Origin of the sequence: Streptomyces sp. NBC_00016, from assembly GCF_045040885.1 — a bacterium.
Classification (GTDB): Bacteria; Actinomycetota; Actinomycetes; order Streptomycetales; family Streptomycetaceae; genus Streptomyces; species Streptomyces coriariae.
In genome coordinates, this window is the sequence record NZ_CP108304.1 from 4,806,112 (window position 1) to 4,861,354 (window position 55,243).

Here is a 55,243-nt window from a genome sequence, read left to right on the forward strand (position 1 = left end):
CCGACAGGAAGGAATACGCACACATGAGGGCGCAATGTCGCGTATCACCGCGTCCTGCGGGCACTCGGCCGCCATGAACGCCGAGACAGGAACCCAGGGCTCCTACTGGCTGGAGACCGCGCCGCCCGGCGCCCCGGCTCCCCCGCCCTCCGGTGACCTCACCGTCGACGTCGCCGTGATCGGCGCCGGCATCGCCGGGCTCAGCACGGCCTGGGAGCTGGTCCGGCAGGGACGCGAGGTGGCGGTGCTGGAGGCCGACCGGATCGCCGCCGGGGTCACCGGCCACACGACGGCCAAGCTGACCGCCCAGCACACCCTGATCTACGACCATCTGCGGCGCACCCGCGGCCCCGAGGGCGCCGCCCTGTACGCGCGCTCGCAGACCGAGGCGATCGGGCACGCCGCCGAGATCGTCGCGGAACTCGGCGTCGACTGCGCGTGGGAGGAGGCGGCGGCCTTCACCTACGCCGAGGATCCCCGGCACGTCGCCGAGCTGCGGGCGGAGGCCGAAGCCGCACGCGAGGCGGGGCTGCCCGCCGAGTTCGTGACCGAGACCGAGCTGCCCTTCGCGGTCGCCGGCGCGGTCCGGGTGAGCGGACAGGCCCAGTTCCATCCCCGCAAGTACCTGCTGGCCCTCACCGACGACCTGCTCCGGCGGGGCGGCACGGTGTACGAGGGAACACGGGTCGTCGGCCTCACCGAGGGCGAACCCTGCGTGCTGCGCACCGACGCCGGTGTGTCGATCCGCGCCCGCGAGGTCGTGGTCGCCACGCACCACCCCGTCTTCGACCGGGCCCTGCTGTTCACCCGGCTCAGCCCACGCCGTGAGCTCGTCGTCGCCGCGACCATCGACGAGGACCGCGCCCCGCGCGACATGTACATCACGCCGGAACGGGCCACCCGCTCCGTGCGCACCGCCCCGTACCGCGACGGCAAGCGCCTGCTGATCGTCACCGGGGAGCACTTCACCCCCGGCACCGCCGACGCCGAGGAGAGGTTCGCCCGGCTGTCCGCCTGGGCCGACGACCGCTTCGCCGGTCTCACCTTCACCCACCGCTGGGCCACCCAGGACAACGACTCCACCGACTCCGTACCGCTGGTCGGACCGCTCCACCCCGGCAGCCGGCACACCTATGTGGCCACCGGCTTCGGCGGCTGGGGCATGAGCGGCGGCATCATGGCGGGCCGTCTGCTCGGCGACCTGATCAACGGCCGCGAGTCCGCCTGGAGCGGCCTCTACGACCCGCGCCGCCTGGCGTCCGTGGTCCGCGAGGGGACCACGTTCCTGAAACACCAGGCCCAGGTGGCCCGGCACTTCATCGGCGACCGGCTGCCGGCCGTGACGGCCCCCGCACCGGACGACATCCCCCGGGGCCACGGCGCCGTGCTGCGCCTGGGCGGACGGCAGTACGCCGTCCACCGGGACGAGAGCGGCGTACTCCAGGCGGTCTCGGCGCGCTGCACCCACCTGGGCTGCATCGTGTCCTTCAACCACGGCGAGCAGGCCTGGGAGTGCCCCTGCCACGGCTCCCGCTTCGCCCCGGACGGACAGATCCTGCAGGGCCCGGCGGTACGCCCGCTGGAGAAGCGCGACCTTCCGGAGTAGGGGCACCCGCGGGACCCAGTCCCCGCGTTCGCCGTCCCCGCGTTCACTTCGAGTTCACCCCCGGTACTAACGCTGTTCAGAGACGCCCCTCATCGGCCTTTCATCTCTTACCTGTTTCTTACAGGGATGTGACTGATGGCCGATGATCTGAAGGGACGTCATGACTGGCTGGTTGAAGCGCCGTCGCTCCGGCGACGGCGGGCCGGGCGGCGACGAGGCCCCCGTGCGGGCCGGGGGATCGCCGCCGCAGTTCGCGGACGACGAGGCGCTGCGGGTGGCCAGCAGACTCCACGCCTTCAACCGGTACGAGCTCAAGTACCTGGTTCCGGTGGAGCAGGCGGCGCAGATCCGGGACGAGCTGGGCGAGCGGATGGACCGCGACCTGCACAGCCCCGTCGGCGGCTACGGCGTGTGGAGCCTCTACTACGACACTCCTCAACTCCGGTTCTACTGGGAGAAGATCGAGGGCCTGAAGTTCCGCCGCAAACTGCGCATCCGCCACTACGGAGACCTGGACGGGGTCACCGACGACTCCCCCGTCTGCGTGGAGATCAAGCAGCGGGTCAACCGGGTCACCCAGAAGCGCCGTATCACCCTGCCCTACGCCACCGCCCGCAGGCTGTGCGACGAGCGGGAGATGATCGAGCACTCGGCGAAGGAGAACGCCTTCGTCGACGAGGTCCTCGAGCTGGTGGTCAGGCTCAACCTCCAGCCCACCGCCATCACCGGCTACCAGCGTGAGGCGCTGGTCGGCCGCGACCAGGACACGGGACTGCGCGTCACCTTCGACCGCCGCATCCGCGGCCGCGACCGGGACTTCCACTTCGGCACGCCGAACGCCGAGAACCGGTTCACCGTCCCGCCGCACCTGTCGGTGATGGAGGTGAAGGTCAACGAGCGCACCCCGTACTGGATCACCGACCTGGCGGCCAGGCGCAACCTGAGCCTCGTCCGGGTCTCCAAGTACGTCCAGAGCATCGAGGCGTTCGGACTGGCCCCCAGGTCCGTCTTCCACGTCCGGGAGGAAGACCTCCCGCAGGCGCCCGCCCTCGTCCCCCTCGTTCCCACGCCCGCGTCCCCCACGACGCGACGCCCCACGGAGGCATCCCACTCGTGAATCTCAACGTTCAGGACCTGAGCGGTACGTTCAGCGTCACCGACATCGTGCTCGCCATGACCCTGTCCTTCGTGCTCTCCGCGATGATCGGCTACGTCTACCGGGCCACGCACAAGAACGTCTCCTACAGCCAGTCCTATGTGCAGACGCTGGTCATCGTCGGCATGATCGTCGCCCTGATCATGCTGGTCGTCGGCTCCAACCTGGCCCGCGCCTTCTCCCTGGTCGGAGCGCTGTCGGTGGTCCGCTTCCGCAACGCGGTCAAGGAGACCAGGGACGTCGGCTTCATCTTCCTGGCGATGGCCGTCGGCATGGCGTGCGGCGCCCGTTTCTACACGCTGGCCGCGGTCGGCGGCACCGTGATCGCCCTGATCATCCTGGCGATGAGCAAGTTCGACTGGTTCGCCCTCAACGTCCAGCGTCAGGTCGTCAAGGTCCAGGTCCCGGCGGGCGAGGACCACACCCACGCGATCCAGGACGTCCTGCTGCGCCACACCGACGAGTTCGAGCTGGTGAGCACGGAGTCGATCCGCGGCGGCACCCTGACCGAGGTGTTCTACACGGTCCGCATCAAGAAGGGCCATGAGCCGGGTGAGCTGGTCGCGGCGCTCCAGGAGCGCGCCATGGGGCAGCGCGTGACCGTGCTGACCGGTTACGACCAGACGGACCTCTGATGACCGCCCCCCGCAAGCGGCTGGCGCACCGCATCCCGCTGCGGCTTCGCCACCACTGGAAGCCGGCCGGCTCCCTCGCCGTGGGGCTCTCGGTTCTGCTGATCTTCTTCGGGGACGTACGCGTCACCCCCTTCGTCACCAGCGCCTCCACGGCGGACGGGGACGAGATCACGGACAACGTCACGGGGGCGGTCGACCTGTTCGACGACTCGCGGACGCACTCGATCCAACTCGAGTACAGCGAGACCGACTTCACGGACATGATGGAGAAGTACCAGGACGAGGGCGAGAAGGAGTACATCAAGGCCGACCTCACCGTCGACGGTGTGTACCTGAACGACGTCGGTATCCGCCTCAAGGGCAACTCCACGCTCCAGAGCCTGCGCGGCAGCGGCACGGGAGGCGGCGGCCAGGGCGGCCCCGCGGGCCAGGACGGCGGCGGGCAGAACGGCGGTCAGCGGCAGACCACCGGGGCGCAGAACGGTGACCAGCAGCAGAACGGCGGTCAGCAGCAGGCTCCGCAGGGCGGCGGCAGGGCCGCAGGTGGGGGTGGTGGCGGTGGCGGGATGACGCAGTTCAGCCTCTCCGCCTCCAAACCCGAGGAACTGCCCTGGCTCATCAGCATCGACGAGTACGTCGAGGGCCGCGCCTACGAGGGTCACCGCGAGCTCTCGCTGCGCCCCGGCGTCGACGAGGCCCTGCCGCTGAACGAGGCCCTGTCGCTGTCGCTGATGAAGAAGTCCGGTCAGACGGCCGAGAAGTTCGCCTTCACCGCGGTGAAGGTCAACAGCCGTCCGGTCGCGACCCGGCTCATGGTCGAGAACCCGAGCAAGGACTACGTCGACGCGGAGCTCGGCAGCACGGGCGTGGCGTACAAGGCCCGGGCGGGCAGCAGCTTCGACTACGTGGGAGACGACCCCACCGACTACGAGGAGTCCTTCAAGCAGCTCAACCTCAAGGGCAGCCAGGACCTCTCGCCGGTGATGAAGCTCCTCAAGTGGGTCAACCAGGCGTCGGACGCGGAGTTCGCCGAGAACCTCGACAGGTACGTCGACGTGGAGTCCTTCTCGGAGTACGTGGCGACACAGAACCTGCTCCTGAACTTCGACGACATGGCCGGACCGGGCAAGAACTACGTGCTCTGGTACGACCTCGGCACCAAGAAGTTCTCCGTCCTCGGCTGGGACTTCAACCTGACCTTCAGCGGCACCGCCACCACCGGGCCCGACGACAGTACGAGCATGGGCGGCGGCGGAGGCGGCGGCGGGATGCCGGGTGCCGCCGCACAGGACGGAGCGGCGGACACACCGTCCGGGACGCCGTCCGCACTGCCGTCCGGGATGCCGCAGGCTCCGGGGAACGGTCAGCAGGACGCTCAGCAGGACGGCCGGCAGGACGCGGACACGGCGGAGGCCGGCGGTCCGGGCGGCGGCATGGGCGGCAACCTCCTCAAGGAGCGGTTCCTGGCGGCGGACGCCTTCGACGGCGCGTATCACGCGGCCTACAAGAAGCTGTACCAGGAGTTCTACGCCTCGGGGTACGCGCTCGACGCCCTCGACTCCCTCGCCGCGCAGGCGAAGCGGGCGGGCGCCGACACCTCCGGAGTCTCCGCCACCGCGAAGTCCCTCGGCGGCACGGTGACCTCACGGACCGAGAGTCTCGCGAAGAACGAGGTCATCACCGGCTGACGGCGGCCCTGTGGCCCCGCCGGCCACGCATGCGAGCGGCGCGCCCGGGCCCTGGAGGGCCGGGGCGCGCCGTCTGTTGCGCGCCGGTGTGCCGAGTCAGGTGGTCATCGGCTCACCGGGGTGTGGGTCGGTCAGTGGCGGTTGCCGTCGTGGTGCCCGCCGCCGTGGTGGCCGCCGCCGTGGTGACGGTTGCGGCCCCAGGACTCGTCGTCCACGAAGCGGCCGTGGTCGTTGCGCAGGGTGGCGGTGTCGGAGCGGTTGTCCCACACCTCCTTGTTACGGTCCTGGAAGAGGTCCCGACGGGTGTCGCGGCCCTCGCCGGTGTGGACGCGGACCGTGGAGCGGCCCTCCAGGCGGTAGTGGTGGAACGTGTAGGTGCGGCCGTCCTCGTTCTTGAGGGTCCAGCCGTCGAGGTTGATCGTGTGACGCGTGGTGTTGGTGAGTTCCACCCACTCCCTGTTCAGCGAGCTCCGGGAGCGGTCGTCACGTCCCGGGGCGTCGTACTGGACGGCGCTGATCCGCACCTCCGGGCGGTGGGGACGAGCGTGGTCGGACGCGGACGCCGGCAGTGCCATCGCGCCGACCAGGGCGCCGGCCGTGAGGGCGGCGGCGGTCAGACGACGAGCGGTGACAGAAGCGGAAGTGGACAAAGAGTTCCCCTGGGATGTGCGGGCACCCTCCCACTGCGGCCTTCGTGGACGCCGTGGGGGTGGGTGCGATGTGCGGGTGCGGTCGGCTGGCCGCAGACACACTCTGTCCACGGAGTGCGGGAGATGGGTAGGAAACGTGGCGTGTGTTACCTGTTGTCCATATCTCTGTGACTCTCGGCTGCAACGTCCATTTAGGTGACTAAGTACTGAAGTTGACGTTCCGACAGCTGATGACCCCTTGCGGGAGTTGGCCTGTGCGGCCCGGACGCCATGGCGCGCCACCCCACCGGGAGACGGGCCGTCACCCGAAAGTGAGTAACGGCCGTCTGTCCGCCGTCACCCTCCCGCCGCCGGGTGCCGTCGCTCAGTGGGCGCGGACGGCGTCGGCCGGCGCGGTGCGCAGTGCCTGGCGGGTGGGGAGTTCGATGGTGAGGAAGGCCGTGACGGTGACCGTGAGCGCGAGGCCGGGCAGGAGCCAGACGGGGCCCGCGGGCCAGGGGCGGCCGAGGAATCCCTGGCCCAGCAGGGCGAGGGGGAGCGCGGAGAGCAGCAGTGCGGTGACGAGCGCGGTGGCGGCGGTCACCGCGGCCTCGCGGCGCATCATCGACCGGATCTGCCGGGGTGTGGTGCCGTTCAGCCGGAGGGCGCCCAGTTCGACCCGGCGCTGGGCGGTGGCCGCGACGAGCTTGTTGGCGATGCTGAGCAGCAGGTAGACGAGCAGGACCACGATGGTGGCCAGGTTGATCCACACCTCGGGCGGGGCGTCCTCCAGGCCGTCGGCGGACGGCAGGTTCGCGGGCTGGAGTGCCAGGCCTGGGCGGGACGCCGCGAGGGCCGTGAGGCTCTGCCGGGCCGTCGCCGTGCCGTCCGTACGGATCAGGAGGGACTGGTCGAGCGTCGTCGTGGTGTGTCCGGCGGCCAGGTCGTGGGAGAGCACCACCGAGCCGAAGCCGAGGCCACGGCCGTACACGGCGACCACCTCGGCGTGGACCCGCGCGCCGTCGCCCAGCACCAGGCTCACCCGGCGGCCCACCGTCGCGGAGCGGGTGCGGGCGGCGTCGCCGCTGACGGCGACGGTGGCGCCGCGCAGGCGGCCCAGGCTGCCGTCGGTCACGTCGAGGTCGAGGACGTCGGAGGCGTCCGGGGTGAGGATCGTCGCGGGAGCCGACTCGCTCACCGTGTCGCCGAACTGCCGGTACTGCCACACCACGGTGGTCGTGCCGACCGGGGCCGCGGCCCGCACGCCGGCCGTGTTCCGTACGGCGGTGAGCGTGCCGGTGGGCAGTCCGCCCAGGCCGGGAGCGGTCAGGCGCTGCTGGGCGAGGGTGGCGCCGCGGGTGTCGTCGGCGGTGGCGGCCAGCACGGTGGTCTGGGTGAGGGTGTACGTCAGGACGAACACGACCGCCATGGCCAGGGTGCTGACGATCCCCGCGTTGCGCAGGGCGTACGCGCGCAGGTTGGCCATCGCCAGCCAGGTGGGGGCGGAGGCGCCCGCCCCCGTCGCACGCGCCGCGGCGCCGCCGACGCCCCGGACCAGCGCCGGGCCGGCCAACGCCAGGCCGATCGCCCCGATGATGCCCGCGATGGACGTGGCCGTCGCGCCGATGACCGTGCGGGAGAAGAGCGGCAGCGCCGACATGACCATCGCGGCGACGATGACCAGCACGCCGACGCGCGTCCGGGTCCGCGACGGCTCGCGCGGCTCGCTGCGCGATTCCGCGACCGCTTCGGTGGCCGGCATCCGCGAGGTGCGCCAGGCCGAGCAGCGGGCCGACACCTGGACGGCCAGGACCAGCAGGAGGATCGCCGCGAGGGCGGGCAACGGGCTGTAGGTCAGCGGGAGTTCGGACGGTACGACCGCCCGGTCCGCGAGCAGTCGCCGGAACTGCCCGGCCAGCACGTAGCCGAGTCCCACGCCGGGCACCAGGGCCACGGCCGCGACCACGGTGGACTGGGCGGCGGCCAGGCGGCGGATCTGCTTCGGGGTCGCGCCGACGGCCCGCATCAGCGCCAGGTCGCGGCGCTGTCCGGCGATCGACACGGCCAGCGCGCTCGCCATCACGAACCCGGTGATCAGCAGGACGATCCCGGAGAGCGAACCGGCGAGGAGGACCAGCAGTGAGCGGGAGGCGCCGGCGCCGGGTGCGGTCGTGTCGCCCCGGTCGGCTCCGGTGACGGTCAGCAGACCGGTGCCCTTCAGCCTCGTCCGGACCTCGGCGGCGACGCGCTGCTCGGCGCCGGGCTCGGTGCGCAGGCCCACCAGGTCGACGCGGTCCGCGTGACCGGCCAGGCGTGCGGCCGTCGGGTCGGCGAAGAAGATGCCGGCAGCCGGTGCGTCGACGACCGCCGAGACCCGGTAGCCGGCGGCGGGCCGGCCGTCGACGACGATCCGCACGCTGTCGCCCGGCTCGATCCCCGCCGCGGCGGCGGTGACGCTGTCCACGGCGACCTCGCCGGAACCGGTCGGCGCGCCGCCGTCGAGGTGTGCGCCGGCCGTCGGCCTCGCCAGTTTCGTCGAGGACCAGCCGTGCCCCGCCACCTGGGGGTCCTGGGCCGGTACGACCTGTCCGCGGGCGTCGAGGAGAGCCGCGGGGAAGCTGAGGTCGCCGACCGCCGCGGTGACACCGGGCAGCCCGGCCAGCTCGCCGACCAGGCGGGACGGGACCCTGCGCCGCTCCGGGAGCGCGAGCGGCAGCTCACCGGGCGGACGGAACTCCTGGTCGGCCGCGACCACGACGTCGGCGCCGGCGAGCCGGCCGGCGGGCAGCTGGGAGCGGAGGCCGGACTCGGCCAGTACACCGGTGGCGGTGATCAGTGCCGCACCGCCGAGGACCGCGCAGGCCACGGCGATCAGCGCGGTGATCCGGTGTCCGACCATCCGTATCGCGAGACGGAACATGACTCAGACCTCTCCCAACGCGACGAGACGGCTTGCCAGTTCGGGGGCGGTCGGCGCCTCGACGGCCTCGACCACCCGGCCGTCGGCCATCACCAGGACGTGGTGCGCGCGGGCCGCGGCGGCGGGATCGTGGGTGACCATCACCACCGTCTGGCCCAGGTCGGCGACCAGGTCACGCAGCAGGTCGAGGACCTCGTGGGCGCTGCGCAGATCGAGCGCGCCGGTCGGCTCGTCGGCGAACACGACGGCCGGCCTGGTCACCAACGCCCGCACCACGGCCGCGCGTTGCTGCTGGCCGCCGGAGAGTTCGGCGGGGCGGTGGGTCAGCCGGTCGGCCAGTCCGACCCGTTCCACCAGCGTCCGCAGCCAGTCGTGGTCCGGGCTGCGTCCCGCCAGCCGCAGCGGCAGCGTGATGTTGTCCTCGATGCTGAGCGAGGGGATCAGGTTGTACGCCTGGAACACGAAGCCGACGCGTTCCCGGCGCAGTTCGGTGCGCCGGGTCTCGTTCAGCCCGGCGATCTCGTGACCGTCGATACGGACGCTGCCCGAGGTCGGGGAGTCCAGCCCGGCGGCACAGTGCATCAGCGTGCTCTTGCCGGAACCCGACGGCCCCATCACGGCGAGGAAGGTGCCGCGTTCCACGGTCAACGACACGTCGTCGAGGGCCCGTACGCCGCCCGGGTAGGCCTTGCTGACGCCGGTCAGGGCGATGGCGGGGGCGCCGACGGCGGTGCGGGTGGCGTTCATCGACGGCCCCGCAGGTTCCGTACGACGAGGGTGCCCGCGCACAGCACGGTGACCGCGCCGCACGCCAGGTGCACCCAGGTGTCGGCGCCGCCGAAGGAGGCCGCCATGTTGGCGAGCGCGCCGGCCACCACCACCATCCAGAGCAGGGTGCGGGCGATGTCCCCGGAGCTGAGCCGGTCGGCGGGACCGGGGGTCGTCGTGTTCGGCATGGGGGCTGCTCCCGGGTCTCGTGGGGTGGTCCAGCGGTGGCCGTGTGCGGTTCCCGCTGTCGTCACCGACGCTATGGACCGGCACCGCTCGGGCCGATCCCGCAGTCCGCCCGGTTCGGGGTACAGCAGGCTGTACTCCCGCGTCCTGCGGCCACGGAGAACTCGCTTACGGCATAGGGTCGTTCGCATGACGGGAAGCACGAGCGAGACGGCGGCGGGAGGTGCGGTGACGGTCCGACGCGAAGGCCTCAAGGACATCGCCCTGCGGACCCTGAGCGCCGCCGGTCGGGCGATCGCCGAGCTCGCCTCCGGTCTCGGCACGGCCCTGCTCGCCCTGTTCGTCCTGCTGTGGCTGGCTGTCACCGCCGTGACGAGCGTCGTGGGAGTCGGGCTGCTCATGGCGCCCGTGCTCCTGCGCGCCCTGCACGCTCTGGCCGGCCGGGAACGCGACCGACTGGCCCGCCGGGGTCCCGAGGTCGCCGCCCCGGAGCCCCCGCCCACGCGGCTGCGGGCCGCCCTCGTCGACCCCACGACCCGGCGCGAACTGGGCTGGCTGGTCCGGCATTCCACCGTGGGGGCGTTGCTCGGGCTGCTCGGCGTCCTGCTGCCGGTCCTCGCCGTGCGGGACACCGCCTTCCCGCTGTACTGGACGTTCATGCCCGAGGGCGCGACCGCCACCTCCGTGGGCATGGGCGACGCGCGGACCTGGCCGGACGCCCTCGCCGTGACGCTGCTGGGCGTGAGCTGGATCGCCATCATCCTGGGACTGGGCCCTGGCATGGCCCGGCTCCAGTCGGGTCCCGGGCGACGGCTCCTGTCGGCCGGTCCCGATGCCGATCTCTCCCTGCGCGTCGCGGAGTTGACCGCCACCCGGGCCGCCGCCCTCGACGCCCACGCCACCGAGCTGCGCCGCATCGAGCGCTCCCTGCACGACGGCGCCCAGAACCGGCTGGTCTCCGTCACCGTGCTGGTCGGGGCGGCCCGCCGGATGGTGGCCCGTGACCCGGCCGGCGCCGACGAACTCCTGGAGCGCGCCCAGTCCGCCGCCGAACAGGCGCTGGCCGAACTGCGCACGGTCGCGCGCGGCATCCTGCCGCCGGTGCTGGCCGACCGGGGGCTCGCGGGCGCCCTCTCCGGTCTCGCCGCGGACTGCGCGGTGCCCTGCCGGATCGACGTGGACGTGCCCGAACGCTGTGCCGCGTCCGTCGAGGCGACCGCCTACTTCGTCGTCGCCGAGGCCCTGACCAACATCGCCAAGCACAGCGGCGCCGGGCACGCCGTCGTCACGGCCCGCGGGCGGGGCGGCCGTCTCCTGCTCCGCGTCGAGGACGACGGCCGGGGCGGCGCCGAAGCGGACGGCGGGACCGGACTCACCGGCATCCGCCGCCGGGTCGCGGCGCACGACGGCAGCCTCTCGCTGGCCAGCCCGCCCGGCGGCCCGACCGTCCTGGAAGTGGACCTGCCCTGTGGATCGTGAGCTGTGGAGCGTGCGCTGTGAATCGTGAGTTGTGGAGCGTGAGTTGTGGAGCGTGAGATGCGGATCGTGATCGCCGAGGACGACCCGTTGCTGCGCGAGGGGCTCGCCCTGCTGCTGCGCGCCGAGTCCCTCGACGTGGTGGCCACCGCCGGCACCGCCGACGAGGCGCTGGACGCCATCGACGTGCACGAGCCGGACGTCGCCATCCTCGACGTCCGGATGCCGCCGACCCATACCGACGAGGGGATCGTCGCGGCGGTCGAGGCCCGGCGCAGGCGGCCCGGCCTGGCCGTGCTCGTACTGTCCGCGTACGTCGAGCAGAGCTTCGCCACCGAACTGCTCGGCGGCGGTGTGCAGGGGCTCGGCTATCTGCTCAAGGAGCGGGTCGGCCGGGTGGAGGAGTTCCTGGACGCGCTGCGCCGGGTCGCGGCGGGCGGCACCGCCATCGACCCCGAGGTCGTCGCCCAGTTGTTCACCCGCTCGCGCCAGGACACCCGGCTGGAGCGGCTCAGCCCCCGTGAGCGGGACGTGCTCGCGCTGATGGCCGAGGGGCTGGGCAACTCGGCCGTCGCCGAACGGCTCGTGGTCACGGACGGCGCCGTCCACAAACACATCCGCAGCATCTTCGCCAAGCTCGACCTGGCCCCGACGGACCAGGTGGACCGGCGGGTCGCGGCCGTCCTGCGGTATCTGGAGGCGGTCGGCGCGGGAGGTCAGCCGGCCGGCGCGCCACGGGGACGGATCAGCCCGCTCTCGTAGGCCAGGATGGTCGCCTGCACCCGGTCCCGTAGCCCCAGCTTGGTGAGCAGGGCGTTGACGTGGGTCTTGACCGTTCCGGTGGTGACGCCCAGGGCGGCCGCGATCTCCGCGTTGGCCAGGCCCGAGGCGATGTGCAGCAGCACTTCCCGTTCGCGCGGGGTGAGCCCGCCGAGGGTGCCGGTGACGACGGGCGGCGGGGGCGCGCCCTGGGCGAAGGTGTCGATCAGGCGGCGGGTGACGGCCGGGGCGAGGATCCCGTCGCCGGACGCGACGACACGCAGCGCGGTCAGGAGCTCCTCCGGCTGGGCGTCCTTGAGCAGGAAACCCGAGGCGCCGGCGCGCAGCGCCTCGTACACATAGGCGTCGAGGTCGAAGGTGGTGAGCACCAGGACACGGGGTCCCGACTGCGGCGCGGTGATGAGACGGGTGGCGGTCAGGCCGTCCATGCCGGGCATCCGGATGTCCATCAGGACCACGTCGGGTGCCTCGCGGCCGGCGAGTTCCACGGCGCTCGCGCCGTCCCCGGCCTCGCCGACCACGGTCAGGTCGGGTTCGGCGTCGACGATGGCGGCGAACCCGGCACGGACCACTGCCTGGTCGTCGACGACCATCACGCGTGTGGCGACGGGGACACCTCCTGGACCGGGGCCGGACCAGGTCCGGCCGGCAGCGGCAGCAACGCCCTCACCGTACCGGCCTGTTCGAACACGACAGAACCTTCCCCGGTCGGGGCGCCGGGCCGGTCTCCACCCTGCGGTAGAGGCTCCGTTCCTCCGTTGCGCCGACGATTCGCCGTCCGGCCGACGGAATGCTGAAGGCCATGGACATCACCTCGCTCACCGTCGTGCTCGGCGTGGTCGTGATCGTCGCGGCCTCGGTCCTCACCGCCTCGAACGAACCCCCGCTGTGGGTCTACCTGCTGACCGGCGCGGGCTCACTGCCCCTGAGCCACGCCCTGCTCGGCACGCGCTGCCTCAGCTCCACCGTCGGGGACAGCGGCGTCGCCCCGTGGGTCGTGCGGCTCGCCGTCATCGGCACCCTCACGGCCGCGTTGAGCTTCTTCGTCGGCGGGGACGGCCGCGGGCGCGCCGTGGAGGGCCGGACCGGCCCTAGAGGTAGTCCTCGAGGCGGGCGACCGTGAAGCCCTGTTCCTGGATGTGCCGCAGCATGTTGGCGGTCATCTCGGTCATGGTCGTGCCCTTGAGCTCGGACGGCCCGCGGAAGTGGGCCAGCACTATGTCGCCCGGGTGGAGCTTCTTGTCGCCGCGCTGGTACTGCATGTTCTTGATCTGCATGGACTCGCGCCACAGGACGATCGCCTCGACACCGCAGGACGCGGCGGCGGCCCGGGTGTCCTCGTTCCAGTTGCCGTAGGGCGGCCGGAACAGCCGCGGCATGGTGCCGTATCGATCCTTCAGCCTGGTCTGCTGGCCGCAGATCTCCTCCTTCTGCGCGGCCGCGCCCAGGGTCCGGAGGTTCGGGTGGTTCAGCGTGTGATTCTGGACCCCGTCGCCGAGGGCCTGGAGCTTGCCGAAATAGCCGTAGTCGGCGCGGATGGCGGAGTCCGTCAGGAACATCGTGAAGGGGATCTTCAGCTCCCGCATCATCGTCACGAACTCCGGGTCCTTCTCCGCCCCGTCGTCGAAGGTGAGGAAGACGATCTTCTCCTGGGTGGGTATCTCACTGATCACCGGCACCGGGCCACCGGCGGCCGACAACCCGACGGGCTTGACCTCGGGCGGGGCGGGCGGTGCGGCCAGCGGCTCGATGCCCCACTTGGCGTAGGCGGCCTCGACCTCCGCACGCGCGCCCGCCTCGCCTCGGGGCGACGGGCTGGACGGTGCGGAGCCGGACGGTGCCGCGGCGGGACGGTGGGAATCCGCCGAGGTCTCGGCCCCGCAACCCGTCGCGACGCCTGTCGCGAGAAGGACGCAGGCCAGCGCCGCCCCTCTGATCCGCCTGTCCATCGTGTGCACCCCATGTCGTCCGTACGCCTCGCCCCGTCCACTGCTTGATGTCGAACGGACGTCCGAGGTTCCGCCCCGGAGCGGACCGGGTGACGCGTCTCCCCGGTGCGGACGGGCACGGACGGGCGCGCGATGATGGCCGGCATGCGCATCCGCATCGACGCCGTCGACCTGCCCGGCCTCACCCGACCGGCCTCCGCCGACGGCAGGGTCCCCGCGTACGGCAACCTGCACGTCGCCGTGCAGCGTCGCGACCGTCCGGCCGAACTGCTCGAGCCGCAGCCCGGCGACGCGCCGTCCGCGACCTGGACCCTGGAGTGCACCACCAGCGCCTCGCCGACCGGCACCGAGGTCAGAGGGCCTCATGTCCAGGACCGTCTGGGCCGGCGGTTCGTCTACCTGTCGTGGGGCACGGTCGACGAGGCGGGCGTCTTCACGATGTTCCGCCGCGCCAAGCTCATGCTCGACGCCGTCCCCGCCGACGTGCTCGCCGCCGCCGCACGGGACGGGCTGCTGGTCGGACGCCTCGGCCTGACCGACGCGCAGGGCGGACCCCTCTGCGCGCGCGTCGAGCCCCCGCGCATCACCTGGACCGCCGAACGCGCCGAGTAGAGCGGCATCGCTACGCTTGGCGTTAAGCGCCTATTGCGGGGCAATGGCGGACAAATTGTCCTAAGGAACCGAAGATGGGTCTCGGTGCCGGCCTTCGGGCCGTGAAACGCAGGTCCCTCACCCGCGCGTCCGTGGCGGTCGCGGTCGCCGCCGGTCTGGCCCTGGTCGGGGCCTGCGGCGGAAGCGACAAGGACGACGAAGGCGACGGCGGTCTCGCCGTCGGGGTGCTGCTCCCGGGGGGCGGCGCCTCGCGCTTCGGGCAGTTCGACAAGCCCCTGCTCGTGCAGCAGCTGAAGCGGCTCTGCCCGGACTGCCCGGCGCCGACCGTCGCCGCCACGTCCGACCCGGCCGTCCAGCGGCAGCAGATCGAGTCCATGATCACCCGACAGGTCGACGTCCTGATCCTCGCCGCCGTCGACCCCCAGCTGCTGCGCCCGTCGGTCGAGGCCGCACACCGGGCCGACATCCCGGTCGTCGCCTACGACCGGCTCGCCCAGGGCCCGATCTCCGGTTACGTCACCTTCGACGGCGCGACGGTCGGCAGGCTCCAGGGCGAGGCACTGCTGAAGGCCATGGACGGCGAGGCGCGCGGCGAACAGATCGTCATGATGAACGGCGCCACGACCGACCCCAACGCCGGCTGGTTCAAGCGGGGCGCGCTCTCCGTCCTCGAGGGCAAGACCGAGATCGGCAAGTCGTACGACACCGTCGGCTGGCGCCCGGAGAACGCCTTCATGAACATGACCAACGCCATCGCCGCCCTGGGCGCGGGCGACATCGACGGGGTCCTGGCCGCCAACGACAGCCTCGCCGGCGCCGTGGTCGCCGCCTTCAACGCCGCCGAGGTCAGACCGCTGCCTCCGATCACCGGCCAGGACGCCGATCTCGCGGGTGTGCGGCGGATCGTCCGGGGCGACCAGTACATGACCGTCTACAAGCCGTTCGAGCCCGCGGCCGGCGCCGCCGCGAAGATGGCCGTCGCCCTGGGGCGCGGCGAGTCGGTGGACTCCCTCGCCTCGGGCACCGTCGACAGCGCCACCACCGAGGACATCCCGGCGGTCCTGCTCCCGTCGGTCCCGGTGACCGTCGGCAACATCAAGGACACTGTGGTCAAGGACGGTATGTACACCATCGACCAGATCTGCACCCCCGAGCTCAGGTCCGCCTGCGACAAGGCCGGACTCAACTGACGCGTCTTCCCCGAAGCGGAAGGAGGTGACCCCGTGGCGGCTCAGCCCCTGCTGGCGTTGCGCGGTGTCTCCAAGCGGTTCGCCGCCGTCCAGGCGCTGGAGGACGTCGAGCTGGAGATCAGGGCCGGGGAGGTGGTCGCCCTGATGGGCGACAACGCCGCCGGCAAATCCACCCTGGTCAAGGTGATCTCGGGAGTCGGGCCCGCGGACAGGGGCGTCATCGAGTGGCAGGGCAGCGCCGTCCAGATCAGGCGTCCCCAGGACGCCCAGGTGCTGGGGATCGCGACCGTCTACCAGGACCTCGCGATGTGCGGCAATCTCGATGTCGTCGCCAACCTCTTCCTCGGCCGGGAGATCCACCGGCTCGGCATCCTCGACGAGGTGGAGATGGAGCGCCGCACCCGTGAGCTGCTCAAGACCCTGTCCATCCGCATCCCCGACGTGCGCGTGCCGCTCGCCACGCTGTCCGGCGGCCAGCGGCAGGTCGTCGCCATCACCCGCTCGTTCCTCGGCGAGCCCCGGCTCGTCCTGCTCGACGAGCCCACCGCCTCCCTGGGCATCGAGCAGACCAGCCAGCTCCTCGACCTCATCGAGGAGCTGCGCGACCAGGGTCTCGGGGTGCTGCTCATCAGCCACAACATGGGGGACATCAAGGCCGTCGCCGACCGGGTCGCCGTCCTGCGCCTCGGCCGCAACAACGGCTTCTTCGACGTGACCACCACCTCCCAGGAACAGATCATCTCCTCCATCACCGGCGCGTCGGACAACGCCGTGGCGCACCGCACGACCCGCCCGGAGGAAGCATGGCCCTGAGGGGGAGGAGGAACCGGAACCACACCACCGATGCCGCGCCCACCACCGACGCCACGCCCGCCGCCGACCGGGAGGACGACGGCCACCGGGGCCACGCCGGACGCCTCGGGGCGTACGCCGGACGTCTCACAGCGCCTGCCGGACGTCTCGGTGCCCCCACCGAAGCGGTGCGCCGCAGGCTGCGGGAAGGCGGGACCGGCCCCGTCCCGGTCCTGCTCGCTCTGGCCGTGACCTGGATCGTCTTCCAGGCCCTCAACACCAACTTCCTCTCGCCGCGCAACCTGTCCGTCCTCAGCGTGGACATCGTCGGGACCGGCATGGTCGCCGTCGGCATCGTCTTCGTCCTGCTGATCGGCGAGATCGACCTGGCCGTGGGCTCGCTCGCCGGCCTGGCGGGCGCCGTGTTCGCGTCACTGAACGTGAACCTCGGGATGCCGGAGTGGCTCGCCGTGCTCGTCGCGGTGCTGTGCGGCACGGCCGCCGGGGCCGTCCACGGGTTCTCCTTCGCCAGGATCGGCGTACCCGCGTTCGTCGTGACCCTCGCCGGTCTGCTGGTCTGGAACGGCGTGATGCTCTACCTGCTGGGTCCCGACAGCTCCATCAGCTTCAGCGAGGACGGGCTGGTCGCCACCCTGACCAGCCGCTACTTCGACTCCGCCGTCGCCGTCTACGGTCTGGCGGCGCTCTGCACGGCCGCGTACCTCCTCGTCTCCCTCCACGACCGCGGGCGCCGCGCCGCCGCCGGGATGCCGTGCCGGCCGACGGCCGGGATCTGGGCGCGTACGGCCCTGCTCGCGCTGGTCTCGTTCTCCGTCGTCTACGTGCTGGGCCGTTTCGAGGGGCTGCCGCTGGCGCTGCTGATCTTCCTGGCGGTCATCGTCGCCTCGGACCTCCTGCTGCGCCGCACGCCCTACGGCCGGCAGGTCCTCGCGCTGGGCGGCGGGGTGGAGGCGGCCCGGCGCTCCGGCGTCGACGTGGCGCGCGTGCGGATCTCGGTGTTCATGGTGTCGGGGACCCTGGCCGCGGTCGGCGGCCTGTTCATCGCGTCGCGGCTCACCTCGGCGAGCCAGATCTCCGGCTCCGGCGTGCTGCTGATCAACGCCATCGCCGCGGCCGTCATCGGCGGCACCAGCCTGTTCGGCGGACGCGGCTCGACCTGGTCCGCGCTGCTGGGGGTGCTCATCATCCAGTCGATCGGCTCGGGCATGGCGCTGTTGGGCGTCGAGCCCCCGGTCCAGTTCATGATCACGGGTGGGGTGCTGTTCACCGCGGTCGTCCTCGACTCGCTGACGCGGCGCTCCGCGCAGTCGCGCGGACGGGCCTGAGAGCCGTCCGGGGCCCGGGGCGGTCCCGGCGAGCGCGGCGCGTCCCGCCGTCGGGGGGCCGTGGGCGACCGGCGGTCAGGGGGCCGTCGGCGACGCGGGCGTCGCGGTGGAGCGGCGCCGGGGGCGGAGGTGTCCCCGGCGGCCTGCCGCGCGCAGGAACACGACCGTGGGGACGGCGCAGACGAGGATGGCGGCGATGCCGGCCTCCGGACCGAAGGCGCCCCCGGTGAGCGCCTCGGGTCCCGACAGCACGCCGTGCAGCAGGCCGGCCGGGCCGTCCTCGTTGCCGGAGACCGTGGTGCCGTAGATCCCGCTCTCGGCGAAGTTCCAGCCGAGGTGCAGACCGATCGGGAGCCAGAGGGAGCGGGTGGCGACGTAGGCGGCGCCGAGCATCAGGCCGCCCTCGACGGCGATGGCCAGCGCGCCCCACACCGTGGCGTCGGGGTTGACGAGATGCAGGGCGCCGAACAGCAGGGCCGAGATCGTCAACGCGCCCCGGGTTCCGGTGAGTTCCTCGAGCAGCCGGAAGACGACACCGCGGAAGAGGAGTTCCTCCGTGACGGCGACGCCCGCCATCGCCCCGAGGACGGTCACCGCCCCGCCGACCGACACCCCGCCCTCGGTGCCGTACCCGCCGAACAGGGCGACGATCGCGAGCGTCGTGGTGAAGAGGCCGAGGCCGACGAGGGTGCCGGTGCGCAGCCCGGAGACAGCCGTCGTCGGGTCCAGTTCGGACACGGGTCGCTGTTCCAGGGCCCGTACGGCCGCCGCGTAGCTCGCCAGCGCGAGCGCCACGACGGCCGCGCCGAACAGGAGGGACAGCAGCGGGTTGTCCCCCGCCGCGGCCCTCGTCCCGGCCGCGAGCGCCGTCACCGCCACGAACAGCACCGCCATCGCCACCAGCCGCACCCCCGCCGGACGCACCCGGCGCGCGACGGCGAGCGGCTCCTGTGCGAGCAGCTCCCTGAGCGTGCTCTTCAGCGGGCGCGCGCTTTTGAGCGGCATGACGATCCTCCCCTGCCGGGCGGCGGTCCGGTCGCCGCCGCGTCACCGGGAACGCTATGAGCGCGGGGCACCCTTGGTCGTCGCCCTGTGGTGGACAGTCGCCTGTAGCTCTTGTGGGGGACAACGGCCCGTTCAGTCGTCGACGGTGACCAGGCCCACCCGGTGGGCGAGCACCACCGCCTGAACGCGGTCGCGCAGGTCGAGCTTGGTGAGGATGCGGGACACGTACGTCTTGACCGTCTCGCGGCTGAGGACCAGCCGGTCGGCGATCTCGGCGTTCGACATCCCCTCCGCGATGAGTTTCAGCACCTCGGTCTCGCGGGGCGCCAGGACCGACAGTGCCTCCGGGACGGCGGACCCGCGGGTGGGCGGCCGGATCCGGTCGGCGAACCTGCCGACGAGCTGCCGGGTGACGGCCGGCGTCAGCAGGGACTCACCCGCGGCGATCGTCCGGATCCCCTGCACGAGGTCGCGGGGCGGCGAGTCCTTGAGCAGGAATCCGCTCGCGCCGGCCCGCAGCGCCTCGTAGACGTACTCGTCGAGGTTGAAGGTGGTGACCACCAGGATCCTGACCGGGTCGGCCACGCCGGGTCCGGCCAGCAGCCTCGTCGCCTCGATCCCGTCCAGGAGGGGCATCCGGATGTCCATCACCACCACGTCCGGGCGCAGCCGTCCCGCGGCCTCCACCGCCGCGCGGCCGTCGGCGGCCTCTCCCACGACCTCGAGGTCGGGCTGCGCGGTGAAGATGGTGACGTAGCCGGTGCGCACGAGTTCCTGGTCCTCGCAGACCAGGACGCGGATCGGCGTTCCGGCCGTGGTGCCGGTATCGGCGCCGGTCATGCGTGCCTCCGGGCGGGCGCGGGGGCGGGTGCGGGGGCTGAGGCGGGGGTGGGGACGGGGATGCGGGCGCGGACGCCGAAGCCGCCGTCCGGCAGGGCGCCCGCGTGCAGTGCGCCGCCGAAGACGCTCACCCGCTCGCGCAGCCCGTCCAGTCCGTGGCCGCCTCCGCCGCCGAGCGGCCGGGGCGCGGGAACGGCCGGCCCCGCGGGCGCTCCTTCGGTGGTCACGTCGACTTCGATCACGTCATGACCGTGGTGGACCCGGACGAACGTCCCGTGGCCCGGCGCGTGCCGGAGCGCGTTGGTGAGCGCCTCCTGCACCACGCGGTACACGGCCAGTTCCACGGCCGAGGGCAGCGGCCGTCGTTCTCCGCGCTCCGTCAGCTCGACCGGCTGGCCCGCCGCCCGGACCTGCTCGACCAGGTCGCTCAGGCGGCCCGGCCCCGGCCCCGGCGCCCGGTCCGCCTCGTACGACGCCTCGCCGAGCACCGCATCGCCGAGCACCGGACCGCCGGGTGCGGGGCCGTCGGACGGGGGGCTGTCGGACGGGGGGCCGCCGGGTGCGGGGCCGCCGGCTGCGGGGCCGCCGGGTCTGTCACCAGGCCTGCCGCCGGAGGCCTTCAGCAGGCCCAGCAGGTGCTGGAGGTCGGTCAGGGCGTGCCGGCCGGAGTCGCTGATCGCACCGAGCCCGACGGCCACCCGGTCCGGCGCGTCGGCGAGCAGGAACTGCGCCGCGTCCGCCTGCACCACCATCGCGGTGACGTGGTGGGTCACCACGTCGTGCAACTCCCGTGCGATACGGGCCCGTTCCCGCGCCGTCGCCATCTCCGCCCCGATGCGCCGGCGTTCCTCCTCCCCGGCCCGCCGGGACCGCACCGATCTGCCCACGGCCCAGCACGCCACGAGCACGAGGTGAATGAGGACGAAGTCGGACACCCGCTGCGGTGATCCCCTGCCGTGCAGTGCGAGCGCGAACAGCGCGAACAGCCCGGTCGCGACGGCCGCCGGTACGGCGAGGCGCAGGCCCCCCGCGCGGTCCGCGTACGCGCCCGCGCTGTACAGGGCGACATACAGGCCCACACTCGCGAACGTCTGTGGATAGCCCGCCAGTTCATGGACCGCGGACGCTCCCGCCACCAGCGCGAGACACACCCCGGGCCACCGTCGTCGCAGCATCAACGGCAGCCACAGGGCCGCCGTCACCAGGACACCCGGGCCGTCGTACGGACGCTGCGTCAGGTCGCCGAACTCCGCGCCGACGGGGGCGGTCACCGGCGCGAACATCACCGGCGCGAGGGCGACGGTGAGAACCCCGTCCCGCAGCACGACACCCCGCGCGCTCCATCGCGTCACGACGGTTCGCGCACCGTCCAGCAGTGATGACAGTGATGCCGTCGTCGCCTCGAACACAGGGGCGAGCCTAGCCTCCACCCGGCCTCCGACCGCTCCGCTTCCGGGCATCGGGAGAGCCCGGAAAGATCGGTAAAGTTTCGAAACATTCGAAGAATTCACCCGAGGTCTCTTGATCTTGACTTTACCGATCTTGCTCAGGTGAATTGATGAATTCGAGTCAATATAGCCACTGAACAGCAAGAATAGCTCCCCACCCGCCATTTCCCCGCTCCGAATGTTTCGAAGTGAAAACCGAAAGTATTGACAGTTGTCGTGCCCCGGCCAACACTGGCGCCGTCATCGGCCGCATGAGGACGAGGAGGAAGCACGCACATGAAAACCGCACCCGCACACCGACTCAGGCTGCTCATCAGCGGTGTCTGCACCATGCTGCTGGTCGCCGTGGCCGCGCTCACCCTGCCCGGCACCGCGCACGCCGACACGGTCGTCACCACGAACCAGACCGGCACCAACAACGGGTACTACTACTCGTTCTGGACCGACTCGCAGGGCACGGTCTCCATGAACCTGGGCTCCGGCGGCAACTACAGCACCTCCTGGAGCAACACCGGGAACTTCGTCGCCGGCAAGGGCTGGAGCAACGGTGGGCGCCGGAGCGTCACCTACTCGGGCACCTTCAACCCGTCCGGCAACGCCTACCTGGCCCTCTACGGGTGGACGTCGAACCCGCTCGTGGAGTACTACATCGTCGACAACTGGGGCACCTACCGGCCCACGGGCACGCACATGGGCACGGTCACCAGCGACGGCGGCACCTACGACATCTACAAGACGACGCGGTACAACGCCCCGTCCGTCGAGGGCACCAAGACCTTCGACCAGTACTGGAGCGTCCGGCAGTCGAAGCGGACGGGCGGCACCATCACCACCGGCAACCACTTCGACGCCTGGGCCCGCGCCGGAATGACCCTGGGCAGCTTCAACTACTACATGATCCTCGCCACCGAGGGATACCAGAGCAGCGGCAACTCCAACATCACGGTGGACGGCACCGGTTCGGGCGGCGGCACCGGCGGCGGCGGGAGCAGCGGCTGCAGCGCGACCCTGTCCGCGGGCCAGCAGTGGGGCGACCGGTACAACCTCAACGTCGCGGTCACCGGCTCCAGCAACTGGACCGTCACGATGAACGTCCCCTCCCCGGCGAAGGTCCTCTCCACCTGGAACACCAGCGCCAGTTACCCCAGCGCCCAGGTGCTGACCGCCAAACCCAACGGCAGCGGCAACAACTTCGGCGTCACCATCCAGCCCAACGGCAACTGGACCTGGCCGACGGTCTCCTGCACCGCGAGCTGACCCCCACACTCCGCACCAGGCTGGAGGACCACCCCGCATGAGCACGAGACCACATCTCTCCTTACGCGCCCTGATCACGAGGCTGGTCGTCGTCGCGACGGCCGCCGCGTGCACCCTCACCGTCCAGGCCGCCGCCGCTCCGGCACAGGCCGCCACCTGCAACGGGTACGTCGGGCTCACCTTCGACGACGGCCCGGGCGGCACCACGACGGCCCTGCTCAACGCCCTCACCCAGAACGGGCTGCGGGCCACGATGTTCAACCAGGGCCAGTACGCCGCCGCCAACCCCTCCCTGGTCCGGGCCCAGGTGAACGCCGGCATGTGGGTCGGCAACCACAGCTACACCCACCCGCATCTGACCCAACTCGGCCAGTCACAGATCGACTCGGAGATCTCCCGGACCCAAGCGGCCGTCTCCGCAGCGGGCGGCGGCACCCCGGTCCTGTTCCGCCCGCCCTACGGCGAGACCAACGCGACCGTGAAAGCGGTCGAGGCCAAGTACGGACTGACCGAGATCATCTGGGACGTCGACTCGCAGGACTGGAACAACGCGAGCACCGACGCGATCGTGCAGGCCGCCGGCAGGCTCACCAACGGCCAGGTCATCCTCATGCACGACTGGCCCGCCAACACCCTCGCGGCGATCCCGCGCATCGCGCAGGGTCTGGCCGCGCGCGGCCTGTGCGCCGGCAAGATCTCCGCGCAGACCGGGCGGGCCGTGGCCCCCGACGACAGCGGTGGCGGTGGCGGTACCGGCGGCTGCACCGCGACCCTGTCCGCCGGACAGCAGTGGAGCGACCGGTACAACCTCAACGTCGCGGTCACCGGCTCCGCCAACTGGACCGTCACGATGAACATCCCCTCCCCCGAGAAGATCATCGCCACCTGGAACATCAGCGCCACCTACCCCAGCACCCAGGTGCTCACCGCCAAACCCAACGGCAGCGGCAACAACTGGGGCGTCACCATCCAGACCAACGGCTCCTGGACCTGGCCGACGGTCACCTGCACCGCGACCTGACCCCGACCGACCCCTCACACCGCCCCGTGGCGCGGCGACCCCCGGCCGCCGCGCCACGGGGCGGCCCGGCGACGCCGGTGGGGCATTATCTGTTGTCGCAAAGTGAGAAATGGACGGGACACGCGATGAGTATTTCTCGGCCGACAGACGGAGCGTAATTATCGGTCACGCAACGTCGATCGCGGCATGCTACTGTCTTTAGCAGTTGCAGTTGTGGTCTCCAGAAGGTTTTTTCCGACGGGGTGATCATCACGGCGACCGGGATCCGCACAGGGTGGATTCCGACACCGTTCCCGAAGGAGATTCAAAATGGCTGCTGGCACCGTGAAGTGGTTCAACGCTGAAAAGGGCTTCGGCTTCATCGAGCAGGACGGCGGCGGTCCCGACGTCTTCGCCCACTACTCGAACATCGCCGCCCAGGGCTTCCGCGAGCTCCAGGAGGGCCAGAAGGTGACGTTCGACATCGCCCAGGGCCAGAAGGGCCCGACGGCCGAGAACATCGTCCCCGCCTGACCCACGCTGACGCGGACACAATAATTTAGCAGCTGGGGCCCGCACCTTGGGGTGCGGGCCCCAGCTCGCTGCTTTCACGCGGATAAACCCGCGGCGCATATTTCGCCGTCGACCCGATTCGACGCCATCGCCTTTGGCCCGTTCTCGCGATTCTCAGCGCCGCACCAGTGCCGCGGGAATTCCTTGATACGCGCCGACGCATCAAGGAAGGTCCCATGAACTACGCACGCACGCACACCCGCAGGAACGATCGCTTCGCCGATCACCGCTCCCGGCCCGACCGCTCCGGCGCTCCCCGCCGCGGCAACGACGGCGGACGCCGACGGATCTCGCCCCAGGGCGAGTTCGCGCCGCCGAAGACGATCACTCCGGCGCTTCCCGCCGTCGAGTCGTTCGCCGACCTGGCCATGCCGGAGGGGCTGCTGGCCGCGCTGGGTCACCAGGGCGTCGCCATACCGTTCCCGATCCAGGCCGCGACCCTGCCGAACTCGCTCGCGGGCCGCGACGTACTCGGCCGCGGCCGCACCGGCTCGGGCAAGACCCTCGCCTTCGGTCTCGCGCTGCTCGCCCGTACGGCGGGCCGACGCGCCGAACCGCGACAGCCGCTCGCGCTGGTCCTCGTACCGACCCGCGAACTCGCCCAGCAGGTCACCGACGCGCTCTCGCCGTACGCCCGCTCCGTGGGGCTGCGACTGGCCACGGTGGTCGGCGGGATGTCGATCGGCCGGCAGGCCGGCGCGCTGCGCGGCGGCGCGGAGGTCGTCGTGGCCACGCCCGGCCGGCTCAAGGACCTGATCGACCGGGGCGCCTGCCGACTGGACGCCGTCGACATCACGGTCCTCGACGAGGCCGACCAGATGGCCGACATGGGCTTCATGCCCCAGGTCACCGCGCTGCTCGACCAGGTGCGGTCCGACGGCCAGCGGATGCTCTTCTCGGCCACCCTGGACCGCAACGTGGACCTGCTGGTCCGCCGCTACCTGGTCGACCCGGTGGTCCACTCCGTCGACCCGGTCGCGGGTGCCGTCACCACGATGGAACACCACGTCCTCCACGTGCACGGCACGGACAAGCAGCAGGCCACCACCGAGATCGCGGCCCGGGACGGCCGGGTGATCATGTTCCTGGACACCAAGCACGCGGTCGACCAGCTGACCAAGCACCTCCTGCACAACGGCGTCCGCGCCGCGGCCCTGCACGGCGGCCGTTCCCAGCCGCAGCGCACCCGGACCCTGGCCCAGTTCAAGGACGGCCACGTCACGGTGCTGGTGGCGACCAACGTCGCGGCCCGCGGCATCCACGTCGACAACCTCGACCTGGTGGTCAACGTGGATCCGCCGAGCGACCCCAAGGACTACCTGCACCGCGGCGGCCGTACGGCACGGGCCGGCGAGTCCGGCAGCGTCGTCACCCTGGTGACCCCCGACCAGCGGCGCGGCATGAGCCGGCTGATGGTCTCGGCCGGCATCACCCCGCAGATCACCCAGGTCCGCTCGGGTGAGGCGGAGCTCAGCCGCGTCACCGGTGCCCGGACGCCCTCCGGTGTCCCGGTCGTCATCACCGCTCCGGCCGCGGCCACGCCCCGCCGCCGCTCCTCGGCGTCGCCCTCCTCGCCGTCCTCCTCGTCCCGGTCCTCCTCGTCCCGGGGCCGCCGCGGGCGGCCGAGCCGGAACCGGCCCGCCGTCAACCCGGCGGCCTGATGCCGGACCCGGTTCACGCGGCCGGAAGGCTCCCCCATCTCCGCAGGAGGCACCAGTGACATCGGTCCAGACGCACCCGGTACGGACGCGGCGGCAGCACGACGATTCCGGACCGCGGGTCCGTGACGACATGACCGTCGAGGTGGCCCTGTCCGTCATGGCCGGAGCCCAGGTCGATCAGCTGATCCTCTGCGACGCCGACGACCAGTGCACGGGCTCGGTCACCCGCGCCCAGCTGGCCGTTCTGCGCGCCGGGGCGACGTACACGGACCGGCTCCGCCTGCGGGACGTGCTCGACACTCCGGTCCGGCTCTCTTCGAGGCCCTGCTCCTTCTCTCTGTGAGGCAACATGCGCTGTGTCATCGCCCGGTACCCGTTCGACCTCACCAAGGACGGCGTCATGGACTCGATGAAGGGCATCCCGGCCGAGCCCGTCACGGGTGAGTCCGTGACCATCGGCCGCCGCCGCTACCCCGTCAAGCAGGTGGGGGAGATCATCACCCGCCAGGACCGCCGTGACTTCACCAGCGGCGAGGTCGTCCGGGCCATGGTCCGCCTCGGCTTCACCTGCCACGACCACCCCGCCGAACCCGCACAGGTCCTGACGCCGCTCCAGAGCGCCTCGGCGCTGCTCGGCGCGCCCGGGACATGGCAGGACTGACGGGCCGAAAAACCCGGAACACCCGGAAACACCCCGGAAGCACCCGGAAGCACAGCGAGGGCCCCGCCGACACACGTCGGCGGGGCCCTCGCTGCGTTGCGGGAGCGGGAGAGGTATCTGCACCCCCGGAGATCTGAAATCTACTCTCGCCAGAGTAGACATTGCCATGCGGCATGGGTAACGTTTCTTGCGTACGCACGACCAGGCACTGGTCGGTTCAGAGGAAGGAAGGAAACGCATACGCCATCAGGATCGCCCGGCCCGAGGAAGCTTCCGGGTCCGGGTACCGCAAGGCCATGGATTGGAAGGTGGTCCCCGGTCACGCAGCCGCGATCCACGCGCCCCCGCCCCTACGACGGGCCCGGGTAGCGAAAACAGAAGGTCGGCACAGCAGTACAGCCGGCCGATGGTGTTGAATTTCCCTCGGGGCCCTGGTGCCGTACGGCACCAGGGCCCCTCGACGCGTTGCTCAACGAGGTGAAATGACAGCAGATACCCCGCTCGGTGGTCGTCTGGAAGACGACGACTATCCCGCGTACACGATGGGCCGGGCCGCAGAGATGCTCGGCACCACTCCGGGCTTCCTCCGCGCCATCGGCGAGGCCCGGCTGATCACGCCGCTCCGCTCGGAGGGCGGACACCGCCGCTACTCCCGCTACCAGCTCCGGGTCGCCGCCCGCGCCCGCGAGCTCGTCGACAAGGGCACCCCGATCGAGGCCGCGTGCCGCATCGTCATCCTCGAGGACCAGCTCGAGGAGGCTCAGCGCATCAACGCCGAGTACCGCCGCGCCGCGAACGACCCGTCCGACAGCTCCAGCTGATCTCAGGGCGTCGGGTCCGGGCGCTCGCCGCGGCGCAGAGCGCGGGCGCACCAGCCGATGACCGTGGCGTTGACCAGCGCGCCGAAGACGACGGCGAGGACGAACATCGCGATGCCGTCCGGCAGCACGATGAACACGAAGCAGGCCGGAGCGGTGGCGAGCAGGGGGATGACACCTGCCATGGACTCGTCCGAGGTGTCGATGGCGCTCACCACGATCGCCCACACCAGCAGGCCCGCGCAGAGTGCCAGGTAGATCAGGGCGAAGACGTTGCCGAGGGCCTGGCCCACACGGTGAAACAGCCGGTGACGCGGACGCCGTGGGAAGGTTCGGCCGGAACCGGTACCGGTCACGAGGTGGACTCCTAAGTTGCGGTGGTCGGGGGCGTCGGACGGACGGGGCGCCGGGGCCCGGTGGAGTGCCGTCAGAGGTGGGTGCCGGGCGGGTTCGGACGGGCGAGGCCGAGGTCGTACGCGAGGATCGTCGCCTGCACCCGGTCACGCAGACCCAGCTTGCGCAGCAGCGCGTTCACATGGGACTTGACGGTGCCCACGGTGATCCCGAGCTCCTCGGCGACCTCCGCGTTGGTGAGCCCCGTCGCGATCAGCGTCAGGACGTACCGTTCGCGGGCGGTCAGGCTGTCCAGCTCGCGCGAGCCGCCTCCCGTCGGCTGCCCCGGGCCCGCTCCGGACGCGTAGTGGCCGATGAGACGGCGGGTGGCGGAGGGGGCGAGCACGCTCTCACCGGCCGCCACCACCCGGATGCCGTGCAGCAGTTCGGCGGGGTGCACGTCCTTGAGCAGGAAACCGGACGCGCCGGCGCGCAGCGCGTCGAAGACGTACGCGTCGAGGTCGAAGGTGGTCAGCACCAGGACCCGGGGCGCGTTCTCCCGGCCGGTGATGATCCGGGTGGCGGCGATGCCGTCCAGTTCGGGCATCCGGACGTCCATCACGACCACGTCCGGCGCCAGCTCCTCGGCCAGACGCACCGCGGCGACGCCGTCGGCGGCCTCGCCGACGACCGTCAGGTCCTCCTCGGCGTCGATCACGGCGGCGAAGCCCGCCCGTACGATGCCCTGGTCGTCGACGACCAGCACCCTGAGGCTCATCGCTCCCTCTCCTCGTCGCCCTGCTGTGGAACCGGCGCGAGTGGCAGCCGGAGACCGACCGTGTCCGGCCGGCCGGTGGTGAGGGTGCCGCCGAGCGCCGCGACCCGTGCTGCCAGCCGTTCCCGTACGGCGGGGCGGGCGGCGCGCGGCACACCGGTGGCCGTGAGAGTCAACGTAACGCCGTCCGCGTCGAGTTCGAGCACCGCGGGCTCCTCGCCGCCGGCCGCCAGCACCGTCTCGGCGGCATGGTAGGCGGCCAGGTCGACCGCCGTGGGCAGCCGCTCCGGCACCCGGTCGGTCAACCGTATCTCGACGTCGCGGCCGGTGGCCCGGCACTGGCGGGCGAGCAGGTCGAGCGCCTGGAGGGTGGGCTGTGGCCGCAGTTCGGGCTCTGTCCGCCCCTGACGGACCGTGTCGAGCAGGGCGCGCATCGCGGCCAGGGCCTCGCGGGCGCGTTCGGCGCTCACGTCGAGCCGGCCCGCCTCCGCCTCGGTGACCATGTCGGCGGTACGCGCCAGCACGGTGGTCTCCAGCCCGGCGGCGATCCGACGGCGTTCGGCCCACGCGTCCCGGACGGCCTCCTCGGTCCAGGCGGCGAGGCGTTCGTCCCGGGTGCCGCGGGCGGCCAGGTCGCGCCGCGCCCGCAGGGTCCCGCCCCCACGGGCCGCACCGACCGCCAGGGACGCCCCGGACAGCGCCCACCCGACCACCGCCCACAGGGGGACCGTCGTCCCCCGGTCCACAACGGCGACCACCGCGGCCTCCGCGTGCACGACCACGGCCGCCGCCGGAAGCAACCAGGCCCGGACGGCCCCACGACGCCCGCCGGCGACGGCTGCCGCACCGGACGCGTCCGCAGCCGGGACCGGCACCCGCGCCGCCGTACGCGACGCGTCCGCCGCGACCGCCGCGCAGGTGGCGAGGATGCTCAGCACCGGGGGCAGGACGAGCGGGCCGGTGTAGTCGCCCGCGGCCATCGCCACCGGCCAGAGCGGGGCCAGCCCGAGCAGAACGCACTGGGCGGTGCGGGGCGCCCGGCGCAGCCACAGCAGCGCGACCGCCTGCGCCGCCGCCAGCAGGGCGAAGAGCACACCGGCGGACACCTGGGTCCCGGTGGACGTGGGCTGCGCGTGCACGACCAGGGCGGGGATCAAGGGCTGCAGGACGAGGCCGGCGGCGGCCGTCAGCTGCGCCACGCGGTAGTTCCGCGACACCGGCCGTTGCGTCGGCGCGGCGGTCCGGCCGGGCAGCACCGCACGTACCTCCCAGCCGCCGTCCGCCGTCGGGCCGCTGGTCAGGGTGCCGCCCGCCTCCCGGGCCCGGGACCGCAGGAAGCCCTGGCCGCGGCCGCCGCCCAGGCCCGCCCCGTGCGCCGCCGAACCGGCCGTCGGTGCCGCGCTCGTGACCACGACCTCCGTGCGGGTGTCGCCGTACCGGCACCGCACGGTCGTGTGCGCCCCGGGTGCGTGCCGTGCCACGTTGGTCAGCGCCTCGCGCACGATGCCGTACGCCGCGTCCGCGACCACGCCGTCCGGCAGGGCGTCGATCTCGCAGTCCACCGGCTGGTCCAGCCGGCGGAACCCCTCCACCAGGGCCCGCAACCGTTCCTCCGGCGACGGCAGTTCCTCCCGGGAGGGCGTCGGCGCCCGCACCGCGCCGAGCGCCCGGGTGACCTCCCGGCCGGTCTCGGCCGCGAACTCCAATGCCTGGTCGGCGAGTTCGGGACGACGGTCACGCAGCCCGAGTGCCGCTCCCGCCGTGACCACGACGGCCGTCAGATGGTGGGCGCTGACGTCGTGCAACTCGCGTTCCATACGGCGCCGTTCGGCCTCCGGGAGCCGGTGCCGTTCGGCCTCGGCCCGCTTCAGGGTCCGTTCGGCCGCCCGGCGGGCGCGTCGGGTCCGCCGCACCAGCAGTCCGGCGCCGCACGCGGCCGCGTACAGCATCGCGGTCAGGACGAGGTCGAGTCCGTCGCGGTCACCGATCCCGTGCAGGCTGATGTTCTGCAGCAGCTGCCAGGCGGCGAGCGCCGTCCCGCACAACACGGTGGTGAAGGTGTCGCGTTCGGTCGCCACGGTGAACAGGGCCAGCGCGACCCCCGCGGTCCCCAGTACCGCCATCGCCCCGGTGGGCAGCGGCCCCGCACCCAGCGCGCAGGCCACGGCGACCACGACGAGGGCCGGCACCGGGCGGGCGCGGCGCAGGGCGAGCGCGGCCGTCACCGGACCGGCCACCAGAGCCGCCACGAGCAGGGCGGACGCGGGCGGCACGGCCCCGCGCACCAGCTCCGCGCCCGGCCACACGGCGGCCTGGGCGCAGATCAGCAGGACCGGGAGCAACCGGTCGTCGGTTCGATTCATGGCCGGTCCAGGCTAGGCCGCAGGTGAGCGGGTCCCCCTCCGGCTGAAGGCGGATTTCGTTCTCTTACCTGGGTTGCAGTTCCTCTACCTGCGGTTCGACACCACGATCGTCCCGCAGCGCGAGGACAGCCCCCGGCCCCCGGCCCTAGCCTCGATCACATCGAGAAAGCGGTCGACCACCGCTTCTCCGCACCGAATTCAGCGATGCAGCGATGCAGCGATGCAGCGAATTCAACGAATTCAACGAATTCAGTGACTCCAGCCAATCCACCGAATCCAGCGAATCCAGGGGGATCTCCCATGTCCAAGCGCGTTCTCGTCTCGTCGATCGTCGGTGTCGTCGTCCTCGGCGGAGTGGCCGCCGGTGGGCTCGCCATGGCCTACGGCGCCACCGAGCCGACCGTGGCGAACGGCTCGGCCCGCTATGTCGCCCCCGCCGACGGCCGTGCGGGCACCCTCACCTTCACCGCGGACGTGAGCGACGACTCCGGCGTCCGGAGCCTCAAGGTCGTCGCCTGGCCCGTCAGTTCGAAGCTCGACCCGACCGAGGAAGAGCTGCGGAAGGGCGTGGACAGCGCCGTGTGCCGGAGCGTTTCGGCGGAGAAGGCGCGCTGCACCTACACGATGAAGGTCACCCAGGCGGAGGCGGCCGAGCTGCCCCGGGGCAGCTGGCACGTCTCGGCGCTGGCGACCGCCGAGGACGGGGGCACGGCGTTCGTGTCCCGCGCCGCCGTCTTCGACGTCACCGGCTGATCGCGTACCCGGCTCAGCCGGCCTGGGACGGCGTCTGCTTGATGCCGTCGACGATCGCCCGGTTCAGGATGGCGCTGGTGTAGGTGACCGTGCCGGGCTTGATCAGGGCGTCCGTCCCGCTGAGCCGCTTCACCTGGACCGAGCGGTCACCGAGGAAGACGTGGGTCTTCGTGTCGAAGATCCACTCCTCGCGCTGGCCGCTGGTCTCGTCCAGCCGGGCCACCGCCACCCCGTGCCGGCCGACCGCGTCCACCGCGTCGTTCACGACCACGACACCGGGGATCTTCGCGGCGGCCTTGAACAGCGCCGAGTACAGCTCCGCCGGCGGGTAGCTCTGGGTGAGCAGATCTCCGATGGTGGTGAAGGCCTGCTGGTCCGGGGTGTTCCCCTGGCCCTCGGTCTCCTTGTAGATCTTGGCGAGCAGCTCGTCGGGGTCGGTGGTCAGCTTGGCCAGGTAGTCGTACGACGGGGCGCCCAGGTGCGCCTTCGGGGTGTTGCCCTGCTCGTCGGGGAGGCTCAGCGTCTCGCCCTCGGGGCTGTCGTTGACGGCGGGGTCGATGAGCCAGCCCTTGGTGCCGTCCGGGGACTCCCACAGCTGACGGGTGTGCAGCTGGTGACTGGCCAGGCTGGTCTTGTCGTCGACGGTCTTCAGGAAGGTGTCGGCCGACTTGGACTCGATGTAGACGTACTGACCGGGCTTGACCACGGGATGGTCGTCCTCGGCGGCCGCCAGCGTGATCTGGTCGAGCAGCTGGGGCAGGCCCTTGGTGGTGGCGACGCCGACGGTCGTGGTCAGGGCCGGTCCGGTGGCGACACCGCTGTCCCTGACCCCGTCACCCCCGGTCCGCACCACTCCGGCGACGACCACCCCGGCCAGGGCGGCGGCCAGCACGGGCAGCGTGATCGCCGGGCGCGGCAGCCGCAGCCGCCGGGTCCGGCCCGGGACGCCGGCCGTCGTGCGCTCCTGCTGCCGCTCCTTCTGTCGCTCTTCCTGTCGCGCTTCGTGGATCTGGGCCATCAGACGCTCCCTGTGGAACTGGTGACGACCCGTCGGCAGGTCACGCGCCGTCCGGGTGAAGAGCTGTGCGCTCTCCTCCCCCTCGGCCGGACTCTGCCGGGACGTGTTCGCGTTCATCGGTTTCCTCCCTGCGCGGGCCGGACCACGTTTGTGTGATCACCTCTTGTCTGTCGACCGATGCGGCCGCCTTCCCGATTTCCGCGGACTTTCTCGGAAGTCCGGTCGGAAGTCCGGTCGGGAGTCCGGTCGGGAGTCCGGTCGGGCGCCGGGTGGCGGGCCGGGCGGCGGACCGGTTCGTCCGCGGCCAGCGCCCGCAGCTTCTTCCGGGCCCGGGAGAGACGGGAGGCGACGGTGCCGACCGGGATTCCCAGGGCTTCGGCCGCGGCCTCGTAGTCCAGCCCCTCCCCCAGACAGAGCGCCACGACCTCGCGCTCCGGTCTGCGCAGACCGGCCAGGGCGGTGAGGGCCGTCGCGAGTCGCCGCCGGTCGTCGATCCGGTCGGCGACCTCGTCGGCGTGGTCGGGCACGGACAGTTCGGCGGCCGCGGCGGCGCCGGCCGCCGCCCGGTACCGCCGGTTGCTGCGGTACTGGTTGCGGGCGGTGTTGGTGGCGATGCCCAGCAGCCAGGGCCGCAGGGAACCGCCCTCGGGATCGACCCGGTCGCGCAGCCGCCACGCCTCCATGAAGGTCGCGGCCATCACGTCCTCGGCCGTCGACCAGTCGGCGGTCAGCCGGAAGGCATGGTTGTAGACGGCGCGGGCGTAGTCGTCGAACAACTCCGCGAACGCGCTCGACTCCCCGGCCCGTACCCGGGTACGCATATGAGTGCTCACCTCAATGAGCTGTCCGGCACACGACACCGACTTCCCGTGACCTGCGCCACACTCGCCCCACCGGCTGGTACCGGACCCCGGCGTAGAGGTTCGCACGCGGGCGCCGTCACTTCCGGCGGTGCTCGGCGGTGGTCTTCAGGTCGTGGAGCCAGGCTTCGAGGCCCGCGCCGAGTGCCGCGGTCGCGGTGGGAACGTCGGCTTCGACCTGGGCGCCGGTCCAGGTCTCCTCGGTGTGGACGCGGACACCGCCCTTGACCTCGGTGAAGGTCCACAGGTGAACGCCCTCGTCGATACGCAGGCCCTGGCCGACCGCGGGTCCGCTCCACAGGACGCAGGCCCCGCGCTGGAGTTGCCGGACGGTGGAGGTGATCTCGAGGGTGGTGGCGGGGGTGGTCGGCGTGGCGGGCGCCGGGGTGGTCCAGCGGAACCGCGAGCCCTTGCCGAGCCGGCCCGTGTCGAGGCGTTCGGCGGTGAGCACGGGCTGCTGCCAGGACGGCCAGCGTTCGACGTCGGTCTGGAGCTTCCAGACGGTGCTCAGCGGCGCCTTGATCACCACGTCGGATCGGTAGCGGATACGGGCGGAGGCGTCCACGCCCTGCCCTCGGCACTGGGACGTACGGCTGTGGTGGGCGCCGGCCCGGTCGGGCGCAGCCCGGTCGGGCGCGGCCCGGTCGGGCGCGGCCCGGTCGGGCGCGGCCTGGGCGGCGGGGACGGCGGTGGCAAGGGTGCCGACGACGGCGAGTGCGAGCGGGAGGGCGGACGTCAGCGTCCTGGTCCTGGTGCCGGGCATGAGGATTCCCTTGGTCTGACGGCCTGTTGGGCCGGTGGGCGGGTTGGCGGGTTGGCGCGGGGCGAGGGGCGCGGGGCGAGGGGCGAGGGGCGAGGAGCGAGGAGTACGAGGGGCGAGGAGTACGAGGGGCGGAGTACGAGGGGCGGAGTACGGGGTGCGGGGTACGGGGTGCAGGTGAGAGCGCCCCCCTTCACGGGTGGAGGACGACCTTGCCCGCGACCGTTCCGGACTCGGCCAGACGGAGAGCGTCGGCGACGTCGGCGAGCGGGAGCCGGGCCGCGATCCGGGGTGTCACGTCACCGCGCTGGAGGGCGGCGAACACCTCGGCGAGGTCGGTCCGCAGCCGGGCCCGGAAGCGGTTCTTGGCCAGGGCGCGGCCGGCCCAGACGTTGAAGAAGTAGGCGCGGCGGCGGTTGGGCAGCGCGTTCCACAGCCACAGTCGGCCGAGCAGCTTCAGCACGGGCAACTGCTTGGACCCCTCGTCGTCCCGGGTGGATGCGGTGCCGTACGAGACGAGCGTGCCGCCGGGGGCGAGGAGGCGCCAGGAGTCGACGATGCCCCGGCCGCCGACGTGGTCGAAGACGGCGTCCACACCACCGGGGGCGAGTTCGCGGATCCGCGCGGCCAGGTGGGCGGTGCGGTAGTCGACGGGGGTGACTCCCTGTTGCCGCAGGGCGTCGTGGTGGCGGGTGGACGCCGTGCCGATCACCCGCATGCCGGCGGCCCGGGCCAGCTGGACCAGGACCGAGCCGACCCCACCGTTGGCGCCGTGCACGACGATGGTGCCGCCCGCGCGGACCCGTGCCTTGCGGTGCAGCATCTGCCAGGCGGTGATGCCGTTGAGCACCAGGGTCTCCGCCTCCGCCGCGTCGATCCCGGCGGGCACCGGCACCACGTCGGCGGCGTCGACGAGGACATGGCTGGCCCAGCCGCCGACCTTGAGCAGGGCGGCCACCCGGGTGCCGGCCAGGCCGGGCTCGACGCCGTCGCCGGTCGTCAGCACCGTGCCGACCAGGTCGTAGCCCGGGACGAAGGGGAACGGCGGCTGGTCGTAGTAGCGGCCGCGGCGCATCTGCTGCTCGGCGAAGGAGACCCCGGTCGCCTCCATCCGGATCAGCACCTGCCCGGGGCCCGGGGTGGGGACGGCTCCGTGCCGGATCCGCAGCCCTTCCGGCTCGACCTTGCCCGGCAGGACGACCTCGACGAGTCCCTCGGCGTTCATGACAGCCTCCAGTGAGCGTTACCTCTGCTTGCGTTCGTTAGAAGTTGTAACGCAGATCGAAGGGGAGTGTCAATAACCTCCGTGATAGCCTCTAACTAAATCTTGATGCTATAGACGCGACTGCGCGTTCGAGCTTGAGACCTTGAGACCGTGAGAGCGGAGAGGTGGCGGCAGGCCATGGCGGAGACGGGTACGACGACCCCGCGCGAGCGCTATCGCGCCCAGGTGCAGGCGGAGATCAAGGAGCGCGCGTGGGAACAGATCGCCACGGCGGGGGCGTCCGCGCTCTCCCTCAACGCGATCGCCAAGCAGATGGGGATGAGCGGACCCGCGCTCTACCGGTACTTCGCCGGCCGCGACGAGCTGATCACCGAGCTCGTCCGGGACGCGTACCGAAGCCTCGCCGACGCCTTCCGCACCGCCTCGGCCGCGGGCGGCGGCCTGACCGGACTGGCGCACACGCTGCGCGACTGGGCCCTGGCAGACCCCCAGCGGTACTTCCTCGTCTACGGCACGCCCGTCCCGGGCTACCACGCGCCCGACGACGTCACCACGATCGCGTCCGAGATCATGACGGCCCTGCTCGACGCCTGCGCCGACCTGCCCGCCGACCTGCCCGCCGACGGCCCGCCGACCCCGCTCGCCGTCCACCTCGAAGGCCTCGGCGACCAGTGGACGACCGGCCACCCCGCCCCGCCCGCCGCCCTCCACCGGGCCCTGACCTGCTGGACCCGCCTGCACGGCGTCCTGTCCCTCGAACTGGCAGGCCACTTCAACGGAATGGGCTTCGACCCCACCCTGCTCTTCACAGCCGAACTCGACACCTTGACCGGCGCGTCGGCGAACTGAGGAGCGCCCGCGAGGCCGAACTCCTCGGCGAACCCGTGGCCGAGGATCGTCTACATATGGCGGGGATCGGTGGCAAGGAGGGCCGGATCCTCCGAGCGCAGCCGGAACTTCGCATGCACGCCCAGGCTGTCGCGGGCGGCTACGTAGAACTCGTCGCGCTTCTCCTGGAACTCACGGAACGCCCTCATCCAGTCGTCCGGTGTGCCAGGGCGCATGTCGCGGACGAACTGTTCCAGTACCCAGGCGTGGCGCTGCAGCGCCCGGGCCGCGGAGATGGTTTCCGCGTCTCCCATGAGGAGGACGGCCTCGAAGGCGTAACCGCGTTCCAGTTCGGCCTCCGCCATCAGCTCCAGGCCGGTTTCCTCGGCAAGTGGCTGAGGGAGTTGGAAAAGGCCCTTCCCCGCCGCCAGCCGGCCCGCCAGTGACGTGAACCTCTTCACGGCGTCGGCATAGCGGAGATAGCAGTCCAGACGATGCTCGTCCCACCTCGTGGTGAGCTGGCGCCGCCATCGGGCCCGCTCCATCAGGGCCCCACCGACGTACGAGGCCGCCGCGCCGACGAGCACACCGATCAAGGTGAACAACTGTCCCGACATACCCGCCCCCGCCGATCACATAGGTACTCAGGGACCCTACTTGCGGGACCCCACACAGAGGTACGGCAGGAGTTCTCGATCTGCTTCCTGGCGCGGCCGTCGGCAGGACGGCTCGCCGTGTCCGACGAATCCACGGACGCGCGTTGGTTCGAGCCCGCAGAAGTCGACGCGCTGCCCTTGGTCTCCAGCATCCGCAAGCGCGGGCGCTCCTCACTCCCGACAGTTCCCGTGGAATGACGGTGAATTGAAATACCTTTGGTTCCAAGGGAGTTGATTACGGCATGACTCAAGGGCCCGCACCTCGCACGTTGTCCGACGAAGCGCTCTCCGAACTGCTCGGACGGCAGCGGTTCGGCACGCTCGCCACTGTCCGGCGTACCGGGCACCCGCACCTGACCACGATGCTCTACAGCTGGGACGCCGACGCCCGGATCGTGCGGTTCTCGACGACGGCCGACCGCGTCAAGCTCCAGCACCTGCGCCACGACCCGCATGCCGCCCTGCACGTGTCGGGCGACGACGTGTGGTCGTTCGCCGTCGCCGAGGGCGAGGCCGAGGTATCCGGGGTCACGGCCGTCCCCGGTGACGCGGTCGGACGGGAGCTGCTCGGGATGATCCCGGCGGACGCGCGACCCGAGGGCCAGGACGAGGACGCGTTCCTGGAGCAGCAGGTCGCCGAACGCCGGGTGGTCGTCCGGCTGAAGGTGGACCGGCTGTACGGGACGGCGCTCGACATCGACGGCTAGACACGGCGTGACCGTGTACGGGTGCGAGGGGAGGACCCTCGCACCCGTACCGGCCGCTTATTAGAGCGTCACCTTGGTGCCGCCCAGCGTCACCACCAGCTGGCCGTTCGAGGCGAAGGACCAGGCGAGGGCGCCGCCGTAGGAGGAGGCGCACCGGGAGCCGTTGGTGCCGGTCCAGAACTGGTTGGTGCTGTCGGCGTCACCGACCGTCTTGTCGTTCGAGCCGCTGACGTTGTACCGGCAGGACGTGTTCGTGCGGAACACCGAGGTCCCCGCGTCCCACGAGTAGTTGCGCTCGGTGTTGTCGACGCTCAGGTTGTTCGACACGGCCATGGAGCCCGGGTTGCTGTTGTACGTGAACCCGTGATGGCCGTTGCGGTAGGCGATGCTGCGCCGGACGACGTGGTTGACGGCGATGTCGTCGCCGCCGAGCTTGTAGCCGTTGCGGTCGCCGTTGGTGTTCACGGTGCCGTCGGAGAGGGTGCCGTTGTTGTAGGAGAGGGAGTCCTCGACGGTCACCGGGCCGATGGCTCCGGTGTCGGTCTTGGTGTAGAGGTCCCAGCCGTCGTCGATGTTGTGGTGCGAGACGGCGTACCGGAAGACGTTGCCTGTTCCGGTGGTGAGCTTCGCGGCGAAGCCGTCGGCGTCCTCGCCGTCGGAGTCGGCGTTGTCGTGCGACTCGGCGGAGAGGATCAGGTTGTCGGACGGCCACTGCGCGGCGGGGGTGCTGGAGGCGATCCGGCCGAGCTGGAGCCCGGTGTCGTGGTTGAAGCGGGTGACGGTGCGCTCGATGACGTTGTGGCTGCCGCCGACGTAGATCCCGTTGTCACCGGCGTGTTCGACGACGATCCCGTGGACATGCCAGTACGAGCCGAACAGCTGGAGCCCGCGGTTCGAAGAACTCTCGCTCTGCGCCGAGAAGTTGAGGACCGGCGTCTCACCCGGGTAGGCGGACAGGGTGGTCAGCGCGCTCGCCGTGCCGCTGCTGGTCGCCGGGACGGTGACCGTCGACGACTGGGCGTACGTCCCGCCGCGCAGGTAGATCGTGCCGCCCGCGGTGACCCGGCTGATCGCCGAGGTGAGGGTGGTCGGTGCCGACTGGGTGCCGGCCGCGCTGTCCGTGCCGCTCGGTGAGACGTAGAGCGCGCCGCCGGCCGGGGGTGTGGTGCTGTCGGCGGTCGTCGCCTCCAGGTAGTCGACGTTGGGCAGGCCGGCCGCGGTGGTCGGGGTGAGCCGGACGGTGTTGCTGCCCGCGTTGAGGGACACCGTGAGCGTCTTGGTGACCCAGGTCGACCAGGCGGCGGTGGCCTCGAAGGACGGCGTCTGCACGGTCGTGCCGTTGACGACCAGGGAGGCCGGGCGCGCCGTGCCGCCGCCGTTGGCGAAGCGGACGTTCAGCGTCGCCGTGCCGGCCGTGGCCGCGTTCACGGTGAACTGGGCGTATCCGCTGGTCGCGTTGGTGCCGTTGCAGAATCCGCTGCCGGAGTAGCCGGTCCAGTCGGAGTCGACGGTACCGGCGCAGACCGCCGGGGAGGTCTCCGCCTCGTAGCGGGTGGTGGTGGCCGCCTGGGCCGTGGTGCCGGACAGCGCGACGAGCGCTCCTGCCACCAGGCTGACGCAGGCCATGACGGATCTCAGCTGCATGATTCATCTCCAGGAACGGAACGAGTGCGGGTCGGCCGGACCAGAAAGCGCTTTCTCCCGGAAGTTAGGGGCGTGGCGTGAGCGCGTCAAGAGACGCGTACCTGTTCTCTGTTCACATCTGTGGACGGAAGTGTGGTGTGTGCTCGTGTGCGCTCGATCTCCTCAAGGGATCCGTGCAGGAGCGTCACACAGACTGCACACAGTCTTTCGAACGACTCGTTAGCGTTGCCGGCCATCGACCCCCGCGTAGGAAGACCGCAGATGGACTACTGCTCCACGTGTCGTCGGCATCTCAACGGCGCCCTGGTGTGCCCTGGATGCGGCGCCTACGCTCCGGACATCGCGCCGGTCACGGTCGACCGCGGCATCGCCCCGGCCCGGGTCGCGATGGCGACACGGATATCGACCCCGATGCCGGATCCGACGCCTGCGAGACCCACGCCTCCGTCGACGACGTACGCGGGCACCGCGACGTACGCGGACACCGCGTCGTACACGGACACCGCGTCGTCGGCCGCCCCGTCGCCCGACTCCGAGAGTGTGCCGTCCGCGACGGCCGTTCCCTACGCGCGGCAGGGGCGGGCGGCCCGTCGGCGGCAGCTGGCCCGCTGGAAGAAGAACCAGCGTCGAGCCGTGGTCGCGACGGCCGTCGCCCTCGTCGGAGGCGGTCTGACCTTCGCCGCGCTGGACCGCCAGACCGGCGACCAGGCACAGGCGGCCACCGTGCCGGAGACCCCGACCACGGCGGGCGGCGAGGAACCGACCCTGGAGCACACCCTGCCGACGGTGAGCCGCTCCGGCGCGCACCGGACCTCGCCCTCACCCAGCACCCCGCGGTCGTCGACGAACACCCACCCGGACTCGCTGGCCTCCTCCCCCGCCACGGTGCCGTCCGTCCCCCGGCAGCGGACCGGGACCTCGTCCGCCGACGGAACGGCCACCGCTCCCACCGGCACGACCGGCACCACGGACACGACCGGCACGAACGGGGCCAGTGGCGCGAGTGGCGCGAGCGGGCAGCAGTCGTCCGCCTCCACCTCGACCGACGGCACGGAGTCGTCGAACTCGAACTCGAACTCCGCCTCGAACTCCGCCTCGAACTCCTCGACTTCGTCGTCATCATCTTCTTCGTCGTCGTCTTCGTCGAACTCCTCGTCGTCCTCCTCGACGAGCACCGCCCCCGCGGGGACCTCGCCTTCGGACGTCTGCCTGCTGGGCCTGATCTGCCTCGGCTGACGGGGCCGGGCCTGCTCGGCCCCAGTTCACGGACGTACGCCGGGCCCGCCGGGGGCCGCACGCGCGACGGGTCCCGTTCCAGGAAGTAAGACGCCTCTTGGTAGCGGTACCCGGCTCCGGTAGAAATGGGCCCCATGATTCACGAGCCCTTGGTGCGACGCCTGGTCATCGACCTGTGCCGACGCCCGGCTGCGTGTTGTTGACACCGGGTCACTGATTCCTTCCACCCGCCGTGCGGTGTACGACCCGGCGGGTCTCCTCCCGGTATTCCGGCGCCCCATGGAGGCCGCCCGTGTCCGCAACACGCCCTTTTTCCAAGGCCGATCCCTCTCCGACGACGACCGACTCCACCGCTCCTTCCCCTGCTCGGGCGCGTCTGCGTCACATCGCGCTGCCCTTCGGCTCGCTCCTGCTGTTCCTCGCCCTCTGGCAGCTGCTGGCGGTGAGCGGGACCTGGAGCGAAACACTGGTTCCGCCGCCGGCCAAGGTGTGGGACGCGTTCATCGACGTGTCCACGACGCACGACGGCGTACGGGGCTACAACGGCACCACCCTCATCGAGCATCTCGGCATCAGCCTGCGGCGCATCGCGCTCGGCGCCGGTATCGGCATCGCCCTCGGCGTGCTGTTCGGGCTGTTCATGGGCACCGTCGGCTGGGTGCGCTCGCTGTTCGAGCCCTGGATCACCTTCCTGCGGACGCTGCCGCCGCTGGCGTACTTCTCGCTGCTCATCATCTGGCTGGGCATCAACGAGGAGCCCAAGATCACGCTGCTGGCCGTGGCCGCCTTCCCGCCGGTCGCGGTGTCCACCACGACGGCCGTCACGGCCGTGCCGCAGAGTCTCGTCGAGGCGGCGCGGGCGCTCGGCGGGTCACGGTGGGACGTCGTCAGGGACGTCGTCGTGCCGTCCGCGCTGCCCGAGACGCTCACCGGCGTCCGGCTGGCCGTGGGCGTGGCCTACTCCTCGCTCGTCGCGGCCGAACTGGTCAACGGGCTGCCCGGCATCGGCGGCATGGTCAAGGACGCCGCCAACTACAACAACACCCCCGTGGTGCTCGTCGGCATCATCGCCATCGGGGTCTCCGGGCTGTTCATCGACGGACTGCTGCTGCGGCTGGAGCGTGCCCTCGTGCCCTGGCGCGGGCGCGCATAACCCTCCCCGCCCTTCTCGCCCTCCCCGCCCTTCTCGCCCTTCTCGCCCTTCTCGCGCGGACCGTCACCACCTTCCCTCGCGTCTCCTCCCCCCTTCGCCTCCCCTCCCCTCCCCTCGCTTCCGCTCCCCTCTCCTCCCCTTCCCTGTACAGGAACGGACCGCCATGACCCGTGTACCCCAAGGCCCGTCCCGTCGGCTGCTGCTCGCCGGTGCCCTGGCCGCCGTCACCGCCACCGTCACCGGTTGCTCCTCGGACAGTGCGGCGTCCTCGTCCGGCGGAGCGAAGCGGCTGCGTATCGGATACTTCGCCTTTCCCAGCGGCGACCTGATCGTGAAGAACCGGAAACTGCTGGAGAAGGCACTCCCGGACTACAAGATCACCTGGATCAAGTTCGACTCCGGTGCCAGCGTCAACCAGGCGTTCCTCGGGAAGTCCCTCGACATCGCCGCACTCGGCTCGAGCCCCTTCGCCCGGGGCATCTCCGGAAGTTCACCGATCCCGTACAAGGTCGCCTGGATCCTGGACGTCGCCGGCGAGAACGAGGCCCTCGTCGCCCGCAAGGACACCGGCATCACGGACGTCGCCGGTCTCAGGGGCAGGACCATCGCCACCCCCTTCGCCTCGACCTCGCACTACAGCCTGCTGGCAGCGCTGGAGACGGCCGGGCTGAAGACCTCCGACGTCAAGCTCGTCGACCTCCAGCCGCAGCCGATCATCGCCGCCTGGCAGCGTGGGGACATCGACGCCGCCTACGTCTGGCTGCCGACCCTCGACGAACTGCGCAAGACCGGCACCCAGCTCACCAGCAGCAAGGAGATAGGCGCCGCGGGCAAGCCGACCCTGGACCTGGCGGTCGTCTCGGACGAGCTGGTCGCGCAGGACCCGACGGCGATCGACGCCTGGCGCAAGGTGGAGGCCGAGGCCCTGCGGCTGATCGAGTCCGACCCCGAGGGCGCGGTCGAGTCGGTGTCGGCCGAGCTGAACATCAGCGCCGCCGACGCCAAGGCCCAGCTCGCCCAGGGAGTGTTCCTCACGCCGGAGGAGGTCACCTCCGCCGACTGGCTGGGCACCGACGGCAGTCCGGGCAAGCTGCTGACCTACCTCACCGACACCGGCGCCTTCCTGGCCGGACAGAAGCAGATCGAGGGCGCGCCCTCCGAGGACGTCGTCGGCAAGGCGTTCTACCTGAAGGGGCTGCCCGATGTCCTCAAGTGAGACCGCCACCAGAGGAGTCGAGGCGGAGGACGCCGGCGCCGGCTCGGTCCGGCTCGACGACGTCACCCATCGGTACGGCCCCGTCACCGCCGTGGGGCCCGTCGATCTCACCGTCCCGGCGGGCGAGTTCCTCGTCCTGGTCGGCGCCTCCGGCTGCGGCAAGAGCACACTGCTCCGGCTGATCGCCGGTTTCGAGCAGCCCACCCACGGTGCGGTGCGGATCTCCGGCAGCGCGGCCCGCCCCGGGCAGACGGCAGGCGTGGTGTTCCAGACACCCCGGCTGTTCCCCTGGCGGACGGTCGGCGGAAACATCGACCTCGCCCTGCGGTACGCGCGGGTCGGCCGGGCTCAATGGCCGCAGCGGCGGGCCGAGTTGCTGGCCCGGGTCGGCCTCGAGGGCACCGAGAGGCGACGCGTCTGGGAGATCTCCGGGGGCCAGCAGCAGCGCGTGGCGATCGCCCGTGCCCTGGCCGCCGAGAACCCGCTGTTCCTGCTCGACGAGCCGTTCGCCGCGCTGGACGCGCTGACCCGCGAACGTCTCCAGGAGGACGTCCGGCAGGTCACCGCCCAGACCGGCCGGACCACGGTCTTCGTGACCCACTCGGCGGACGAGGCGGTGTTCCTCGGCTCCCGCATCGTCGTGCTGACCAGGAGCCCGGGGACGGTCGCCCTGGACCTGCCGATCACCCTGCCGCGGGTCGGCGTCGACGCCGACGAACTGCGCGAATCCCGCGAGTTCGCCGACCTGCGCGCGCAGGTCGCCCACGCCATCAAGTCCGCCGCCGCGGCCTGACCGCCGTACCGGCACGAAAGGAAGGAAGCCCAGGTGACCCTCGAAACCAAGGCGAACCTCGAAACCCAGGCGAACCTCGTCACCGAGGTGACCCTCGAAACCCGGCGGAGCGCCCCGCCCCGGCTCCCCCTCACCCCCCTCGGACCGGACTTCGGCGCCGAGATCCACGGCATCGACCTCGCCCGCGCGACCGACGAGGAGGTCGCCGCGCTGCGGACCGCGCTGGTGCAGCACAAAGTGCTGTTCGTGCGCGGCCAGGACGGGCTGGACGACGCCACGCAGATCGAGTTCGGCCGACGGCTCGGCGAGGTCACCTTCGTGAACCCGGGGTTCACCTCGCACATCGTCGGCGTCTCGGAGCACGAGAGCCGGGGCCTGCTCGACATCCTGTACGCCCATCTCACCAAGCCCGAGCATCTCGTGCGCCATCGCTGGCGGCCGGGCGACGTGGCCCTGTGGGACAACCGCAGCACGGCCCACTACGCCAACCGCGACTACGGCGACCGGCACCGCGTCATGCACCGCATCACACTGCGCGGCGACCGGCCCCGTGGAACGGGGGCCCGAGGAGACCAAGGAGACCAAGGGGACTGAGGGGACCCAGGGAACTTATCGGGGCGGCTGTTAGTTTCTACGTTGCTGTAGATCTTGTGCAGCCACTTACTCCGCCCCGAACTTCTGGAGTTCTCATGGCCCTGTGGGACCGCATCAAGGAGTCCGCGTCGACGATGCAGACCCAGCTCGTGTCGAAGAAGAACGACCTCAAGAGCGGCGCCTTCCGCGACGCGAGCATGGCGATGTGTGCCCTGGTCGCGGCGGCGGACGGCACCATCGACCCCGCGGAGCGGCGCCGGGTGGCACAGCTGATCGCCTCCAACGAGGTGCTGCAGAACTTCGACGCCACGGATCTCCAGCGGCGCTTCGACGACAACCTCAACAAGCTGACCACCGACTTCGACTTCGGCAAGGTCAGCGTTCTCCAGGAGATCGCCAAGGCGAAGAAGAAGCCGGCCGAGGCACGGGCCGTCATCCAGATCGGCATCGTGATCGGCGGCGCCGACGGCGACTTCGACAAGACCGAGCAGGCCGTCGTACGGGAGGCGTGCTTCACCCTCGACCTGCCGCCGCACGAGTTCGACCTCTGAGCGCGCCCTTGCTCCCGTCGGCGTCGCCGCGCCGGGCAAGGTGAAGCTGCGCCGCTCGGCCGGACCGCCGGAGGGTGGGGCGGGAAGACCGTAGGGGTACTCCCGCACCACCCTCCGAGCGCCGCCGGGGCGTCAGCGCAGACGGCCGACGCCTCGTCAGACCCTGTCCGTCAGGCCGGTCGCCAGGCCGTTGTCGTCCCATCGGACCTCCAGGACGCGGGTCACCGCGTCCCGGTCGATCGGCCCGAACACGTGCGGGAACAGGGTGCCTTCGGCGACTCCGGGCGGCGGGGCGGGCGCGGCGGCCTCCCATGCGCAGACCGCGGTGAGCCGCTTCTCGTCGAGCACGAGCGCCAGCAGCGGCCGGGGGCCGGTCCGGTAGAACGCGTTGACGACGGCGAGCGTGGTCGCCTCGTCGGGCGAGCAGTGGACGAACCCGTCCTCCGCGAGTGAGGCCGGCGCGTAGGGCCGCTCGGGGGCGGTGCTCCAGTCGTCGAGCGGTACGACGTGATAAATCATCATCCCGTTATACAACGGGCGTTCACCCGCCCTCGGGAAGCTCGATGATCTCGCCGTTCTCGTCGAGGGTGTGGGTGCTCCAGTAGATGTCCCACTCGTCGCCGACCTTCTCGGGGACCTTGCCCTCCGGATAGCGGGCCCAGCCCTGGGCCGGCTCCTCGCCGTCCGGCACACAGTCGCCGCCGCCGCTGTTCACCGCCAGCACCGGGTACTCGCCGCCGCCGCAGCTCGCCTCCTCGATCCGGAGGGAGCAGCCGGTCAGCGTCGCGACGGCCACGGCGGCCGCCACGACCGCACCGGCCAGGGCGCGGCCCACTCCCACTCGGTTCCTGGTCCCAGGCACGGTCGGCTCCTCTGCGCTGCTCGACGGCCGGCCGGCCTCACGGCCGAACCGGGTGTGCGATCAGCCTGCCGAGCGGCGGGAGTGTTCCTCTTGAGTACGGGTACTCATATGCCTGGGACGACGTGCTCAACACGTCGCGGTGGCGCTCTCCCGGTCCCCGGCCCCTCATCCGGACCTGTGCTACCGTGATAAAAGTGGCAGTTTCGGTTACCAGAGGCTTTTGAGTGCTCTTCGACCTTCCGTCGACGGGCACTCTTTTTGTTTTTGGGGCATTCCCGATCCTGCCGCACCCGGGTCCGCAAGGTGCGGAGTCCGGGCATTGCCCCATAGGGAGATTCAACATGGCATCTGGCACCGTGAAGTGGTTCAACTCGGAAAAGGGCTTCGGCTTCATCGAGCAGGACGGTGGCGGCGCTGACGTGTTCGCCCACTACTCGAACATCGCCACGTCCGGCTTCCGTGAGCTTCAGGAAGGCCAGAAGGTTACCTTCGACGTCACTCAGGGCCAGAAGGGCCCGCAGGCGGAGAACATCCAGCCCGCCTGAACCGCCTGACGCCGCCTGACGCTGACGCTGACGCGATCGGCTGCGCATCACGCGGACTACGTGGCCGGGGCCCGCACTCCTGAGTGCGGGCCCCGGCCCATGGCATTTTGCCCTTTCGAGGAAGGTATCGGATGAACCGCAACAGCTCCGTCCGCTCCCGTACGGACCGGCGCCAGGGCGCCCCCTCCCGTTCGGCCAAGCCCGGGCGGAGTGGACGCGGGAGTCGTCCCGCCGCGTCCGGCGGTGAATTCGCGCTGCCCGTGACCCTCACCCCGGGACTGCCGGCCGTCGAGTCGTTCGCGGAACTCGACATGCCCGAGCGGCTGCTGACCGCCCTCGGTGCCGAGGGTGTGACCACCCCGTTCCCGATCCAGGCCGCGACGCTGCCGAACTCGCTGGCCGGCCGGGACGTCCTGGGCCGTGGCCGCACCGGTTCCGGCAAGACCCTCGCCTTCGGGCTCGCGCTGCTGGCCCGTACGGCCGGACAGCGGGCCGAGCCCCGGCAGCCGCTGGCCCTGGTCCTCGTCCCGACCCGGGAACTGGCCCAGCAGGTCACCGACGCCCTCACCCCCTACGCCCGCGCGCTGCGGCTGCGGCTCGCCACGGTGGTCGGCGGTCTGTCGATCGGCCGGCAGGCGAGCGCCCTGCGCGGCGGCGCCGAGGTCGTCGTGGCCACGCCCGGCCGCCTCAAGGACCTCATCGACCGGGGCGACTGCCGGCTGGACCGGGTCGCCATCACCGTCCTCGACGAGGCCGACCAGATGGCCGACATGGGCTTCATGCCGCAGGTGACGCAGCTGCTCGACCAGGTGCTTCCCGACGGCCAGCGGATGCTGTTCTCCGCCACCCTGGACCGCAACGTCGACCGGCTGGTGCGGAACTACCTGCACGACCCCGTCGTCCACTCGGTCGACCCGTCGGCGGGCGCCGTCACCACGATGGAGCACCACGTGCTGCACGTGGAGGACGAGGACAAGCACGCCACGACGACGGAGATCGCCGCCCGCGACGGACGCGTGATCATGTTCCTGGACACCAAGCACGCGGCGGACCGGCTGGCGAAGAAGCTGCTGGCGGTCGGGGTGCGCGCCGCGTCCCTGCACGGCGGCAAGTCCCAGAACCAGCGGACCCGGACCCTGGCCCAGTTCAAGGACGGCCACGTCACGGTGCTGGTGGCGACCAACGTCGCGGCCCGTGGCATCCACGTCGACAACCTCGACCTGGTCGTCAACGTCGACCCGCCCGCCGACCACAAGGACTACCTGCACCGCGGCGGCCGTACGGCACGCGCCGGCGAGTCCGGCACCGTCGTCACGCTGGTCCTGCCCCATCAGCGCCGTGAGATGACGCGGCTGATGGCCGACGCCGGCATCACCCCGCAGACCACCCGGGTCCGCTCGGGCGAGACCGAGCTGAGCCGTATCACCGGCGCTCAGGCGCCCTCCGGCGTGCCGGTCGTCCTCGCTCCGGCGGTCACCGAGGAGCGTCCCGCGCGCTCGGCGTCCACCGCGCGCTCGCGCCGTGGCCGTCCCGCGGCCCAGGGCAACGGCCGTCCCACCTCCCAGGGCGGACGACCCACCTCCCAGGGCCGTCGCCGCTCCCCCGCCAAGGGCAACGGCAACACCGCGAACGGCCGCTGAGACCGGGCCGGGGGCCGGCGGGGGCTCACACGCCGGCGTCCTCCGCCAGCGTGTGCGCGACCAGCGCGTTGGCGTGGCCGTGCCCCAGCCCGTGCTCGGTCTTCAGCCAGGCGACGAGTTCCATGTGCCGGGTGAGTGGCGAGGCCCGGATCAGGGTCTTCCACTCGGCGATCGGACGTCCGTACTTCTTCTCGATCGACGGGAAGTAACTCGCGGGGCCCTTCACAGCTTCAGTCATGTCCGTACGACCGGCGCGGGCGGGAGAAGTGATCGGCGCGGGGAAGTGATCCGCGTCACCTGCCTCCGGCGGTCGCGTGGCCGCGGCCCGCGCTCACCCGCCGGCGGCGACGTACACGGCGTAGGGCAGCAGGATCGCGGGCAGGGTCAGCAGCCGGAACGTGAGGGGGCGGCCTGTCCTCAGGGGGCGCAGGCCGTCGAAGAGGACGATCAGCAGCGCGACGAACACCGCGAACAGGACGAGCGTGATCCGCACGAAACCGCCGTCCTCGATCTGGTCGTACGTGCACCGGTCCAGGTCACGGAGGCCGAGGTCCTCGTAGGTGCAGTGCCCGTAGCTGAGGTACCAGCGCGCGCACAGCAGGACGACGGCCGTCGGAAGGCCGATCAGCAGGTGTACCAGGAGCGGCGGCAGACAGCCGCGCAGTACGGAGAGTGCGGTACGCATCCGGTCACCCCACCAGGGCGGGGCCGGGCGGGCTGTGGCGGAAGCCACTCCTCCGGTCCCAGGCCTGTCACAGCGGCCTCGGCACACCGGGAACCGGCCCTGAACTGGCGCTTCGCGGGCCGGCCAGGGGGCGTCGGGCGGTCAGGCGGGAGCTCCGCCGAGGCCGATCTCGTTGCCGTCCGGGTCGTGGAAGGTGACCTTGCGCACGCCGTTGGAGTAGGTCTCGCGGCGGGTCGGGGTCAGACCGCGGCCGGTGATGGCGGCGACCCGGGTGTCGAGGTCGTCCACGAAGAGGGTGTTCAAGGCGTGGCCCTCGTGGCCCGGGCGGTGCTCGATGTACAGGTAGCGGTGTTCGGCGAGCTCCCAGACGGCCTCCGTGTCGTTCGGGAAGAACGCCGGCGGGGCGCCGAGCAGCCGCTCGTACCAGGCGAGGGCCGCTGCGTAGTCGTTGACGGGAATGCCTGCGAAGAGGTCGACGGCCATCCCCTCATCGTAGGTCCGGCGGCGCGCGACGACCCGGTGCCACGCAGCCGCCTCAGTCGTCCAGCACACCCCGCAACTCGCCCCGGCGCCGAATGCCCAACTTCCGGTAGGAGCTGGTCAGGTGGGTTTCCACGGTACGGCGGGCCACCTGCAGGAGGTCCGCTATCTCGGTGTTGGTGCGGCCGTCCGCCGCGAGTTCCGCGATGCGGCGCTCGCTGCCGGTGAGGGACCCGGAACCGGTGTGCGCGGGCGTGGTACGGCGGCCGCCCGCGGTCCGGAGGGCCTGTTCGGCGTAGGTCAGCAGGCGGACGCTGCCCAGCCGTTCGGCGCGTTCGGCGCCCTCCCGCAGATGGTCGCGGCCCCGCCCGCGTTCACCGGCGGCGGTCAACTGCCGACCATGGGCGAGGAGGGAGGCCACGAGTTCCGCCTCGGCCGGGGAGTCCCGCAGGACGGCCACCGCCTCGGCGCCCAGTTCCAGGCCCCGCCGGCCCCGGGTGGCCCGGCCCAGGACCCGCAACGCCCGTCCAGTCGTGCGCGGGGTGTTCCACACCCGGGCCAGTCGCAGTTCCTCCGTCGCCAGGGCCAGCGCCTCCTGGGGGTTGCCCAGCGCCAGCCGGCACTCCGCGGCCGCCGTCCGCCACGGCGTGACGACCGGACTGTGCACGGCGCGGGCGGACTGACGCCGGCCGCACTCCAGGAAGTCGTGCAGGGCGCCCGCGACATCCCCCTCGGTGTAGCGCAGCACGCCCCGCGCGTACAGGAACCGGTTCAGCTCCCAGGAGTCCGGGGTGTCGCGGAGGTCGAAGGTGTCGGCCAGCCGGCGGGCCTGCGGCGTACGGCCCGTCTCGACCAGCGCGAGCAGGGTGTGCGCGTCGGCGTTGACCGGGCTCCCGCCGGTGCGCCGGGCACGGCCCGCCTCGGGGAGGGCGGCGAGCAGCGTGCCGTACGCGCCCCGCGCCGCCGCGATGTCCCACCTGGTGTCCAGCAGGGCCTGTTCCATCGGGTGCAGGAGGCTCGGATGCTGGCCAGCCAGGCCGCGTTCCACCAGGCGTTCGGCTTCGTCGAGTTCGTCGGCCCACTGGGCCACCGCAGCGGCCGTGCCCAGCAAAAACGGCTCGGCCAGGGGATCGGCGGGTTCCGTCAGGAGGGTGCGCAGCCGTCGCATCGCCTCCTGCGCCGGGAGGTCGCCCGCGGTCGCCGCGTACCGCACGAGCAGGGCCTGCCCGGACGCGCCGACGAGTTCCGGGGAGCGTTCGGCGGTGTCGGTGAGCCAGCGGTAGGCCTCCCGGCGAACCGTCTGGTCCTGGTCCGAGAGCAGCGCGGACGCGGTCTGCAGGGCCCGCGCCAGGTCGGGGTGACCGGCCAGCCGGCCCTCCAGCCGGCGCAGCACCTCCACCGCCGTACGGACCTCCCCCCGGCCCACGAGCGCGGTGCCCAGCGCGATGGCCGTACGGACCTGGTCCCGGGGTTCGGCGGGCAGGTCGAGCGCCTCGGTCAGCCGTGGGATGCCCGCCGGGGTGTCGGCCGAGGCGTACTCCAGGGAGCCGAGTTCGGTGAGCAGCCGCTGCCGCAGGTCGTCGGGCAGCGGTTCCTGGAGGGCTCGGCGCAGGTAGCGGACGGCGTCGCCGGGGCGGGCGTCCCGGGCGGCCACGGTGGCGGCGTCGCGCAGCACGCGCAGCGCCCAGGGCAGGCCGGTGGGCGCGCTGCCCAGCAACTGCCGTGCCACGGCGTCGAGGTGGTCGCCCCGGCGCAGCATCGCCTGGGCGACCGCCCGGTGCGCGTCCTGACGACGGGCGGTGGACCAGCCGCCGAGAACGGCGTCCCGCAGGAGCGGGTGCGCGTAGCGGGGGCGGCCGGCCCGGTCCGGGCGCAGCACGCCGAGCCGCGTCATCGCGATGAACCACCCGGAGACACGGGCCGGGTCGGCGCCGGAGGCGTCGGCGACGAGCGCGGCGAGGGCGTCAGTGGCGACTTCGGCGGCGGGCAGGTCTTCATGGGCGGCTTCGGTGACGGTGACGGTGTCGGTATCGCTGTAGCTGTAGCTGTCGCTGTCGCTGTCGGGAGCAGGGACGGGGTCCGGGTCAGGGACGGGGCCGGGGAGGGGGACGGGGACGGCGTTGCGGGCAACGGAGCCCCCCGCCCGCTCGGCGCCCGCCGCCCGCTCGGCCCGTGCGGCCCGTTCCGTCTGTTCCGTGCGTTCCGCCTGTTCCAGGGCCGCGAGGGTGCGGGCCACCTCCGCCGTCGCCGGGCCCGCGCTGTCCAGCCACCAGGAGACGGCCGCCGGGTAGGAACCCGGGTACAGCGCGGCGCACGTCCTCGGGACGGCCGTCGGCGGCGGGGCGCCGTCGAGGTCGTCGAGGAGGGCGTGCAGAAGCAGCGGGCTGCCCGCGCCGGCCCGCACGCAGTCCGCCGTCCACCGGTCGGAGGCCGTCGGGAAGGCGGCCCGGACCAGGTCGGCCGCGGCGTCGTCGGTGAGCGGGGCGAGGGTGTGGGTGCGGACCACGGACGGGGACAGGGCGTGGGTGAGACCGGCGGGCCGCGGGTCGATGTCGTACTGACTGCGCTCGGTGGCCACCAGGAGTACCGGTAATCGGTCGATGCGGCGGGCCGCCTCCACGAACCAGCGGCGCGAGGCCTCGTCGGCGAGGTGGACGTCGTCCACGGCCACCATGAGCGGCGACTCGTCGGCGTACGAACGCAGCAGCCGCCACAGCCGCGCCGCGCTCCCCCGGTCGTCGTCACCCGGCCCGACGTCCGCGAACTCGGGTACGGAGCCGAGGAGATGGAGCACCGAGGAGAACGGCAGCGCGATGTCGTCGGGTGAGCAGCGGGCGCGCAGCACCCGCAGGCCCAGGTGGGTGGCGTGCGCGGCGGCGGCCTCCAGGACGGCGGACCGGCCGGTGCCCGTGGCCCCGCGCAGCAGGACGAGACGGCCCGCGCCGGCTCGGGCCCGCTCCGCCTCCGCCGTGAGCAGCGCGTGCGCGTCCTCGCGTTCCCGCAACGGTCCGGTCATCCCTGCCTCCTGCTGTCGGGCACATCGGACTTGTCCATGTACACGTAGAGGTCGTGCGGTTCGGTACGGGTCCGCGCGGCCGTTGTGGCGAGGCTCACGATGCCCTGGCGCACACCGACCGAAAATGCTCTGACCTGCGACGATGCAGGCGAATCGTGGTGGTGGGGGGCTTGCTCTCGTGGTCCGCCTCGTGGTGCTCCACGATTGCGCGCGCCCCGGAGGTCACAGAAGTTTGGACCGTACCCACCCGTCACCGGTCCCCATCGGACGGCGGGCCCGTGAACTTGGGGGAAACGGTTGCTCAGCTCACCACGGACAACAGAGACCGGAACCGCGGGTATCGCCGCGATGGGCGCCGCCGTTCCAGGCGTCGCCCTCGGCACCCGGCGGCGGATTCCCGTGGCCGTCCAGGCACCCGACCCGATCTCCCGCGAGGGCGCCGTCAGCCAGTTGCGCGGGCGCCCCGAGGTCGAGGTCCGCGAGGAAATCTCGGCCGCCGCCGGCACGGTGGCGCTGCTGATCGAGGACACCCTCGACGAGGGGGCGCTGGGCCGGCTGCGGCGGATCGTGCGCAGCGAGGGGGCGCGGGCGGTGCTCGTCGTGGGCACGATCCGCGAGACGGAACTCCTGGACGTCATCGAGTGCGGGGTCGGGGCCATCGTCTGGCGCCGCGAGGCCACCGCGCACCGGCTGGTGCAGGCGGTGCTGGCCGCCCACCGCGGCGACGGCGACCTGCCCGCCGACCTGCTCGGCAGGCTCATCAGCCAGGTGGGCACGCTGCACCGCGGTGCGGCGGGCCGGCCCGGCGCCCCCTCCCTGGGACTCGCGCCACGGGAGGTGGACGTCCTGCGGCTGGTCGCCGAGGGCCTGGACACCGGAGAGATCGCCAGCAAGCTGTCCTACTCCGAACGAACTGTCAAGAACGTCATGCACGGACTCACGACGCGGTTGCATCTGCGCAACCGGGCGCACGCGGTGGCATATGCCCTGCGGGAAGGCTACATCTGACCGAACGGGCAATCGAAGGCGGACACGCGGGCAGCATGCCCTGCCCGGCCGCCGACCCTGTCGTGCCTGCGGATCCGGGGCTGTCCGGGGCACGATCGTCGGACAGTGGGTGTGGCACGGCAAGTTGAGGAGCACGACGGTGATCCACGAGGTGGACGAGGTCCTCAAAGAGCTGCTCTCGAGCGGCGCGCTCGCGGGCTCCGGCATCGACGTCTCCTTCGAGGCTCCGACCCGGGACTGGGCGGCCCGGCGCAACGCCCCTGTGATCAACACCTACTTGTACGACATCCGTGAGGACGTGACCCGTCGCCAGCGCGGCCAGATGGCGGTGCGGGACGAGCGGGACGTCGTCGTGAAGCGCCGTCAACCGCCGCGCTGGTTCCGGCTGTCGTACCTGGTGACCGCCTGGACGCGGACCCCGCAGGACGAACACCGTCTGCTGTCGGCCGTGTTGGCGACGCTGCTGCCGCGCGAGATGCTGCCGGCCGACGAGCTCCCGGGCTCCCTGCGCGCGTTGGGGCTCGCGATGCCGGTGACGGTGGCCGGCATCCAGACCGAGTCGCGTTCCCTCGCCGAGATCTGGTCCGCCCTGGGCGGTGAGCTGAAGCCGTCGCTGGACCTGGTGGTCACGGCACCCTTCCCGGCCTACCCGGAGTACGACGCCGGGCCGCCGGTCACGGAGGGCGCGGCGGTCCGCCTGCGCGGGATGGACGGCGACCCCCCGGAGTCCGGCGAACGCGCCCACCGCCCCCACCAGGTGGCCGCGGCCCGCGCCGCCCGCGAGGCCGGCACCCACCGCCCGGACCAGCGGTGAACGACGCGTACGCCGAGGCAGCCGAGGCCGACGTCGACGCACCGGCACCCGACACCGATACGTTCACACTCGACACCGAGGCGGCTGTGACCGGCCCTGTGGGGCACGGGGAGCACGAGGGACACGGGGAGCACGTGGGGCAGGGTGGCCTCGATGTCCGGGACGACCGGGCCGGCGCGTTGCTCGGGCGGGTCGGTGTGCTGCGGGATCGGGTCGGTGCCCTGGTCGACCGGCGGGCCGCCGTCGACCCGACGGCCGCCGATCCGCTGCGCGGCCTGTACCTCTCCGAGGAGGCGGTACGGCACCTGCTCGGCGGTGGCCGGGCCGCCGCCGGTCCCGTCGCGCCCCCGCCCCGGGAAGCAGACCCGACCGACTCGCTCAGCGCCCTCGCCGCCCGGCTCCGGCTCACCGAGCTGGACGCCGCGATCCTCCTCATCGCCCTCGCGCCCGATCTGGACCGCGACTTCGAGCCGCTCTACGGCTACCTCAACGACGATGTGAGCAGGCGGCGGGCCACCGTGGGGCTCGCCCTCGAACTGTGCGGGGTGCCCGCCCACCTGGCCGCGGCCCGCGCCCGTTTCCACTCCTCGGCGCCGCTGCGCGCGTACGGGCTGCTGGACGTCGAGGAGCCCGAACGGCCCTTCCTGTCACGCTTGTTGCGCGTACCGGACCGGCTGCTCGCCCATCTGCTGGGCGACGACACCCCGGACGCCGCCCTGCACGGACACCTGCACCCGCTGCCCCCGCCGCTGCCCGCCGACGACGAGGACTTCGTCCGGCTGCTCGCGCGCCGGATGCGGGAGGGCGGCCCGCTCACCGCCTATCTGCGCGAACACCGCGAGGGCGACGGCCTCGCCGCGATCACCTCCGCCCTGCGCGCCGCCGGAGTCGACGCCCTCCGCTTCACCGGGCCCGAGGACGGCGTGCCCGGCCTGCTGCGCGAGGCACGGCTCGGCGGCCGGGCGGTCGTGCTGTCCGGCCTGCCGGACCAGCCGGGGCCGCTGATCGGCGCGCTGGCCGACGCGCAGGACGTCACCGTCCTGCTCACGGACCCGCGCCCCTACGATCCGCACTGGTCCACGCACGATCCGCTGGTCCTGGAGGCGCCGCGCCGCCGGGCCGGCGGGACGGCCGCCTGGGCGGCCGCGCTGGACTCCGCCGGCCCCCTCGACACCGCTCCCGGCTTCGACCTCGCCGCCACCGTCGCCCCCTACCGCCTCGGCGGCGAGCGGGTCGCCCGGGCGGCGCGGGCCGCCTCCGTCCTGGCCGCCTTCGAGGGCGGGCCGCTCACCGCCGACCATGTGCGGCTGGCCGCGCGACAGCAGTCGGCGTCCGGCCTCGAACGGCACGCGCGGCGGATCCGCCCGGACGTCGGCTGGCAGGACCTCGTGCTGCCCGAGCGGCCGTTGACCCAGCTGCGCGAACTCGCCCTGCGGGCCCGGCACCGCGACCGGGTGCTCGGCGACTGGCGGCTCAGCGCCGGCGGCGGGCGCGGCCGCGGGGTGCTCGGACTGTTCGCGGGCGAGTCCGGCACCGGCAAGACGCTCTCCGCCGAGGTCGTCGCCGCCGAACTCGGCCTCGATCTCTACGTCGTCCAGCTCTCCTCGATCGTCGACAAGTACGTCGGTGAGACCGAGAAGAACCTGGAGCGCATCTTCTCCGAGGCCGACCGCACCGACGCCGTACTGCTCTTCGACGAGGCCGACGCCGTCTTCGGGAAGCGGTCGGAGGT

General features: G+C 72.0%; 56 protein-coding genes and 1 pseudogene (1 of these 57 cut by a window edge). 33 read left to right on the plus strand and 24 right to left on the minus strand.

Going from position 1 to position 55,243, the window contains the following annotated elements:
* Positions 1-73: 73 nt before the first annotated feature.
* The 4 genes from OG933_RS21230 (at position 74) to OG933_RS21245 (ending at position 5,085) form a co-directional block, all read left to right on the plus strand.
* A complete protein-coding gene (locus OG933_RS21230) occupies positions 74-1,606 on the plus strand; it encodes an FAD-dependent oxidoreductase (RefSeq protein ID WP_362530645.1) in 1,533 nt (510 codons plus the stop codon).
* Positions 1,607-1,880: 274 nt separating this feature from the next.
* Entirely contained in the window at positions 1,881-2,723 is an 843-nt protein-coding gene (locus OG933_RS21235; protein WP_405633459.1) for a polyphosphate polymerase domain-containing protein, read from the plus strand.
* Positions 2,724-2,779: 56 nt separating this feature from the next.
* A complete protein-coding gene (locus OG933_RS21240) occupies positions 2,780-3,397 on the plus strand; it encodes a DUF4956 domain-containing protein (RefSeq protein WP_372481728.1) in 618 nt (205 codons plus the stop codon).
* Positions 3,397-5,085: a CotH kinase family protein gene (locus OG933_RS21245; RefSeq protein WP_405628450.1), complete on the plus strand. Its 1,689-nt coding sequence runs from the start codon at positions 3,397-3,399 to the stop codon at positions 5,083-5,085. The genes OG933_RS21240 and OG933_RS21245 overlap by 1 nt, the downstream gene beginning before the upstream one ends.
* Before the next feature lie 131 nt (positions 5,086-5,216).
* On the opposite strand, the gene OG933_RS21250 is transcribed toward OG933_RS21245, so the two are convergent.
* From OG933_RS21250 to OG933_RS21265, 4 genes are all read right to left on the minus strand, one after another.
* The gene (locus tag OG933_RS21250) at positions 5,217-5,735 is read right to left on the minus strand and encodes a lamin tail domain-containing protein (RefSeq protein WP_405628451.1); all 519 of its coding nucleotides are present in this window, start codon (positions 5,733-5,735) and stop codon (positions 5,217-5,219) included.
* A gap of 364 nt (positions 5,736-6,099) precedes the next feature.
* A complete protein-coding gene (locus tag OG933_RS21255) occupies positions 6,100-8,634 on the minus strand; it encodes an ABC transporter permease (RefSeq protein WP_405628452.1) in 2,535 nt (844 codons plus the stop codon).
* 3 nt (positions 8,635-8,637) lie between these two features.
* Positions 8,638-9,381 (minus strand): ABC transporter ATP-binding protein, encoded by a 744-nt coding sequence (locus OG933_RS21260; protein WP_054241946.1) that lies wholly within the window; start codon positions 9,379-9,381, stop codon positions 8,638-8,640.
* Positions 9,378-9,590 carry a hypothetical protein gene (locus OG933_RS21265; protein ID WP_362530573.1) on the minus strand — a complete coding sequence of 71 codons (213 nt, stop codon included), beginning with the start codon at positions 9,588-9,590 and terminating at the stop codon, positions 9,378-9,380. Before OG933_RS21265 ends, OG933_RS21260 begins: the two co-directional genes overlap by 4 nt.
* 187 nt (positions 9,591-9,777) lie before the next feature.
* Here OG933_RS21265 and OG933_RS21270 point away from each other — a divergent pair, with 187 nt between their 5' ends.
* The gene (locus OG933_RS21270; protein WP_405628454.1) at positions 9,778-11,067 is read left to right on the plus strand and encodes a sensor histidine kinase; all 1,290 of its coding nucleotides are present in this window, start codon (positions 9,778-9,780) and stop codon (positions 11,065-11,067) included.
* A gap of 57 nt (positions 11,068-11,124) precedes the next feature.
* Entirely contained in the window at positions 11,125-11,826 is a 702-nt protein-coding gene (locus OG933_RS21275) for a response regulator transcription factor (RefSeq protein WP_020133156.1), read from the plus strand.
* On the opposite strand, the gene OG933_RS21280 is transcribed toward OG933_RS21275, so the two are convergent.
* Positions 11,781-12,437, minus strand: coding sequence for a response regulator transcription factor (locus OG933_RS21280; RefSeq protein ID WP_362530566.1), 657 nt, complete (start codon positions 12,435-12,437; stop codon positions 11,781-11,783). The two genes, OG933_RS21275 and OG933_RS21280, sit on opposite strands and share 46 nt — an antisense overlap.
* Positions 12,438-12,646: 209 nt before the next feature.
* Here OG933_RS21280 and OG933_RS21285 point away from each other — a divergent pair, with 209 nt between their 5' ends.
* Positions 12,647-12,967 carry a hypothetical protein gene (locus OG933_RS21285; protein WP_362530564.1) on the plus strand — a complete coding sequence of 107 codons (321 nt, stop codon included), beginning with the start codon at positions 12,647-12,649 and terminating at the stop codon, positions 12,965-12,967.
* On the opposite strand, the gene OG933_RS21290 is transcribed toward OG933_RS21285, so the two are convergent.
* Complete coding sequence (locus OG933_RS21290) at positions 12,936-13,793, minus strand: polysaccharide deacetylase family protein (RefSeq protein WP_405628455.1); 858 nt, start codon at positions 13,791-13,793, stop codon at positions 12,936-12,938. The genes OG933_RS21285 and OG933_RS21290 overlap by 32 nt on opposite strands.
* A 144-nt stretch (positions 13,794-13,937) precedes the next feature.
* Between OG933_RS21290 and OG933_RS21295 the strand changes: the two genes are divergently transcribed.
* The 4 genes from OG933_RS21295 to OG933_RS21310 all read left to right on the plus strand — a co-directional run bounded on the left by OG933_RS21295 (position 13,938) and on the right by OG933_RS21310 (position 17,733).
* Positions 13,938-14,405, plus strand: a complete 468-nt coding sequence (locus tag OG933_RS21295) for a DUF5990 family protein (protein WP_362530559.1) — start codon at positions 13,938-13,940, stop codon at positions 14,403-14,405.
* 74 nt (positions 14,406-14,479) lie between these two features.
* A complete protein-coding gene (locus OG933_RS21300; protein ID WP_405628457.1) occupies positions 14,480-15,595 on the plus strand; it encodes a sugar ABC transporter substrate-binding protein in 1,116 nt (371 codons plus the stop codon).
* Positions 15,596-15,628: 33 nt separating this feature from the next.
* On the plus strand, positions 15,629-16,408 hold the full coding sequence (locus OG933_RS21305) for an ATP-binding cassette domain-containing protein (RefSeq protein ID WP_362530553.1): 780 nt from the start codon (positions 15,629-15,631) through the stop codon (positions 16,406-16,408).
* Positions 16,399-17,733, plus strand: coding sequence for an ABC transporter permease subunit (locus OG933_RS21310; protein ID WP_362530550.1), 1,335 nt, complete (start codon positions 16,399-16,401; stop codon positions 17,731-17,733). The genes OG933_RS21305 and OG933_RS21310 overlap by 10 nt, the downstream gene beginning before the upstream one ends.
* A 75-nt stretch (positions 17,734-17,808) precedes the next feature.
* Here OG933_RS21310 and OG933_RS21315 read toward each other — a convergent pair whose 3' ends face one another.
* The 3 genes from OG933_RS21315 to OG933_RS21325 form a co-directional block, all read right to left on the minus strand.
* Positions 17,809-18,738, minus strand: a complete 930-nt coding sequence (locus OG933_RS21315; protein WP_405628459.1) for a CPBP family intramembrane glutamic endopeptidase — start codon at positions 18,736-18,738, stop codon at positions 17,809-17,811.
* Positions 18,739-18,870: 132 nt separating this feature from the next.
* Positions 18,871-19,578 (minus strand): response regulator transcription factor, encoded by a 708-nt coding sequence (locus tag OG933_RS21320; RefSeq protein ID WP_362530544.1) that lies wholly within the window; start codon positions 19,576-19,578, stop codon positions 18,871-18,873.
* The gene (locus OG933_RS21325; protein WP_405628461.1) at positions 19,575-20,930 is read right to left on the minus strand and encodes a sensor histidine kinase; all 1,356 of its coding nucleotides are present in this window, start codon (positions 20,928-20,930) and stop codon (positions 19,575-19,577) included. The genes OG933_RS21320 and OG933_RS21325 overlap by 4 nt, the downstream gene beginning before the upstream one ends.
* A 372-nt stretch (positions 20,931-21,302) precedes the next feature.
* On the opposite strand from OG933_RS21325, the gene OG933_RS21330 reads away from it, so the two are divergent.
* The 7 genes from OG933_RS21330 to OG933_RS21360 all read left to right on the plus strand — a co-directional run bounded on the left by OG933_RS21330 (position 21,303) and on the right by OG933_RS21360 (position 26,999).
* Complete coding sequence (locus OG933_RS21330) at positions 21,303-22,283, plus strand: glycoside hydrolase family 11 protein (RefSeq protein WP_405628463.1); 981 nt, start codon at positions 21,303-21,305, stop codon at positions 22,281-22,283.
* A 37-nt stretch (positions 22,284-22,320) separates the two neighbouring features.
* On the plus strand, positions 22,321-23,304 hold the full coding sequence (locus OG933_RS21335; RefSeq protein ID WP_405628464.1) for a polysaccharide deacetylase family protein: 984 nt from the start codon (positions 22,321-22,323) through the stop codon (positions 23,302-23,304).
* A gap of 309 nt (positions 23,305-23,613) precedes the next feature.
* Positions 23,614-23,817, plus strand: coding sequence for a cold-shock protein (locus OG933_RS21340; protein ID WP_020133169.1), 204 nt, complete (start codon positions 23,614-23,616; stop codon positions 23,815-23,817).
* 215 nt (positions 23,818-24,032) lie between these two features.
* Positions 24,033-25,517: a DEAD/DEAH box helicase gene (locus OG933_RS21345; protein ID WP_405628467.1), complete on the plus strand. Its 1,485-nt coding sequence runs from the start codon at positions 24,033-24,035 to the stop codon at positions 25,515-25,517.
* 55 nt (positions 25,518-25,572) lie between these two features.
* Positions 25,573-25,860 (plus strand): CBS domain-containing protein, encoded by a 288-nt coding sequence (locus OG933_RS21350; protein WP_405628468.1) that lies wholly within the window; start codon positions 25,573-25,575, stop codon positions 25,858-25,860.
* Positions 25,861-25,866: 6 nt separating this feature from the next.
* Entirely contained in the window at positions 25,867-26,178 is a 312-nt protein-coding gene (locus OG933_RS21355; RefSeq protein WP_405628470.1) for an SCO5918 family protein, read from the plus strand.
* Between the two features lie 482 nt (positions 26,179-26,660).
* Complete coding sequence (locus tag OG933_RS21360; RefSeq protein WP_405628472.1) at positions 26,661-26,999, plus strand: MerR family transcriptional regulator; 339 nt, start codon at positions 26,661-26,663, stop codon at positions 26,997-26,999.
* A gap of 2 nt (positions 27,000-27,001) precedes the next feature.
* Here the strand turns inward: OG933_RS21360 and OG933_RS21365 are convergent, their stop codons facing one another.
* From OG933_RS21365 to OG933_RS21375, 3 genes are all read right to left on the minus strand, one after another.
* Positions 27,002-27,352 (minus strand): SCO4225 family membrane protein, encoded by a 351-nt coding sequence (locus OG933_RS21365; RefSeq protein ID WP_405628474.1) that lies wholly within the window; start codon positions 27,350-27,352, stop codon positions 27,002-27,004.
* Positions 27,353-27,423: 71 nt separating this feature from the next.
* Positions 27,424-28,107 carry a response regulator transcription factor gene (locus tag OG933_RS21370; RefSeq protein ID WP_362530524.1) on the minus strand — a complete coding sequence of 228 codons (684 nt, stop codon included), beginning with the start codon at positions 28,105-28,107 and terminating at the stop codon, positions 27,424-27,426.
* On the minus strand, positions 28,104-30,467 hold the full coding sequence (locus tag OG933_RS21375) for a histidine kinase (protein WP_362530521.1): 2,364 nt from the start codon (positions 30,465-30,467) through the stop codon (positions 28,104-28,106). The genes OG933_RS21370 and OG933_RS21375 overlap by 4 nt, the downstream gene beginning before the upstream one ends.
* A 300-nt stretch (positions 30,468-30,767) precedes the next feature.
* Between OG933_RS21375 and OG933_RS21380 the strand changes: the two genes are divergently transcribed.
* The gene (locus tag OG933_RS21380) at positions 30,768-31,220 is read left to right on the plus strand and encodes a DUF5707 domain-containing protein (RefSeq protein WP_405628475.1); all 453 of its coding nucleotides are present in this window, start codon (positions 30,768-30,770) and stop codon (positions 31,218-31,220) included.
* A 13-nt stretch (positions 31,221-31,233) separates the two neighbouring features.
* Here OG933_RS21380 and OG933_RS21385 read toward each other — a convergent pair whose 3' ends face one another.
* From OG933_RS21385 to OG933_RS21400, 4 genes are all read right to left on the minus strand, one after another.
* A complete protein-coding gene (locus OG933_RS21385) occupies positions 31,234-32,355 on the minus strand; it encodes a CU044_5270 family protein (protein WP_362530516.1) in 1,122 nt (373 codons plus the stop codon).
* Positions 32,352-33,059: an RNA polymerase sigma factor gene (locus OG933_RS21390; RefSeq protein ID WP_405628477.1), complete on the minus strand. Its 708-nt coding sequence runs from the start codon at positions 33,057-33,059 to the stop codon at positions 32,352-32,354. The genes OG933_RS21385 and OG933_RS21390 overlap by 4 nt, the downstream gene beginning before the upstream one ends.
* Before the next feature lie 118 nt (positions 33,060-33,177).
* Positions 33,178-33,861 carry an SRPBCC family protein gene (locus OG933_RS21395; RefSeq protein WP_405628478.1) on the minus strand — a complete coding sequence of 228 codons (684 nt, stop codon included), beginning with the start codon at positions 33,859-33,861 and terminating at the stop codon, positions 33,178-33,180.
* 190 nt (positions 33,862-34,051) lie between these two features.
* On the minus strand, positions 34,052-35,083 hold the full coding sequence (locus tag OG933_RS21400; RefSeq protein ID WP_405628479.1) for a medium chain dehydrogenase/reductase family protein: 1,032 nt from the start codon (positions 35,081-35,083) through the stop codon (positions 34,052-34,054).
* Positions 35,084-35,260: 177 nt separating this feature from the next.
* On the opposite strand from OG933_RS21400, the gene OG933_RS21405 reads away from it, so the two are divergent.
* Complete coding sequence (locus tag OG933_RS21405; RefSeq protein ID WP_405633462.1) at positions 35,261-35,932, plus strand: TetR/AcrR family transcriptional regulator; 672 nt, start codon at positions 35,261-35,263, stop codon at positions 35,930-35,932.
* 50 nt (positions 35,933-35,982) lie between these two features.
* Here the strand turns inward: OG933_RS21405 and OG933_RS21410 are convergent, their stop codons facing one another.
* Entirely contained in the window at positions 35,983-36,528 is a 546-nt protein-coding gene (locus OG933_RS21410) for a hypothetical protein (RefSeq protein WP_405633720.1), read from the minus strand.
* 57 nt (positions 36,529-36,585) lie between these two features.
* Between OG933_RS21410 and OG933_RS21415 the strand changes: the two are divergent.
* Together OG933_RS21415 and OG933_RS21420 are read left to right on the plus strand one after the other, a co-directional pair.
* Positions 36,586-36,765, plus strand: a pseudogene (locus OG933_RS21415) (NUDIX hydrolase); the annotation flags it as partial.
* 44 nt (positions 36,766-36,809) lie between these two features.
* A complete protein-coding gene (locus OG933_RS21420; RefSeq protein ID WP_362530505.1) occupies positions 36,810-37,274 on the plus strand; it encodes a TIGR03618 family F420-dependent PPOX class oxidoreductase in 465 nt (154 codons plus the stop codon).
* Between the two features lie 60 nt (positions 37,275-37,334).
* Here the strand turns inward: OG933_RS21420 and OG933_RS21425 are convergent, their stop codons facing one another.
* The gene (locus tag OG933_RS21425; RefSeq protein WP_405628480.1) at positions 37,335-38,918 is read right to left on the minus strand and encodes a carbohydrate-binding protein; all 1,584 of its coding nucleotides are present in this window, start codon (positions 38,916-38,918) and stop codon (positions 37,335-37,337) included.
* Positions 38,919-39,179: 261 nt separating this feature from the next.
* Between OG933_RS21425 and OG933_RS21430 the strand changes: the two genes are divergently transcribed.
* The 6 genes from OG933_RS21430 (at position 39,180) to OG933_RS21455 (ending at position 44,461) form a co-directional block, all read left to right on the plus strand.
* Positions 39,180-40,154, plus strand: coding sequence for a hypothetical protein (locus OG933_RS21430; protein WP_405628482.1), 975 nt, complete (start codon positions 39,180-39,182; stop codon positions 40,152-40,154).
* Positions 40,155-40,446: 292 nt separating this feature from the next.
* Positions 40,447-41,307, plus strand: coding sequence for an ABC transporter permease (locus tag OG933_RS21435; protein WP_405628483.1), 861 nt, complete (start codon positions 40,447-40,449; stop codon positions 41,305-41,307).
* A 163-nt stretch (positions 41,308-41,470) separates the two neighbouring features.
* Entirely contained in the window at positions 41,471-42,523 is a 1,053-nt protein-coding gene (locus tag OG933_RS21440; RefSeq protein WP_405628485.1) for an ABC transporter substrate-binding protein, read from the plus strand.
* The gene (locus OG933_RS21445; protein WP_405628487.1) at positions 42,510-43,316 is read left to right on the plus strand and encodes an ABC transporter ATP-binding protein; all 807 of its coding nucleotides are present in this window, start codon (positions 42,510-42,512) and stop codon (positions 43,314-43,316) included. Before OG933_RS21440 ends, OG933_RS21445 begins: the two co-directional genes overlap by 14 nt.
* Positions 43,317-43,403: 87 nt before the next feature.
* Positions 43,404-43,910, plus strand: coding sequence for a TauD/TfdA family dioxygenase (locus OG933_RS21450; protein ID WP_362530492.1), 507 nt, complete (start codon positions 43,404-43,406; stop codon positions 43,908-43,910).
* Between the two features lie 95 nt (positions 43,911-44,005).
* Positions 44,006-44,461: a tellurite resistance TerB family protein gene (locus tag OG933_RS21455; RefSeq protein WP_020133267.1), complete on the plus strand. Its 456-nt coding sequence runs from the start codon at positions 44,006-44,008 to the stop codon at positions 44,459-44,461.
* A 156-nt stretch (positions 44,462-44,617) separates the two neighbouring features.
* Here the strand turns inward: OG933_RS21455 and OG933_RS21460 are convergent, their stop codons facing one another.
* Together OG933_RS21460 and OG933_RS21465 are read right to left on the minus strand one after the other, a co-directional pair.
* Complete coding sequence (locus tag OG933_RS21460; RefSeq protein WP_405633464.1) at positions 44,618-44,980, minus strand: DUF952 domain-containing protein; 363 nt, start codon at positions 44,978-44,980, stop codon at positions 44,618-44,620.
* 22 nt (positions 44,981-45,002) lie between these two features.
* Entirely contained in the window at positions 45,003-45,296 is a 294-nt protein-coding gene (locus OG933_RS21465) for an SCO0607 family lipoprotein (RefSeq protein ID WP_405633466.1), read from the minus strand.
* Between the two features lie 368 nt (positions 45,297-45,664).
* Between OG933_RS21465 and OG933_RS21470 the strand changes: the two genes are divergently transcribed.
* Both OG933_RS21470 and OG933_RS21475 read left to right on the plus strand, forming a co-directional pair.
* Positions 45,665-45,868: a cold-shock protein gene (locus OG933_RS21470; RefSeq protein ID WP_020133270.1), complete on the plus strand. Its 204-nt coding sequence runs from the start codon at positions 45,665-45,667 to the stop codon at positions 45,866-45,868.
* Positions 45,869-45,999: 131 nt separating this feature from the next.
* Entirely contained in the window at positions 46,000-47,508 is a 1,509-nt protein-coding gene (locus OG933_RS21475; protein ID WP_054241980.1) for a DEAD/DEAH box helicase, read from the plus strand.
* Between the two features lie 25 nt (positions 47,509-47,533).
* Here the strand turns inward: OG933_RS21475 and OG933_RS21480 are convergent, their stop codons facing one another.
* The 4 genes from OG933_RS21480 to OG933_RS21495 all read right to left on the minus strand — a co-directional run bounded on the left by OG933_RS21480 (position 47,534) and on the right by OG933_RS21495 (position 51,689).
* Positions 47,534-47,746 (minus strand): DUF4287 domain-containing protein, encoded by a 213-nt coding sequence (locus OG933_RS21480; RefSeq protein WP_314221757.1) that lies wholly within the window; start codon positions 47,744-47,746, stop codon positions 47,534-47,536.
* Between the two features lie 93 nt (positions 47,747-47,839).
* Positions 47,840-48,193 (minus strand): hypothetical protein, encoded by a 354-nt coding sequence (locus OG933_RS21485; RefSeq protein ID WP_362530488.1) that lies wholly within the window; start codon positions 48,191-48,193, stop codon positions 47,840-47,842.
* Positions 48,194-48,334: 141 nt separating this feature from the next.
* Entirely contained in the window at positions 48,335-48,676 is a 342-nt protein-coding gene (locus OG933_RS21490; protein WP_362530485.1) for a VOC family protein, read from the minus strand.
* Between the two features lie 52 nt (positions 48,677-48,728).
* Positions 48,729-51,689 (minus strand): AAA family ATPase, encoded by a 2,961-nt coding sequence (locus OG933_RS21495; RefSeq protein WP_405628490.1) that lies wholly within the window; start codon positions 51,687-51,689, stop codon positions 48,729-48,731.
* A gap of 297 nt (positions 51,690-51,986) precedes the next feature.
* Here OG933_RS21495 and OG933_RS21500 point away from each other — a divergent pair, with 297 nt between their 5' ends.
* The 3 genes from OG933_RS21500 to OG933_RS21510 all read left to right on the plus strand — a co-directional run.
* Positions 51,987-52,697 carry a LuxR C-terminal-related transcriptional regulator gene (locus tag OG933_RS21500; RefSeq protein ID WP_405628491.1) on the plus strand — a complete coding sequence of 237 codons (711 nt, stop codon included), beginning with the start codon at positions 51,987-51,989 and terminating at the stop codon, positions 52,695-52,697.
* Between the two features lie 139 nt (positions 52,698-52,836).
* Positions 52,837-53,511 carry a DUF4255 domain-containing protein gene (locus OG933_RS21505; RefSeq protein WP_362530481.1) on the plus strand — a complete coding sequence of 225 codons (675 nt, stop codon included), beginning with the start codon at positions 52,837-52,839 and terminating at the stop codon, positions 53,509-53,511.
* A gap of 98 nt (positions 53,512-53,609) precedes the next feature.
* Positions 53,610-55,243, plus strand: the 5' portion of a protein-coding gene (locus OG933_RS21510) for an ATP-binding protein (RefSeq protein ID WP_405633469.1). It continues 409 nt past the right edge of the window; the window shows 1,634 of its 2,043 coding nt (coding positions 1-1,634); its start codon is at positions 53,610-53,612; its stop codon lies beyond the right edge, outside the window.

Bases quoted from the DNA above. Each gene is read 5' to 3' on its own strand.
- OG933_RS21335 (WP_405628464.1), top strand. From the start codon at position 22,321: ATGAGCACGAGACCACATCTCTCCTTACGCGCCCTGATCACGAGGCTG.
- OG933_RS21375 (WP_362530521.1), bottom strand. From the start codon at position 30,467: ATGAATCGAACCGACGACCGGTTGCTCCCGGTCCTGCTGATCTGCGCC.
- OG933_RS21405 (WP_405633462.1), top strand. From the start codon at position 35,261: ATGGCGGAGACGGGTACGACGACCCCGCGCGAGCGCTATCGCGCCCAG.
- OG933_RS21460 (WP_405633464.1), bottom strand. From the start codon at position 44,980: ATGATTTATCACGTCGTACCGCTCGACGACTGGAGCACCGCCCCCGAG.
- OG933_RS21355 (WP_405628470.1), top strand. From the start codon at position 25,867: ATGCGCTGTGTCATCGCCCGGTACCCGTTCGACCTCACCAAGGACGGC.
- OG933_RS21310 (WP_362530550.1), top strand. From the start codon at position 16,399: ATGGCCCTGAGGGGGAGGAGGAACCGGAACCACACCACCGATGCCGCG.
- OG933_RS21440 (WP_405628485.1), top strand. From the start codon at position 41,471: ATGACCCGTGTACCCCAAGGCCCGTCCCGTCGGCTGCTGCTCGCCGGT.
- OG933_RS21480 (WP_314221757.1), bottom strand. From the start codon at position 47,746: ATGACTGAAGCTGTGAAGGGCCCCGCGAGTTACTTCCCGTCGATCGAG.
- OG933_RS21330 (WP_405628463.1), top strand. From the start codon at position 21,303: ATGAAAACCGCACCCGCACACCGACTCAGGCTGCTCATCAGCGGTGTC.
- OG933_RS21370 (WP_362530524.1), bottom strand. From the start codon at position 28,107: ATGAGCCTCAGGGTGCTGGTCGTCGACGACCAGGGCATCGTACGGGCG.
- OG933_RS21265 (WP_362530573.1), bottom strand. From the start codon at position 9,590: ATGCCGAACACGACGACCCCCGGTCCCGCCGACCGGCTCAGCTCCGGG.
- OG933_RS21470 (WP_020133270.1), top strand. From the start codon at position 45,665: ATGGCATCTGGCACCGTGAAGTGGTTCAACTCGGAAAAGGGCTTCGGC.
- OG933_RS21255 (WP_405628452.1), bottom strand. From the start codon at position 8,634: ATGTTCCGTCTCGCGATACGGATGGTCGGACACCGGATCACCGCGCTG.
- OG933_RS21315 (WP_405628459.1), bottom strand. From the start codon at position 18,738: ATGCCGCTCAAAAGCGCGCGCCCGCTGAAGAGCACGCTCAGGGAGCTG.
- OG933_RS21420 (WP_362530505.1), top strand. From the start codon at position 36,810: ATGACTCAAGGGCCCGCACCTCGCACGTTGTCCGACGAAGCGCTCTCC.
- OG933_RS21380 (WP_405628475.1), top strand. From the start codon at position 30,768: ATGTCCAAGCGCGTTCTCGTCTCGTCGATCGTCGGTGTCGTCGTCCTC.
- OG933_RS21490 (WP_362530485.1), bottom strand. From the start codon at position 48,676: ATGGCCGTCGACCTCTTCGCAGGCATTCCCGTCAACGACTACGCAGCG.
- OG933_RS21475 (WP_054241980.1), top strand. From the start codon at position 46,000: ATGAACCGCAACAGCTCCGTCCGCTCCCGTACGGACCGGCGCCAGGGC.
- OG933_RS21395 (WP_405628478.1), bottom strand. From the start codon at position 33,861: ATGCCCGGCACCAGGACCAGGACGCTGACGTCCGCCCTCCCGCTCGCA.
- OG933_RS21240 (WP_372481728.1), top strand. From the start codon at position 2,780: ATGACCCTGTCCTTCGTGCTCTCCGCGATGATCGGCTACGTCTACCGG.
- OG933_RS21270 (WP_405628454.1), top strand. From the start codon at position 9,778: ATGACGGGAAGCACGAGCGAGACGGCGGCGGGAGGTGCGGTGACGGTC.
- OG933_RS21425 (WP_405628480.1), bottom strand. From the start codon at position 38,918: ATGCAGCTGAGATCCGTCATGGCCTGCGTCAGCCTGGTGGCAGGAGCG.
- OG933_RS21290 (WP_405628455.1), bottom strand. From the start codon at position 13,793: ATGGACAGGCGGATCAGAGGGGCGGCGCTGGCCTGCGTCCTTCTCGCG.
- OG933_RS21300 (WP_405628457.1), top strand. From the start codon at position 14,480: ATGGGTCTCGGTGCCGGCCTTCGGGCCGTGAAACGCAGGTCCCTCACC.
- OG933_RS21345 (WP_405628467.1), top strand. From the start codon at position 24,033: ATGAACTACGCACGCACGCACACCCGCAGGAACGATCGCTTCGCCGAT.
- OG933_RS21320 (WP_362530544.1), bottom strand. From the start codon at position 19,578: ATGACCGGCGCCGATACCGGCACCACGGCCGGAACGCCGATCCGCGTC.
- OG933_RS21400 (WP_405628479.1), bottom strand. From the start codon at position 35,083: ATGAACGCCGAGGGACTCGTCGAGGTCGTCCTGCCGGGCAAGGTCGAG.
- OG933_RS21495 (WP_405628490.1), bottom strand. From the start codon at position 51,689: ATGACCGGACCGTTGCGGGAACGCGAGGACGCGCACGCGCTGCTCACG.
- OG933_RS21360 (WP_405628472.1), top strand. From the start codon at position 26,661: ATGACAGCAGATACCCCGCTCGGTGGTCGTCTGGAAGACGACGACTAT.
- OG933_RS21410 (WP_405633720.1), bottom strand. From the start codon at position 36,528: ATGTCGGGACAGTTGTTCACCTTGATCGGTGTGCTCGTCGGCGCGGCG.
- OG933_RS21285 (WP_362530564.1), top strand. From the start codon at position 12,647: ATGGACATCACCTCGCTCACCGTCGTGCTCGGCGTGGTCGTGATCGTC.
- OG933_RS21485 (WP_362530488.1), bottom strand. From the start codon at position 48,193: ATGCGTACCGCACTCTCCGTACTGCGCGGCTGTCTGCCGCCGCTCCTG.
- OG933_RS21445 (WP_405628487.1), top strand. From the start codon at position 42,510: ATGTCCTCAAGTGAGACCGCCACCAGAGGAGTCGAGGCGGAGGACGCC.
- OG933_RS21280 (WP_362530566.1), bottom strand. From the start codon at position 12,437: ATGGTCGTCGACGACCAGGCAGTGGTCCGTGCCGGGTTCGCCGCCATC.
- OG933_RS21295 (WP_362530559.1), top strand. From the start codon at position 13,938: ATGCGCATCCGCATCGACGCCGTCGACCTGCCCGGCCTCACCCGACCG.
- OG933_RS21340 (WP_020133169.1), top strand. From the start codon at position 23,614: ATGGCTGCTGGCACCGTGAAGTGGTTCAACGCTGAAAAGGGCTTCGGC.
- OG933_RS21385 (WP_362530516.1), bottom strand. From the start codon at position 32,355: ATGAACGCGAACACGTCCCGGCAGAGTCCGGCCGAGGGGGAGGAGAGC.
- OG933_RS21390 (WP_405628477.1), bottom strand. From the start codon at position 33,059: ATGCGTACCCGGGTACGGGCCGGGGAGTCGAGCGCGTTCGCGGAGTTG.
- OG933_RS21230 (WP_362530645.1), top strand. From the start codon at position 74: ATGAACGCCGAGACAGGAACCCAGGGCTCCTACTGGCTGGAGACCGCG.
- OG933_RS21245 (WP_405628450.1), top strand. From the start codon at position 3,397: ATGACCGCCCCCCGCAAGCGGCTGGCGCACCGCATCCCGCTGCGGCTT.
- OG933_RS21260 (WP_054241946.1), bottom strand. From the start codon at position 9,381: ATGAACGCCACCCGCACCGCCGTCGGCGCCCCCGCCATCGCCCTGACC.
- OG933_RS21275 (WP_020133156.1), top strand. From the start codon at position 11,125: ATGCGGATCGTGATCGCCGAGGACGACCCGTTGCTGCGCGAGGGGCTC.
- OG933_RS21430 (WP_405628482.1), top strand. From the start codon at position 39,180: ATGGACTACTGCTCCACGTGTCGTCGGCATCTCAACGGCGCCCTGGTG.
- OG933_RS21455 (WP_020133267.1), top strand. From the start codon at position 44,006: ATGGCCCTGTGGGACCGCATCAAGGAGTCCGCGTCGACGATGCAGACC.